The 57,369-nt window shown below is 59.3% G+C and carries 52 protein-coding genes (1 of these 52 only partly in view); 37 read left to right on the forward strand and 15 right to left on the reverse strand.

The genetic code is table 11. The annotated features are described in order from the left end of the window. Positions 1 to 3 precede the first annotated feature (3 nt). On the reverse strand, positions 4 to 561 hold the full coding sequence (locus tag TSA66_RS10535; RefSeq protein WP_232429450.1) for an acyloxyacyl hydrolase: 558 nt from the start codon (positions 559 to 561) through the stop codon (positions 4 to 6). Positions 562 to 694: 133 nt separating this feature from the next. Next, the gene (locus tag TSA66_RS10540; protein WP_040039971.1) at positions 695 to 1,585 is read right to left on the reverse strand and encodes an SMP-30/gluconolactonase/LRE family protein; all 891 of its coding nucleotides are present in this window, start codon (positions 1,583 to 1,585) and stop codon (positions 695 to 697) included. Between the two features lie 79 nt (positions 1,586 to 1,664). Between TSA66_RS10540 and TSA66_RS10545 the strand changes: the two genes are divergently transcribed. Both TSA66_RS10545 and TSA66_RS10550 read left to right on the forward strand, forming a co-directional pair. Beyond that, the gene (locus tag TSA66_RS10545; protein WP_084199961.1) at positions 1,665 to 2,564 is read left to right on the forward strand and encodes an NAD(P)-dependent oxidoreductase; all 900 of its coding nucleotides are present in this window, start codon (positions 1,665 to 1,667) and stop codon (positions 2,562 to 2,564) included. A gap of 130 nt (positions 2,565 to 2,694) precedes the next feature. Next, a complete protein-coding gene (locus tag TSA66_RS10550; RefSeq protein ID WP_084199478.1) occupies positions 2,695 to 4,476 on the forward strand; it encodes an ABC transporter ATP-binding protein/permease in 1,782 nt (593 codons plus the stop codon). A gap of 18 nt (positions 4,477 to 4,494) precedes the next feature. On the opposite strand, the gene TSA66_RS10555 is transcribed toward TSA66_RS10550, so the two are convergent. Next, positions 4,495 to 5,508, reverse strand: a complete 1,014-nt coding sequence (locus TSA66_RS10555; RefSeq protein WP_040039973.1) for a DUF2891 domain-containing protein — start codon at positions 5,506 to 5,508, stop codon at positions 4,495 to 4,497. 15 nt (positions 5,509 to 5,523) lie between these two features. Next, positions 5,524 to 6,717, reverse strand: a complete 1,194-nt coding sequence (locus TSA66_RS10560; protein ID WP_040039974.1) for a M20 aminoacylase family protein — start codon at positions 6,715 to 6,717, stop codon at positions 5,524 to 5,526. 218 nt (positions 6,718 to 6,935) lie between these two features. Here TSA66_RS10560 and TSA66_RS10565 point away from each other — a divergent pair, with 218 nt between their 5' ends. From TSA66_RS10565 to TSA66_RS10580, 4 genes are all read left to right on the forward strand, one after another. Beyond that, entirely contained in the window at positions 6,936 to 9,011 is a 2,076-nt protein-coding gene (locus TSA66_RS10565; protein WP_040039975.1) for a molybdopterin-containing oxidoreductase family protein, read from the forward strand. 3 nt (positions 9,012 to 9,014) lie between these two features. Further along, on the forward strand, positions 9,015 to 10,127 hold the full coding sequence (locus tag TSA66_RS10570) for an aminopeptidase (RefSeq protein ID WP_052452239.1): 1,113 nt from the start codon (positions 9,015 to 9,017) through the stop codon (positions 10,125 to 10,127). A gap of 276 nt (positions 10,128 to 10,403) precedes the next feature. Continuing rightward, complete coding sequence (locus TSA66_RS10575) at positions 10,404 to 12,086, forward strand: long-chain fatty acid--CoA ligase (protein WP_040039976.1); 1,683 nt, start codon at positions 10,404 to 10,406, stop codon at positions 12,084 to 12,086. A 319-nt stretch (positions 12,087 to 12,405) separates the two neighbouring features. Continuing rightward, the gene (locus TSA66_RS10580) at positions 12,406 to 14,088 is read left to right on the forward strand and encodes a long-chain fatty acid--CoA ligase (RefSeq protein ID WP_040039977.1); all 1,683 of its coding nucleotides are present in this window, start codon (positions 12,406 to 12,408) and stop codon (positions 14,086 to 14,088) included. Positions 14,089 to 14,137: 49 nt separating this feature from the next. On the opposite strand, the gene TSA66_RS10585 is transcribed toward TSA66_RS10580, so the two are convergent. Next, positions 14,138 to 15,724, reverse strand: a complete 1,587-nt coding sequence (locus tag TSA66_RS10585; RefSeq protein ID WP_040039978.1) for an alkaline phosphatase D family protein — start codon at positions 15,722 to 15,724, stop codon at positions 14,138 to 14,140. Between the two features lie 144 nt (positions 15,725 to 15,868). Then, a complete protein-coding gene (locus TSA66_RS10590; protein WP_040039979.1) occupies positions 15,869 to 16,294 on the reverse strand; it encodes an acyl-CoA thioesterase in 426 nt (141 codons plus the stop codon). A 115-nt stretch (positions 16,295 to 16,409) separates the two neighbouring features. Here TSA66_RS10590 and TSA66_RS10595 point away from each other — a divergent pair, with 115 nt between their 5' ends. From TSA66_RS10595 to TSA66_RS10650, 12 genes are all read left to right on the forward strand, one after another. Further along, entirely contained in the window at positions 16,410 to 18,266 is a 1,857-nt protein-coding gene (locus TSA66_RS10595; protein WP_040039980.1) for an ABCB family ABC transporter ATP-binding protein/permease, read from the forward strand. Positions 18,267 to 18,323: 57 nt separating this feature from the next. Further along, complete coding sequence (locus tag TSA66_RS10600; RefSeq protein WP_040039981.1) at positions 18,324 to 19,289, forward strand: LysR family transcriptional regulator; 966 nt, start codon at positions 18,324 to 18,326, stop codon at positions 19,287 to 19,289. 320 nt (positions 19,290 to 19,609) lie between these two features. Next, on the forward strand, positions 19,610 to 20,740 hold the full coding sequence (locus TSA66_RS10605; protein WP_040039982.1) for an efflux RND transporter periplasmic adaptor subunit: 1,131 nt from the start codon (positions 19,610 to 19,612) through the stop codon (positions 20,738 to 20,740). Continuing rightward, on the forward strand, positions 20,740 to 23,805 hold the full coding sequence (locus tag TSA66_RS10610; RefSeq protein WP_040042442.1) for an efflux RND transporter permease subunit: 3,066 nt from the start codon (positions 20,740 to 20,742) through the stop codon (positions 23,803 to 23,805). Before TSA66_RS10605 ends, TSA66_RS10610 begins: the two co-directional genes overlap by 1 nt. Beyond that, positions 23,805 to 24,119: a DUF3240 family protein gene (locus TSA66_RS10615; RefSeq protein ID WP_040039983.1), complete on the forward strand. Its 315-nt coding sequence runs from the start codon at positions 23,805 to 23,807 to the stop codon at positions 24,117 to 24,119. The genes TSA66_RS10610 and TSA66_RS10615 overlap by 1 nt, the downstream gene beginning before the upstream one ends. Continuing rightward, the gene (locus tag TSA66_RS10620; RefSeq protein WP_084199480.1) at positions 24,116 to 25,393 is read left to right on the forward strand and encodes a TolC family protein; all 1,278 of its coding nucleotides are present in this window, start codon (positions 24,116 to 24,118) and stop codon (positions 25,391 to 25,393) included. The genes TSA66_RS10615 and TSA66_RS10620 overlap by 4 nt, the downstream gene beginning before the upstream one ends. Before the next feature lie 243 nt (positions 25,394 to 25,636). Beyond that, a complete protein-coding gene (locus TSA66_RS10625; protein WP_040039984.1) occupies positions 25,637 to 26,533 on the forward strand; it encodes a glutamate/aspartate ABC transporter substrate-binding protein in 897 nt (298 codons plus the stop codon). A gap of 65 nt (positions 26,534 to 26,598) precedes the next feature. After that, on the forward strand, positions 26,599 to 27,327 hold the full coding sequence (locus tag TSA66_RS10630) for an amino acid ABC transporter permease (RefSeq protein ID WP_040039985.1): 729 nt from the start codon (positions 26,599 to 26,601) through the stop codon (positions 27,325 to 27,327). A gap of 10 nt (positions 27,328 to 27,337) precedes the next feature. Next, the gene (gene gltK, locus TSA66_RS10635) at positions 27,338 to 28,021 is read left to right on the forward strand and encodes a glutamate/aspartate ABC transporter permease GltK (protein WP_040039986.1); all 684 of its coding nucleotides are present in this window, start codon (positions 27,338 to 27,340) and stop codon (positions 28,019 to 28,021) included. Continuing rightward, entirely contained in the window at positions 28,018 to 28,743 is a 726-nt protein-coding gene (locus tag TSA66_RS10640; RefSeq protein ID WP_040039987.1) for an amino acid ABC transporter ATP-binding protein, read from the forward strand. Before gltK ends, TSA66_RS10640 begins: the two co-directional genes overlap by 4 nt. Before the next feature lie 93 nt (positions 28,744 to 28,836). Continuing rightward, positions 28,837 to 29,886, forward strand: a complete 1,050-nt coding sequence (pyrC, locus tag TSA66_RS10645; protein WP_040039988.1) for a dihydroorotase — start codon at positions 28,837 to 28,839, stop codon at positions 29,884 to 29,886. Between the two features lie 16 nt (positions 29,887 to 29,902). Further along, entirely contained in the window at positions 29,903 to 30,700 is a 798-nt protein-coding gene (locus tag TSA66_RS10650) for a DUF3025 domain-containing protein (RefSeq protein WP_040039989.1), read from the forward strand. A gap of 106 nt (positions 30,701 to 30,806) precedes the next feature. On the opposite strand, the gene TSA66_RS10655 is transcribed toward TSA66_RS10650, so the two are convergent. The 3 genes from TSA66_RS10655 to TSA66_RS10665 form a co-directional block, all read right to left on the reverse strand. Continuing rightward, the gene (locus TSA66_RS10655) at positions 30,807 to 31,871 is read right to left on the reverse strand and encodes a porin (RefSeq protein WP_040039990.1); all 1,065 of its coding nucleotides are present in this window, start codon (positions 31,869 to 31,871) and stop codon (positions 30,807 to 30,809) included. A 327-nt stretch (positions 31,872 to 32,198) separates the two neighbouring features. Beyond that, positions 32,199 to 33,254: a porin gene (locus tag TSA66_RS10660; RefSeq protein ID WP_040039991.1), complete on the reverse strand. Its 1,056-nt coding sequence runs from the start codon at positions 33,252 to 33,254 to the stop codon at positions 32,199 to 32,201. A gap of 436 nt (positions 33,255 to 33,690) precedes the next feature. Next, positions 33,691 to 34,674 carry a porin gene (locus tag TSA66_RS10665; protein ID WP_040039992.1) on the reverse strand — a complete coding sequence of 328 codons (984 nt, stop codon included), beginning with the start codon at positions 34,672 to 34,674 and terminating at the stop codon, positions 33,691 to 33,693. A 359-nt stretch (positions 34,675 to 35,033) separates the two neighbouring features. Between TSA66_RS10665 and coq7 the strand changes: the two genes are divergently transcribed. Beyond that, a complete protein-coding gene (gene coq7, locus TSA66_RS10670) occupies positions 35,034 to 35,660 on the forward strand; it encodes a 2-polyprenyl-3-methyl-6-methoxy-1,4-benzoquinone monooxygenase (protein WP_040039993.1) in 627 nt (208 codons plus the stop codon). Positions 35,661 to 36,300: 640 nt separating this feature from the next. Here coq7 and TSA66_RS10675 read toward each other — a convergent pair. Then, on the reverse strand, positions 36,301 to 36,744 hold the full coding sequence (locus TSA66_RS10675) for an OsmC family protein (protein ID WP_040039994.1): 444 nt from the start codon (positions 36,742 to 36,744) through the stop codon (positions 36,301 to 36,303). Positions 36,745 to 37,302: 558 nt separating this feature from the next. On the opposite strand from TSA66_RS10675, the gene rplM reads away from it, so the two are divergent. The 7 genes from rplM to TSA66_RS10710 all read left to right on the forward strand — a co-directional run bounded on the left by rplM (position 37,303) and on the right by TSA66_RS10710 (position 41,563). Then, complete coding sequence (rplM, locus tag TSA66_RS10680; RefSeq protein WP_040039995.1) at positions 37,303 to 37,731, forward strand: 50S ribosomal protein L13; 429 nt, start codon at positions 37,303 to 37,305, stop codon at positions 37,729 to 37,731. A 9-nt stretch (positions 37,732 to 37,740) separates the two neighbouring features. Continuing rightward, complete coding sequence (gene rpsI, locus TSA66_RS10685) at positions 37,741 to 38,133, forward strand: 30S ribosomal protein S9 (RefSeq protein WP_040039996.1); 393 nt, start codon at positions 37,741 to 37,743, stop codon at positions 38,131 to 38,133. 131 nt (positions 38,134 to 38,264) lie between these two features. Further along, on the forward strand, positions 38,265 to 39,308 hold the full coding sequence (argC, locus tag TSA66_RS10690; RefSeq protein WP_040039997.1) for an N-acetyl-gamma-glutamyl-phosphate reductase: 1,044 nt from the start codon (positions 38,265 to 38,267) through the stop codon (positions 39,306 to 39,308). A 78-nt stretch (positions 39,309 to 39,386) separates the two neighbouring features. Continuing rightward, entirely contained in the window at positions 39,387 to 40,088 is a 702-nt protein-coding gene (locus TSA66_RS10695; RefSeq protein ID WP_040042444.1) for a DUF6776 family protein, read from the forward strand. 12 nt (positions 40,089 to 40,100) lie between these two features. Further along, positions 40,101 to 40,490: a bactofilin family protein gene (locus TSA66_RS10700; protein WP_040039998.1), complete on the forward strand. Its 390-nt coding sequence runs from the start codon at positions 40,101 to 40,103 to the stop codon at positions 40,488 to 40,490. A gap of 51 nt (positions 40,491 to 40,541) precedes the next feature. Beyond that, entirely contained in the window at positions 40,542 to 40,892 is a 351-nt protein-coding gene (erpA, locus tag TSA66_RS10705; protein WP_040039999.1) for an iron-sulfur cluster insertion protein ErpA, read from the forward strand. A gap of 113 nt (positions 40,893 to 41,005) precedes the next feature. Continuing rightward, positions 41,006 to 41,563 (forward strand): DUF4399 domain-containing protein, encoded by a 558-nt coding sequence (locus tag TSA66_RS10710; protein ID WP_198358771.1) that lies wholly within the window; start codon positions 41,006 to 41,008, stop codon positions 41,561 to 41,563. A gap of 29 nt (positions 41,564 to 41,592) precedes the next feature. On the opposite strand, the gene TSA66_RS10715 is transcribed toward TSA66_RS10710, so the two are convergent. Together TSA66_RS10715 and TSA66_RS10720 are read right to left on the reverse strand one after the other, a co-directional pair. Then, a complete protein-coding gene (locus TSA66_RS10715; protein WP_040040001.1) occupies positions 41,593 to 42,714 on the reverse strand; it encodes an anhydro-N-acetylmuramic acid kinase in 1,122 nt (373 codons plus the stop codon). Positions 42,715 to 42,854: 140 nt separating this feature from the next. Beyond that, positions 42,855 to 44,228 carry a M23 family metallopeptidase gene (locus TSA66_RS10720; protein ID WP_040040002.1) on the reverse strand — a complete coding sequence of 458 codons (1,374 nt, stop codon included), beginning with the start codon at positions 44,226 to 44,228 and terminating at the stop codon, positions 42,855 to 42,857. Between the two features lie 358 nt (positions 44,229 to 44,586). Here TSA66_RS10720 and tyrS point away from each other — a divergent pair, with 358 nt between their 5' ends. The 8 genes from tyrS to ruvC all read left to right on the forward strand — a co-directional run bounded on the left by tyrS (position 44,587) and on the right by ruvC (position 51,336). After that, entirely contained in the window at positions 44,587 to 45,813 is a 1,227-nt protein-coding gene (tyrS, locus tag TSA66_RS10725; protein WP_408639477.1) for a tyrosine--tRNA ligase, read from the forward strand. Further along, entirely contained in the window at positions 45,813 to 46,262 is a 450-nt protein-coding gene (gene dtd / locus TSA66_RS10730) for a D-aminoacyl-tRNA deacylase (RefSeq protein WP_040040003.1), read from the forward strand. Before tyrS ends, dtd begins: the two co-directional genes overlap by 1 nt. 57 nt (positions 46,263 to 46,319) lie before the next feature. Beyond that, on the forward strand, positions 46,320 to 46,964 hold the full coding sequence (locus TSA66_RS10735; RefSeq protein WP_040040004.1) for a YbhB/YbcL family Raf kinase inhibitor-like protein: 645 nt from the start codon (positions 46,320 to 46,322) through the stop codon (positions 46,962 to 46,964). Between the two features lie 15 nt (positions 46,965 to 46,979). Further along, positions 46,980 to 47,633 (forward strand): histidine phosphatase family protein, encoded by a 654-nt coding sequence (locus TSA66_RS10740; RefSeq protein ID WP_040040005.1) that lies wholly within the window; start codon positions 46,980 to 46,982, stop codon positions 47,631 to 47,633. 142 nt (positions 47,634 to 47,775) lie between these two features. After that, positions 47,776 to 48,822, forward strand: a complete 1,047-nt coding sequence (dusB, locus tag TSA66_RS10745; RefSeq protein ID WP_040040006.1) for a tRNA dihydrouridine synthase DusB — start codon at positions 47,776 to 47,778, stop codon at positions 48,820 to 48,822. A gap of 27 nt (positions 48,823 to 48,849) precedes the next feature. Beyond that, positions 48,850 to 49,083: a Fis family transcriptional regulator gene (locus tag TSA66_RS10750; protein WP_040040007.1), complete on the forward strand. Its 234-nt coding sequence runs from the start codon at positions 48,850 to 48,852 to the stop codon at positions 49,081 to 49,083. A gap of 87 nt (positions 49,084 to 49,170) precedes the next feature. Further along, positions 49,171 to 50,748, forward strand: a complete 1,578-nt coding sequence (gene purH / locus TSA66_RS10755) for a bifunctional phosphoribosylaminoimidazolecarboxamide formyltransferase/IMP cyclohydrolase (protein ID WP_040040008.1) — start codon at positions 49,171 to 49,173, stop codon at positions 50,746 to 50,748. Between the two features lie 45 nt (positions 50,749 to 50,793). After that, positions 50,794 to 51,336, forward strand: a complete 543-nt coding sequence (gene ruvC / locus TSA66_RS10760) for a crossover junction endodeoxyribonuclease RuvC (RefSeq protein WP_040042446.1) — start codon at positions 50,794 to 50,796, stop codon at positions 51,334 to 51,336. 49 nt (positions 51,337 to 51,385) lie between these two features. On the opposite strand, the gene TSA66_RS10765 is transcribed toward ruvC, so the two are convergent. After that, entirely contained in the window at positions 51,386 to 51,844 is a 459-nt protein-coding gene (locus tag TSA66_RS10765; RefSeq protein ID WP_157691656.1) for a hypothetical protein, read from the reverse strand. 274 nt (positions 51,845 to 52,118) lie between these two features. On the opposite strand from TSA66_RS10765, the gene ruvA reads away from it, so the two are divergent. The 3 genes from ruvA (at position 52,119) to TSA66_RS10780 (ending at position 54,848) form a co-directional block, all read left to right on the forward strand. After that, positions 52,119 to 52,697 carry a Holliday junction branch migration protein RuvA gene (gene ruvA, locus TSA66_RS10770; RefSeq protein ID WP_040040009.1) on the forward strand — a complete coding sequence of 193 codons (579 nt, stop codon included), beginning with the start codon at positions 52,119 to 52,121 and terminating at the stop codon, positions 52,695 to 52,697. A gap of 9 nt (positions 52,698 to 52,706) precedes the next feature. Beyond that, positions 52,707 to 53,771 (forward strand): Holliday junction branch migration DNA helicase RuvB, encoded by a 1,065-nt coding sequence (gene ruvB, locus TSA66_RS10775; protein WP_040040010.1) that lies wholly within the window; start codon positions 52,707 to 52,709, stop codon positions 53,769 to 53,771. A gap of 246 nt (positions 53,772 to 54,017) precedes the next feature. Continuing rightward, on the forward strand, positions 54,018 to 54,848 hold the full coding sequence (locus TSA66_RS10780) for a 2-keto-4-pentenoate hydratase (protein WP_040040011.1): 831 nt from the start codon (positions 54,018 to 54,020) through the stop codon (positions 54,846 to 54,848). A 96-nt stretch (positions 54,849 to 54,944) separates the two neighbouring features. On the opposite strand, the gene TSA66_RS10785 is transcribed toward TSA66_RS10780, so the two are convergent. Together TSA66_RS10785 and TSA66_RS10790 are read right to left on the reverse strand one after the other, a co-directional pair. Beyond that, positions 54,945 to 55,400, reverse strand: a complete 456-nt coding sequence (locus TSA66_RS10785; RefSeq protein WP_040040012.1) for a DUF2147 domain-containing protein — start codon at positions 55,398 to 55,400, stop codon at positions 54,945 to 54,947. Between the two features lie 150 nt (positions 55,401 to 55,550). After that, a protein-coding gene (locus TSA66_RS10790) for a valine--tRNA ligase (protein ID WP_040040013.1) crosses the window boundary here: on the reverse strand, positions 55,551 to 57,369 show its 3' portion. It continues 995 nt past the right edge of the window; only the last 1,819 of its 2,814 coding nucleotides appear in the window; its start codon lies beyond the right edge, outside the window — the gene reads right to left on this strand; the stop codon is at positions 55,551 to 55,553.

Raw genomic sequence — 57,369 nt, forward strand, 5'->3', positions numbered from 1 at the left:
GCCTTAAAACGGGTACCTCACTCGAACAACGGCAAAATTTACCCCGTCGTTTGGCTCTTTGACTCCACCGTTCGAGAAATGCTCGATCATGAGTCCTAGATCCAGTTTGTTGCGGAATACGTATCCGGCTCCAATGCGATCGCCAAATTGGAATCTGGTCGATAGTTGTCGGCCGTTGTTGTCGTATAGCTCGGAAAGATAGTGAACGCCGATACCGAATTCGCCGTAGGGCCCGGTTAACGAGTCGCTCTGAAGGCGAAATACAGGGGTAATACCGATTGATGTAAGATTTTGCGTCTTATCCAGCACGTTCTGAAAGCGCCTCTCACGCCAGTGAGCGAGCCCCATATCCCAATACCCGCTGACGTGGCTTCCGTTCGATTGCCACCACTTGTTTTCCCATTTCCACTGCATGCCGAGGCGAACCATGCGGGTCTGATTGCCTGACCCATAATCGATGGAGGCAGAGTCAAGTGCATGGCTCGTCATCGGTAGCGTCTGCAGCGCAATGAACGTGCAGGAGACGGCTAGGGTATTCCAAGTCTGACGTGTAAATAACATATGTGATTCCAGATAATGGTTGATCTAATTATGCGTCAATCAATATGCGTCTATGTTTGGATGCATGGAAGGCTGGCGCATCCCTTATAGGCCCAAATGCGTCGTACGATAAAAATGCCGGGTATGTGGCACGTTAGCGGCGATAAGAGTATTCCTCGCGGCCTGGTACCTCCACTTCCAAGGTCAATATACAACCGGAAAGTGGATAGCGATGAAGCTCGTCTTGGGAACGGTTGTAACGCGCGGAGGTGACATAAAGTGTTTTGAGGTCGGGTCCGCCGAATGCCACCATCGTTGGGCACTTCACAGGCAATGGGATCTCGAGAAGTACCTCGCCTGATGGTGCCAACCGCAGAATGCGGGCACCCTCGTACATTGCGCACCAGTAGGCGTCTTCGCTGTCGACTGCCGCGCCGTCGGGGCGCCCACCATAGTTGTTCGATTTGTCAGTGGAAAATTGTTTGAATGGGCGCCCTTGGCCGATATGCCCGCTGGCGAGATCGAACTCATAGGCAGTGATCTGATGTGTGGTGGTATCGGTGTGATAAAGCGTGCGGTTATCGATGCTGAAGGCAACGCCGTTCGAAACCGTTACCGGTTTGCCCACGTCGCGGATGGTTCCCCGTTCAACGCAGAAAAGAGAGCCGCCGGGCCGGTCGCGCGGATCATACAATGTCCCCGCCCACATCCTGCCGGCGGCATCGCAACGCCCGTCGTTGAAGCGCGCACAGGATGGGTCATAGGGCGCGTCTGCCAGTTTGGTCAGCGTTGCGTCGTTCGTGTCGAGAAAGGCAAGGCCAGAGCGCATGGCAACCAATAGGCTGCTGTCCTCGCAGCGCACAATACAGCCTGGCTCGGATGGCAGGGACCAGACACGATGATAGGCGCTCGCCGGATGGTAACGGTGCACTTCTTTCGCCGCAATATCAATCCAGTAAAGCGCCGCTTCGTCAGGATGCCACAGCGGGCATTCCCCTAGCAGCATCGGCGTATCGAGCAGGGGACGAATTTCGTGCGTCGACATGGTCGCTACTTTTTTGAGATGATGATGCACATTATGCTATGAAAAACGAATGATCGAAGGAGCGAGCGTGACCGCATTAATGACATTACCCAAAGTTGCTTTCCTCGGTATCGGCTTGATGGGAAAACCAATGGCAACCCGCTTGTTGCAAGCCGGATATTCGCTCGTCGCCTGGAATCGCTCGCGCAGCAAAGCCGAGGCCCTAGGAACCATGCATGCACACGTTGCAGACAACCCGGCTGATGCGGTGCGCGACGCCGATATTGTCATTACCATGCTCGAAGCGGGGCCTGTAGTAGCCGACGTCATGCGGATCGCCATGCCGGGACTGCGGCGCGGCACGCTCGTGATTGACATGAGTTCAACCCGTCAATCGGAAGCGCAGGCGTTGCATGCCACGCTGGCGACAATGGGCGTCGCCTTCATCGATGCCCCGGTTTCCGGCGGCGTCGTCGGCGCGGAAGCCGGAACACTTGCCATCATGGCAGGCGCCGCTCAGGAGGATTTTGCGCGGGCCGAACCGGTGTTGCGCGTCATGGGCCGTCCGACCTTGGTAGGGCCGCCCGGATGCGGACAGGTTGCCAAGTTGTGCAATCAGCTCATCGTCGGCGGCACACTGGCGATTATTGCGGAAGCGCTGCTGCTGGCACAGGCGGGCGGCGCCGATCCGGCTGCGGTGCGCGCTGCCATTCGCGGCGGCTTTGCCGAGAGTCGCATCCTCGATGTGCATGGCCAGCGTATGCTCGAACGAAACTTTATGCCCGGTGGGCAGGTCAAGAGTCAGGCAAAAGACTTGGAAAATGTATTGATTGCCGCAGCCGCGGCAGGCGTGCATTTGCCGGTTGCCGAGCTGGTGACGCAAACCTATCGCAGCATTCTCGATGTTCTGCCTAACGCAGACCAATCGGCGGCGCTGCTCGCGCTGGAGCGCATGAATCCAGGTAAGCGGGTGGGCGATGCTCCGGACAAATTGCCCTGACCGGTAAAAAATGCAGCGCGCAGATCGATCGTGTTTTTCTTGCGCGCGTTATGGCCTGGGCTTGCGCCGGCGACGGTTTGTCGCTTCTCGTCTCCATATTGATTAACAACGTCGCTATCGCATCCCCTCTATGACAGAACAGCATCCCGAACGCACCAACTGGCGCGCCGTCTGGCAGTTGATCAAGCCTTACTGGGTGTCGGAAGAAAAATGGAAAGCGCTCGGCCTGCTGGCTGCCGTCATCGGCCTGGCACTGGGGATGGTGTATCTGAACGTGTTGTTCAATACCTGGAGCCGGGACTCCTTCAATGCACTGGAAAGCAAGAACTACGCTGCCTTCAAGGAGCAGTTGTGGCGCTTTTCCTATCTCGCCTTCATTTACATTACGGTCGCCATTTACCGCGTCTACCTCAGGCAGTCGCTGGAAATGCGCTGGCGTGCGTGGCTGACGCGCCATTACATGGGCGAGTGGCTCGCCAATCAGGCCTACTATCGCATCGAGCAAAGCCGCATCGCGGACAATCCCGATCAGCGGATTGCCGAAGACCTGAACATGCTGACCACCGAAACGCTGATGCTGTCGCTCGAACTGCTGTCGAGCATTGTGACGCTGGTGTCGTTCATCGGCATCCTGTGGTCGGTCAGCGGACCGTTGGCCTTTGCGCTGGCGGGCAAGGAGTTCACCATTCCAGCCTACATGGTGTGGTTTGCCATTGCCTACGCTGCGGTCGGCTCCGCCATGGTCTGGCTGGTTGGCAGACCCCTGGTGCGCCAGAACTTCCATCAGCAGCGCTACGAGGCCAATTTCCGGTTCGGCCTGATCCGCATCCGTGAGAATGCCGAGGCGGTCGCCCTGTACCGCGGCGAGGCGCAGGAGCAGGCGCACCTTGACGGCCGGTTCGAGCAGATCCGGGCCAATTGGTGGCGCATCATGCGCACCACCAAGCAGCTCAACGTGGTGTCGACCTTCTATGCGCAATTCGCGATCATCTTCCCGATGCTGGTCGCAGCACCCCGCTATTTTTCCGGCGCCATCACGCTCGGCGTATATTCGCAAATCGGCGATGCGTTCAGCCAGGTGCAGGACGCATTGTCGTGGTTTGTGACCGCGTTCAACCGGCTGGCGGAATGGAAGGCCAGCGTCAATCGTCTCGCCGGCTTTCATGCCGCCGTCACGCTGGCACGCAACCAGACGCGGGGCATTACGGTCGAGCGCAACAATGTCGGCGCCATCCTGGCCGACCAGGTGCAATTGCATCTGCCGGACGGCCAATCATTGACCCGCCCGTTGTCCTTCGAGATTCATCAGGGGCAGCGCATCCTCGTCGAAGGGCCTTCCGGCTGCGGCAAATCGACGTTGTTTCGTGCCATCGCCGGAATCTGGCCCTACGGCTGCGGCACCGTGGAGCTGCCGCAAGAGGCCCGGCTATTGTTCGTACCGCAAAAGCCGTATCTGCCGATTGGCAGTCTGCGCGCCGCGATCGCCTATCCCGCAGCCGACAATGCCTACCGCGACCTGGCGATCGTGCATTATCTCGACCTGTGCCGGCTGCCGCATCTCAAGGACCATCTCGATATGGCCGACAACTGGAGCCAGCGGCTGTCGCCCGGCGAGCAGCAGCGGCTTGCCTTTGTGCGCGTGCTGCTGACTCGGCCCGGCGTCGTCTTTCTGGATGAGGCTACCAGCGCGCTGGATCCGGAGTCGGAAGCGTGGCTGTACGATCTCGTGTCGCGCGAGTTGCCCGATGCCGCGATCATCAGCATCGCCCACCGTGAAGCCGTCGCCAGCTTTCACGACCTGCGCTGGCGCTTCGTGCACGAGGGCTTGGGCAGGAATGACAAGGCGAACGGCACGGGCATGCCCCGCTATGCCATTCGCGCCACGGCCATTGCCGCAGCGGTCACCGCGTAGCGACGGTCGGAAAATACGCTAGTGCTGGGCCAGGGCAAGGAAGGCGAAACTGGCCAGCCAATGCGTGCCGGCATAGTCGCCATCGGTTGCGTGCGGCAGGGATGCGGCAAGGTGTCCCGCGATGGCTTCATGAACCGGCGTCTGTAGCCCATCGGGCAATTGCGGAACAATCATTTTCCAGCACCAGGCGCGCGTCAGGTTCAGACCGTCCAGATGCGCAAGCTTGGGATCGCTCCTGTCGCCTGCCGTTACCGGCCTTAACCAGGCAGCCAGATCGTGCGGCGGCGGGCAAAACACGTCCCACCAGTCGGCATAGCTGCAGCCGTCGACCACCCTCAGCATCAGGGCCGCTTCCATCAATCCGCCGGAGAGAAAGTCGTCGCCGCTGGGTTCGTAGGCAGCCGGGTAGCGCCGGTCGCGGCCGAACCAGGCATTCGCCTTGTCGCAGATCAGTTTGCGCAGCGCGAAATGCTGGATGCACTCGGCGTAATCGAGCGCAAACAGCAGTCCGAACGCGCTGTTGCCGTGTGTGCCAGCCCGGATCGGGTAGTGCGCCAAGGGCAGGAAATGCAGATAGCGCTCGCCAATCAGGTCCGCCAGCGGCTGCATCGCGTCGCGCCAGCGCGCTATCCGGGGATCGGCCTTTGCGCCTTCGATCAGCGCAGTTTGCAATTTCAGCAGCCATGCCCAGCCATAGGGACGCTCGAAGGTCGCGCGCGACGGCTGCTGCAGGAAGGCGATTTCCGCGGCGACGTTGGCTTCGGTGAAATGCGCGTCGAGGGTTTGCCAGACTAGCTGCATTTGCGGCAGCGACGGAAAGTCGCACAGCAGGCGCACCAGCAACCAGTGCATGTGGACGCAGGAGTGCCAGTCGTAACTGCCGTAAAACAGCGGGTGAAGTACCCGCGGCGATTGCAGGTCGGCCGCGCTGTTGAGCACATGGCCGGGATGGTTCGGGTATTCCTGCCCGATATTGGCCAGCGCCGCCCGGCAGAACGTCTGTGCGTATGGCGCGACGGACGATGCGCTCATGGCGGCGCCCGGCCGTTATGCGTGGCGCAGGTAAGCTTCGGCCAGGCGCACCCAGTAGGTGGCGCCGATCGGCAGCAGCTCGTCGTTGAAGTCGTAGCTCGGATTGTGCAGGTTGCAGGGACCGATGCCATGGCCGTCATGACGATGACCGCCTTCGCCGTTGCCGATGAAGACATAGCAGCCTGGCTTTTCTTGCAGCATGAAGGCAAAGTCTTCCGCGCCCATGGTCGGTTCGACCTGCGTGTTGACGCAGTCTTCACCGACGATGGCGCGCATGACCTCGGCCGCAAACGCCGTTTCCCTGGCATGGTTGATCAGCGGCGGGTAGTTGCGGGTGAAACGGAAATCGACCTCGGCATCGAACGCGGCCGCCGTGTGCTGCGCCACGGCGCGCATGCGGTGCTCGATCAGGTCGAGCGTCTCGGTGGTGAAGGTGCGTACCGTGCCGATCAGCGTGGCGGTGTCGGGAACGATGTTGGTGGCGCTGCCGGCGTGGATTTGCGTGATCGAGATGACCCCGGCGTCGATCGGGCTCTTGTTGCGGGTAATGATAGTTTGCCAGCTCTGGGCGATCTGGATCGCCGTCATGATCGGGTCGATTCCCTTGTGGGGCTGCGCTGCATGCGAGCCCTTGCCCGTGACGATGACTTCGAATTCGTTGGAGGAAGCCATCATCGGACCTGGCGTGACGCCGAAGGTACCGACGGCGACACCCGGCCAGTTATGCATGCCGAACACTGCGTCCATCGGATATTTGGTGAACAGGCCGTCCTCCATCATGCGCCTGGCGCCGCCGCCGCCTTCTTCTGCCGGCTGGAAAATCAGGTAGACGGTGCCGTCGAAGTTGCGGTGGCTGGCCAGGTAGCGGGCGGCGCCAAGCAGCATTGCGACATGCCCGTCATGACCGCAGGCATGCATTTTCCCGGCATGGGTCGAGGCATGCGGGAAAGTGTTGACTTCCTGAAGCGGCAAGGCATCCATGTCCGCGCGCAGCCCGATGGCGCGCTTGCTGCTGCCGTTGCTGATGATGCCAACCACGCCGGTCAAGCCCATGCCGCGGTCGACCGGAATGCCCCATTCCGTCAGTTTTGCGGCAATGACATCGGCGGTGCGCTGTTCCTCGAAACAGAGTTCCGGATGCGCATGGATATCGCGCCGGATCTGTTGCAATTCGGACTTGAAACGGGTGATCGGGTCAAGCAACTTCATTGTCTTCTCCATGCGCCGGCAGCGCACACGAATGGCGTTGCACAGCGGAATGCTTATGCTGCATTGTCGCACTTAATGGCGCTACACTTAATGGCGCTACGCTTAATGTCGATATATTACGCTTACGCTCGAAGCGCATATTTTAACTACTGCAAAACCTGGTTTGCGCCAGGACTTGCCGTCGCATGCCAGGCATGCGCACAACGTGGAAAATACCCATGACCGTTTCAATTGTTCGCGCAACTTGCCCGCATGATTGCCCCGACACGTGCGCCATGCTGGTGACCGTGCAGGATGGCGTTGCAACCCAGGTGCGCGGCGACCCGGAGCACCCGACAACCGCAGGCGCGCTGTGCACCAAGGTGTCGCGCTACACCGAACGCACATATCACAAGGATCGCGTGCTGCATCCGATGAAACGGATCGGAAAGAAGGGCGAGGGGAAGTTCCAGCGCATTGGCTGGGACGAAGCGCTCGACACGATCTCGACGCGCTTGAAGGCGATTGCGGCGCGCGATCCCCAGGCGATCCTGCCCTACAGCTACGCCGGCACGATGGGGCTGGTGCAGGGCGAATCGATGGCAGCGCGCTTCTTTCACAAGCTGGGCGCATCGCTGCTGGAGCGCACCATTTGCGCGTCCGCCGGCGGCGCCGGGTACATCTACACCATCGGCGCCCGCATCGGCACCGATGTCGAGCAGTTCCAGAACGCGCGCCTGATCCTGATCTGGGGCGGCAATCCGGTCGCTTCCAACCTGCATTTCTGGATGCGCGCCCAGGAAGCCAAGCGGCGCGGCGCGAGGTTGATCGCCATCGACCCCTACCGCTCGCTGACGGCAGAAAAATGCCACCAGCATATCGCGCTGCTGCCGGGCTCCGACGCGGCGCTCGCGCTGGGCCTGATGCATGTGCTGATTGCGGAAAAGCTGATCGATGAAGAGTACGTGGCCCAGCACACTCTCGGCTTCGACCAGTTGAAGGAGCGCGTCAAGGAGTGGACACCGCAGCGCACCGCGCAGGCATGCGGCATCACGGCTGCGGAAGTCGAGCAACTGGCGCGGGAATACGGCACGACGGCACAACGCGGCGAAGCCGTGGCGATCCGCTTGAACTATGGCGTGCAGCGCGTGCACGGCGGCGGCATGGCAGTGCGCAATATCGCCTGCCTGCCGGCGCTGGTCGGGGCGTGGCGCCATGCGGCCGGCGGCGTGCAGTTGTCGGCCTCCGATTCCTTTCCGAAGAACAGCCGCGTGCTGCAGCGCCCCGATCTCATGCCGGCGCAACGCCCGCGCACCATCAACATGAGCACCATCGGCAGTGACTTGCTGCGCGCCGCCGCGCCGGACTTCGGTCCGCAGATCGAGGCGCTGATCGTTTATAACGCAAATCCGGTGGCGGTGGCGCCGGAGTCGGCGAAGGTGGCGCAAGGCTTTGCGCGCGAGGATTTGTTCACCGTCGTGCTAGAGCATTTTCAGACGGATACGGCCGACTATGCCGACATCGTGCTGCCGGCCACTACGCAACTGGAGCACGTCGACATCCATGCCACCTATGGCCACCTGTACATGATGGCCAACAATGCGGCCATCGCTCCCCTGGGCGAAGCGAAGCCGAACACTGAAATTTTCCGCCAGCTGGCACATCGCATGGGTTTTGACGATCCCTGCTTTCGCGAGAGCGACGACGACATTGCCGCGCAGGCATTCAATCGCGCCAACGAGCGCGCCATTCATTTCGACTGGGATGCACTGAAGCGCAAGGGCTGGCAAAAGCTCAACATGCCCGATGCGCCGTTTGCCAATGGCGGCTTTCCTACGCCATCGGGCAAATGTGAATTCTATTGCGAGCGCATGCTGCGCGACGGGCTGGACCCTTTGCCAACCTATATCCCGCCGCATGAATCGGTGGCGAGCAATCCGGAGTTGGCGAAGACATATCCGCTCGCGATGATTTCACCGCCCGCGCGGAACTTTCTCAACAGCACCTTCGTCAATGTGGAGAGTCTGCGCGATACGGAAGGCGAGCCGCACCTGGACATCCATCCTGTCGATGCCGTCGAACGCGGCATCGAAGATGGCAACCGGGTACGCATCCACAACGCGCGCGGCTCATTCTTGGCGACAGCGCGCGTGACCGACAGGGCGCGGCAGGGACTGGTGGTCGGCCTGTCCATCTGGTGGAAGAAGTTTGCCGCCGATGGCAAGAACGCCAATGAAGTCACCAGTCAGCGCTTGACCGACATGGGTAACGCACCGACGTTTTATGACGTGCTGGTGCAGGTGGAGAAAGCATAGGACATGAAGATGAAGTGGCGGGCGTTGGTTTTTTGTGGAGTGGCGGCCTTAGTCGGCGGCTGTTCCCAGATGGGTTACTTTGTGCAAGCTGCGCACGGGCAGTTTTCGCTGCTGGCCGAAGCGCAGCCGATCGACGACTGGCTTGCCAGGTCCGACATCAACGACAAGCTGCGCGACAAGCTCACCAAGGTCAAGGAAATCCGCGCCTTCGCCGCCAAGGAACTGGCGCTGCCCGACAATGACACCTTTACCACCTATGCCGACCTCAAGCGTCCGTTCGTGATGTGGAATGTGGTGGCGACGCCGGAACTGTCGCTCAAGCCCTTGCAATGGTGTTTCCCGGTTGCCGGCTGCGTGAACTACCGTGGCTACTACAGCAAGGATGATGCGCAGTCGTATGCGAAGGAGTTGCGTGCCGAGCACTACGATGTCGAAGTGTCGGGCGTGCCCGCCTATTCGACGCTGGGCTGGTTCCGCGATCCGGTCCTGTCCACCTTCATCCAGTATCCCGACGGCGAAGTCGCGCGCATGGTGTTCCATGAACTAGCGCACCAGATCGTGTACGTGCCGGGCGACTCGCGCTTTAACGAATCGTTCGCGGTGGCCGTCGAGGAAGCCGGCGTGGAGCGCTGGCTCGCCATGTACGGCAATGACAAGATGCGCAAGACCTATGCCGAATACGAGGCGCGCAAGCGGGATTTTCTCGCCTTGTTGATGAAGCATCGCAAGGCGCTCGAAGAAAATTACAAGAGCGACGCGAGTGACGCCGAAAAGCGCAGGGAAAAGACGGCGATTTTCCAGTCGCTCAAGGAGGACTACCAGTCGCTGAAGGTATCCTGGGGCGGGTACAGCGGGTACGATCGCTGGTTTGCAGAACCCTTGTCCAATGCGCATCTATCCGCGATCGCGACGTATCACGATTTCGTGCCCGGCTTCCGGGCGCTGCTGACGCAACAAAAACGGTTCGACAAGTTCTATCAGGCGGTGAAACGATTGGCAGCGCTTAGCGAGGATGAGCGGCACCGGCAACTGGCGGCGATGAGCGCGCCGCCCACGATGGCCGCCGGACCGGACCGCGCCGAAATGGTGCCGGTCAGGTTCGATGCGACGCCGTAACAGGTTCCGGAGCAGTAATTGACAGATGAACAAAGCGACCCCTGCGGTCGCTTTGTCGCATCTGGCCCCAACGGAATAGTAAGCACCCGGGCGGTCATGCATTGTTGCATCGCAATATTCTTTTCATGCTAGAGAACTTACTCTGGAAATGCCTAAAAACCTTGCACTTGGACGCGCCGACCGATAGCATCTATGCTACTAAAAAAGAACTGTCGTTCGTTTTTTTACGTCGACAGCAATATTTCACACCCAAGCACATCATTACTGAGGCAGACAATGGAGAAAATCTGGCTGAAATCGTACCCGAAGGGCGTACCGGCGGAGATCGATTACAAACAATACCGATCGCTGGTGCACCTGCTGGAAGAGTCGTTCCGCAAGTACGCTTCGCGCAACGCCTTCGTCTGCATGGACAAGTCCCTCACCTATGCCGAGGTGGATGACTACTCGAAGAAGCTGGGCGCCTGGCTGCAGAACAAGGGGTTGAAGAAGGGCGCGCGCGTGGCAGTCATGATGCCGAACGTGCTGCAATATCCGATCTCGGTCGCCGGCGTGCTGCGCGCCGGTTACACGGTCGTCAACGTCAATCCGCTGTACACGCCGCGCGAACTAGAACACCAGTTGAACGACTCCGGCGCCGAAGCGATCATCATCCTGGAAAATTTCGCGACCACGCTCGAGCACGTGATCAAGAAGACCAAGGTCAAGCACGTGGTGGTGGCCAGCATGGGAGAAATGCTGGGCGGAGTGAAGGGCATGCTCGTCAACTTCGTGGTGCGCAACGTGAAGAAGATGGTGCCGGCGTTTTCGCTGCCCAGCGCGGTGCGCTTCAAGCAGGTGCTGTCCGAGGGCGCGCGCATGACGCTCAAGCCAGTCGACCTCAAGCATGACGACGTCGCATTCCTGCAATACACCGGCGGCACCACCGGCGTGTCCAAGGGCGCGACCCTGTTGCACCGCAATGTGCTGGCCAACGTGCTGCAGAACGACGCTTGGGTACAGCCAGCCTTGCAGAAAAAGCCGAAGTCCGAGCAGATAACGATTGTCTGCGCGCTGCCGCTGTACCACATCTTCGCGCTGACGGCTTGCGGCTTGATGGGCATGCGCTGGGGGGCGCTGAACCTCCTGATCCCGAATCCGCGCGACATTCCGGGTTTCGTGAAGGAACTGACGAAGTACAAGGTCAACATGTTCCCGGCAGTGAATACGCTGTACAACGGCTTGCTGAACAACCCCGACTTTGCCAAGCTGGATTTCTCCGGCTTGATGATTTCCCTCGGCGGTGGCATGGCCGTGCAGCAGGCAGTGGCCGAGAAATGGCTGAAGGTGACCGGTTGCCCGATTCTCGAGGCATATGGCTTGTCCGAAACCTCCCCGGGCGCAACCATCAACCGGGCCGATGCGACGGAGTTTACCGGCACTATCGGCCTGCCGATTTCCTCGACCGAAATTGCGATCCTGGACGACGACGGCAAGCCGGTGCCGCTGGGCCAGCCGGGTGAAATCGCCATTCGCGGGCCGCAGGTGATGGCGGGTTACTGGAACCGCCCGGACGAAACCGCGAAAGTGATGACGCCGGATGGCTTCTTCAAGACCGGCGATGTCGGGGTGATGGACGATAAGGGCTTCGTGAAGATCGTCGACCGCAAGAAGGACATGATCCTGGTATCGGGCTTCAACGTGTACCCGAATGAGATCGAAGGCGTGGTGGCGGCGCACCCGGGCGTGCTGGAATGCGCCTGCATCGGCGTGCCGGATGCGAACTCGGGCGAAGCGGTGAAGCTGTTCGTGGTGCGCAAGGACCCGAGCCTGACGGTGGATCAGCTAATGAGTTACTGCAAGGAGCAGTTCACCGGCTACAAGAAGCCGAAGTACATCGAATTCCGCGACGAGCTGCCGAAGACGAACGTGGGCAAGATTCTGCGGCGCGAACTGCGCGACGAGAAAAAAGCGGCATAACACGACGCGCCCGCATTTCCCCAACCGCCTGCCTGTCAGGCGGTTTTTTTTCGCCTTTCAAAATGCCGTCGATGTCATTCAAGGGCGGCTCTGCCGGGCGGCGACCGATCGAAGGGAAATTGGAGCGCCGGCCGATGCAGGCATATTGTTGCATCGCAAGATGTCTTGTTTGAAAAAGGAGTTATTCTTAGTCGACTTAAAAAACTTGCACGGTAGTGTGCTGACCGATAGCATCTATGTAAATAAAAAAAGAACTACCGTTCGTTTTATAAAAATCCTGAGCTTTCCACCCCAACATAACGAGACAAAGAGGCAGACAATGGAGAAAACCTGGCTGAAATCGTACCCGAAGGGCGTACCGGCGGAGATCGATTACAAACAATACCGATCGCTGGTGCATCTGATGGAAGAGTCGTTCCGCAAGTACGCTTCGCGCAACGCCTTCGTCTGCATGGACAAGTTCATGACGTACGCGGAGTTGGATGACTACTCGAAGAAGCTGGGCGCCTGGCTGCAGAACAAGGGGTTGAAGAAGGGCGCGCGCGTAGCAGTCATGATGCCGAACGTGCTGCAGTATCCGGTGGCCATTGCCGGCGTGCTGCGGGCCGGTTACACGGTCGTCAACGTCAATCCGCTGTACACGCCGCGCGAACTGGAGCACCAGTTGAACGACTCCGGAGCCGAAGCGATCATCATCCTGGAAAATTTCGCGACCACGCTTGAGCACGTGATCAAGAAGACTAAGGTCAAGCATGTGGTGGTGGCCAGCATGGGCGAAATGCTGGGCGGGGTGAAGGGCATGCTCGTCAACTTCGTGGTGCGCAACGTGAAGAAGATGGTGCCGGCGTTTTCGCTGCCCGGCGCGGTGCGCTTCAAGCAGGTGCTGTCCGAGGGCGCGCGCATGACGCTCAAGCCAGTCGACCTCAAGCATGACGATGTCGCATTCCTGCAATACACCGGCGGCACCACCGGCGTGTCCAAGGGCGCGACCCTGTTGCACCGTAACGTGATCGCTAACGTGCTGCAGAACGATGCGTGGGCACAGCCAGCCTTGCAGAAAGAGCCGAAGATCGATCCGCTGACGATTGTCTGCGCGCTGCCGCTGTACCACATCTTCGCCTTGACCGCGTGCTTCCTGATGGGGACGCGCTGGGGCGCGCTGAATATCCTGATCCCGAATCCGCGCGACATTCCGGGTTTCGTGAAGGAACTGGGGAAGTACAAGTTCAACCTGCTGCCGGCAGTGAATACGCTGTACAACGGCTTGCTGAACAATCCCGACTTTGCCAAGCTGGACTTTTCCTATCTCAAGGTGTGCAACGGCGGCGGCATGGCCGTGCAGCAGACGGTGGCCGAGAAATGGCTGAAGGTGACCGGCTGCCCGATCGTCGAAGGCTACGGTTTGTCTGAAACTTCGCCATCGGCCACGATCAATCCGGCGGATGCGACGGAATTTTCCGGCGCCATCGGCTTGCCGATTCCCTCGACCGAAATTGCGATCCTGGACGACGACGGCAAGCCGGTGCCGCTGGGACATCCGGGCGAAATCGCCATTCGCGGGCCGCAGGTGATGGCGGGCTACTGGAACCGTCCGGACGAAACCGCGAAAGTGATGACGCCGGATGGCTTCTTCAAGTCGGGCGATGTCGGCATCATGGACGATAGGGGCTTCGTGAAGATCGTCGACCGCAAGAAGGACATGATCCTGGTATCGGGCTTCAACGTGTATCCGAACGAGATCGAAGGCGTGGTGGCGGCGCATCCGGGCGTGCTGGAGTGCGCCTGCATCGGCGTGCCGGATGCGAACTCGGGCGAAGCGGTGAAGCTGTTCGTGGTGCGCAAGGACCCGAGCCTGACGGTGGATCAGCTAATGAGTTACTGCAAGGAGCAGTTCACCGGCTACAAGAAGCCGAAGTACATCGAATTCCGCGACGAGCTGCCGAAGACGAACGTGGGCAAGATTCTGCGGCGCGAACTGCGCGACGAGAAAAAAGCGGCATAACACGACGCGCCCGCATTTCCCCAACCGCCTGCCTGTCAGGCGGTTTTTTTTATCCTGTCCGGACCACGCCGGGGCGGCCATCTTCCACAGTGAAATGCGCAAGGGCCGCCACGCCGGAATCAGGCAGGCGCACATCATCGACTCCCATCAAGTGCGCAACGGCGCGCTCTGGACTTACGTCCATCATCACGAAACCGCGCCGGTCGCTGCGGCCGAAATGGATATGCGGATTTTGCGCGACGTACCGGTCGACCCGCGACTGGGGGCGAGAATCCGAGGTGATGGAGGTGCCGCAGAATTCGCTGGCCATGACCGGATTGTTGGCCGAGACCGGGCGGTCGAAGTCCGGTTTCAAGTCGCAGGCATAAAAGGTATGCACGTCGCCGGATATGACGAGCGGATTGGCCGGGCGGTGCCTGGCGATGCTGTCGAACAGGCGCTGGCGCGCGGCCGGATAGCCATCCCAGCCATCGGTCCAGAAGCGGCCTTCACCCGGATGCGTGATCGGAACTTGTGTCGCCTGTGCCATCAGTGTCTGCTGCGCGAGGATATTCCACGTCGCGCCGGACGAGGCAAAGCCATCGCCGAGCCAGGCTTCCTGTTCCGTCCCCAGCAGCGTGCGCGCGGCGTCGGTGCGCTCGGTGCAGCTGGAAGTCACCGAGCGCGAGCCGCCGCGGCGCGGCGCGGGGCATGCCTGGTAAGACCGGTATTGCCGGTTGTCGAGGACATGAAAGCGTGCCAGCCGTCCCCAGTCGTAGCGTTCATACATGCGCAGATGGGCGAAGCGCTGCGGACCTGAAGGCAAGGCGGGCAGGCGGATCGGCATATGCTCGTAGAAAGCCTGATAAGCGGCTGCGCGCCGCGCGAGAAAGCCGGGATCGAGGCGTTCGTCGCGATCGCTGGCGTAATCGTTGGCGACTTCGTGGTCGTCCCAGGTGACGATCCAGGGCGCGGCGCGATGGGCGGCCTGTAGGTTCGGATCGGACTTGTACTGGGCATAGCGGGCACGATAGTTCTCGAGCGTCACGCATTCGTTGCTGCGCGCACGCGGCGCAGGCGGATGCGCGAGGTCATACGGTCCCCACTCGTAGATGTAATCGCCGAGGAACACGATCAGTTCCGGTGCCGCGTCGGCAATATGGCGATGGGCCGCGTAGTGGCCGAATTCCCAATGCTGGCATGAAGCGAACGCAAACCGCAGCGCTGCCGGCGCTGCATCGGGCGCCGGCGCGGTGTGGGTGCGTCCGGCCGGGCTGACGGCGTCGCCCAGCATGAAGCGGTACCAGTACCAGCGGTCCGGTCGCAAGCCGGCGACATCGACGTGCACGCTGTGGCCCAGCTCGGGCAGGGCGGCGGCCATGCCTTTCGTTATGATCTTCTTGAAGGCTTCGTCTTCGGCCATCTCCCACCGCACCTGCAGCGGCATCGGCACGATCGGTGCGGCAGCGAGCGGATCGGGCAGGATGCGTGTCCACAGCACGATGCCGGTGGAGCGCGGCGAGCCGGATGCCACCCCCAGGCTGAACGGATAGCTTGTCAGGCGCGGGGTTGCGCCGGCCGGAAATGTGATCGCAAAAGTCGCCAGCGATAACAGGCGGGCGGTGCGTACAAGAAAAATCCTGCGTTCAAGTTGCATGACGAAACCTCCATCAAGCCAGGATGACGTTGGATGATTCTTGCAGGTCGTGGCCCGATGATGGCGGCATGCGCGTGAAAGATCGCCCGCGCTTGAGAAAACTCAGATCTTGCGCTTACAGCTGGAATGCATTGTCTTAATAGATCATCCCGGCTGGCCGGTCAGGGTCGACAGCGGCGGAATCGGGCGCGGTTTGCGCTGCTCGTCGGTGGCGACATAGGTGAGGGTGGCTTCCGTGACTTTTACCGTTTCTGCCTGCAAACGGTTGCGCTCGGCATAGACTTCCACGTTGACCGTGATCGAGGTGTTGCCGACCTTGACCACTTCCGCATAGAAGGACAGCAGGTCGCCGACAAACACCGGCTGCTTGAACAGGAACGAGTTCACCGCAATCGTGGCAACGCGCCCGTTGGCGCGGCGCACCGCCGGCAGCGAGCCGGCAATATCGACTTGCGCCATGATCCAGCCGCCAAACACGTCGCCGTGCACGTTGGCGTCAGCCGGCATCGGCATCACGCGCAATTCCGGCATTTTCCCGACGGGCAAGCAGGATTGATGTGTATCTGTCATGTTTTGTTCTCCCTGGAGTATTCAGCTCTGCATGGCGCCTGTCCTGCGACTGTCGAATGACAGGGCCTACGCTACAATCGTCCAAGCATAAACCATTCTGATTCCCCCCGTTGCCATGCGCCGCTACTCTGCTTCCTATCCCGAACCCGCCGCCAATCAGGGTACCCGCAACGATTGGGCCACCCTCAAGACCCTGTTCCCTTATTTGTGGACGTACAAGTGGCGCGTGCTGCTGGCGCTGCTGTTCCTGGTCGGCGCCAAGCTCGCCAATGTCGGCGTGCCGCTGGTGATGAAGGCGCTGATCGATCGCATGACGATCTCCCCGAACAATCCGCGCGCCATGCTGGTGCTGCCGATCGGGATACTGGTGGCGTACGGCGCGCTGCGCGTATGCACGACCCTGTTTACCGAATTGCGCGAATTCGTATTTGCGAAAGTCACGCAGCGCGCGGTGCGCACCATCGCGCTGAAGGTATTCCGCCACCTGCATGCGCTGTCGCTGCGCTTTCACCTGAATCGCCAGACCGGTGGCATGACGCGCGACATCGAGCGCGGCACGCGCGGGATATCGTCGCTGGTGTCGTATACGCTCTACAGCATCCTGCCGACGCTGGTCGAAATTTCGCTGGTGATCGGCTATCTGGTATTGCATTACGACGTATGGTTTGCCGCGATCACGCTCGTGGCGCTGGTGACGTACATCGCTTTCACAGTTCTGATCACGGAGTGGCGCACTCACTTTCGCCGCACCATGAACGAGCTCGACTCCAAGGCCAATACCAAGGCGATCGATTCGCTGATCAACTACGAGACCGTCAAATACTTCGGCAACGAAGACTACGAAGCAAAGCGCTACGACCACAGCCTGGAGAACTGGGAAACGGCCGCAGTGAAGTCGCAGACCTCGCTGTCGCTCCTGAACACCGGACAATCGCTGATCATCGCGATTGCCGTCACGCTGATTCTGTGGCGCGCAACGCAGGGTGTCATTGACGGCAAGATGACGCTGGGCGACCTGGTGCTGGTCAATGCCTTCATGATCCAGCTCTATATTCCGCTCAACTTCCTGGGCGTGATTTACCGGGAGATCAAGCAAAGCCTGGCCGATATGGAGCGCCTGTTTACGCTGCTCGACCAGCATCGCGAAGTGGCCGATGCGCCGCATGCAAAACCGTTGGCGGTAAGCGGCGCGGAAGTGAAATTCTCGCATGTCGATTTCAGCTACGAGACCAAGCGGCAGATCCTGTTCGACGTCGATTTCACGATTCAGGCGGGGACCACGACCGCCGTGGTCGGCCACAGCGGCTCCGGCAAGTCGACGCTGTCGCGCCTGCTGTTTCGCTTCTATGACATCCAGTCCGGCGCCATCACGATCGACGGCCAGGACTTGCGCGACGTGACGCAGGCATCGTTGCGCCGGGCGATCGGCATCGTGCCGCAGGATACCGTGCTGTTCAACGACACGATCGAATACAACATCGCCTACGGCAAGCCGGACGCGAGCAAGGACGACATCGTCGCAGCGGCCAAAGCGGCCTACATCCACGATTTCATCGAGAGCCTGCCGGACGGTTACGCCACCATGGTCGGCGAGCGCGGGCTGAAGCTGTCCGGCGGCGAAAAGCAGCGGGTGGCGATTGCGCGCACGCTGCTGAAAAACCCGGCGATCCTGATTTTCGACGAAGCGACCTCGGCGCTCGATTCCCGCGCGGAGCAGGCAATCCAGGCGCAGCTGAAGGAAATCGCGCAGGACCGCACTACGCTCGTCATCGCGCACCGCCTGTCGACGATCGCCGACGCCGCGCAAATCCTGGTGCTCGACCATGGCCGCATCATCGAGCGCGGCACGCACTTCGAGCTGCTGGCCGCCGGCGGCGCCTACGCGCAGATGTGGGAGCGCCAGCAGGCCAGGAAGGAGGACGCCACGGCGTCGCCTTCCGGCGGCATCGACAGCGAGACGGCCGTCGCCTGACGCGCGTCGGGCGCGGCGTGCTTTGCTTCGGCAGCTGAATCGCACTACCATGACGGGATGGAAACCAAATGGCTGGAAGACTTCATTTCGCTGGCTGAGACGCACAGTTTCAGCCGCTCCGCCGAACTGCGCCATGTGACGCAGCCCGCTTTTTCGCGCCGCATTCAGTCGCTCGAAGCCTGGCTGGGCGCCGACCTGATCGACCGCACCTCCTACCCGACGCGGCTGACGCCGGCCGGCGAAGTGTTCTACGAGCAGGCGATGGAGATGCTCGGCCAGATCAACAATGCGCGCGCGCTGTTGCGCGGCAAGCGGCCGACGGCGCAGACCACGGTCGATTTCGCCGTGCCGCACACGCTGTCGCTGACCTACATGCCGAAGTGGATGACCGAGCTGGAATCCGGCTTCGGCACGCTGTACACGCGCTTGATCGCGCTGAACGTGCATGATGCGGTGATGGCGATGGTCGACGGCGGCTGCGACTTGCTGCTGTGCTACCACCACCCGCGCCAGCCGGTGCAGCTCGATGCCAGCCGCTACGACATGCTCGTCCTGGGCCGCGAAGCCCTGCGCGCCTATGCGCGCTGCGACAAATCGGGCACGCCGAAATTTGCGTTGCCGGGCTCCGCAAAAGCGCCGCTGCCTTTCCTGTCATACACCAGCAATGCCTACCTGGGCCGCATGGTCGACCTGATCCTGGCCGATGCCAGGCGCGCGCCCCACCTCGACAAGCGCTACGAAACCGACATGGCCGAAGGCTTGAAGATGATGGCGCTGGAAGGCCATGGCGTGGCGTTCCTGCCGGAGTCGGCGGTCACGCGCGAGCTTAAGCAAAAGCAGCTCGCGCGCGCCGATGGCGGCCAGCCGGAATGGGAGGTGGAAATGGACATCCGCCTGTACCGCGAGCACCCTACGGCGCAGCGCCCCGGCAAGCCGATCGTCGCCCGGCTGTGGGACTACCTGGCGGCAAAGAGCGCGGCACCAGGCAAGGCGCGCGCGTCCAAGCCCAGCGCATCGCGCTGAAGCGGCACAACGCCGCAAGTCGCACCCTCGGCCTCATTCCAAATTCCCGGACACATCATATTCATGTGCTTTTGACAGCGCTCAAGGTTTTCGGCGGCGCTTGGCGCGCTGCGGCATTATTGGTGGCGATCAGCGGTGCCGAGCGCGACAATGTATTTAAGCGTGCTGTTTTCCTTCCTGGGGCAATGGCGGCAACCGCACAGCGCTCGCTTTTCCCCTGAACAGGCAGCCGACAGCCCGGCTCGGAAAATCGGTCTTAAGAGTTTCTTAAGATTCATTTTTTAGAGTCGACATTCACAAAAACACGCTGCGGACGCGACATGACTGAACTTGGGAAATTTTCTGCTGTATTGATCTTATCCGGCGCATTGATGGCGTCGGCCACGGCCGCCACTTCGGACCTGCTCAAGCTGAGCGACGAGCAGATCCGCAAGTCGGGCATCGCGCTGGCGCGCGTGGGCAGCACGCCCGCGCAGGCCGGCGCGAGCGACGGTTTCAGGCTGTCCGGAACGGCAGTCTTTCCCGCCAAAGCAATCCAGATCGTGAGCGCGCCGGCCGCCGGCGTGGTGCAGGCCGTGCTGGCGGACCCGATGAGCAAGGTCGCCGCCGGCGCGCCCATCGCCCGCCTGCACAGCCCGCAGCTGCTCGAGTGGCAGCGCGGCTATGTGCAATCGAGCGTGCAAGCGCAGCTTGCCGGCAGCAAGCTCAAGCGTGACGAAGCCCTGTTCAAGGAAGGCATCATTCCCGAAAGCCGGCTGCAGGAGACGCGCAGCGCGATGATCCAGAGCAGCGTGACCGAACAGGAGCTGCGCCAGGCATTAAAGCTGGCCGGCATGGGCGACAAGGCCATCGGCGCGCTGGCGAAGTCGCAATCCATTTCCCCGATCCTCACCGTGACGGCACCCACGGCCGGCACCGTGATCGAGCAGATGGCCGCGCCCGGCCAGCGCGTCGAGGCTGGCGCGCCGCTGGCGCGCATCGGCCAGTCCGGCAAGCTGTGGGTCGACTTGCAGGCAGCGCGCGCGCAGGCGGCGGCAATCGGCATCGGCGATGCGGTCAACGTGGTCGGCTGCACCTCGGCCGGGCGCGTGACGGCCATCGGCATGCAGCTCGACAGCGCGACGCAGACCGTCGCCGTGCGCGCGGAGCTGCCGGCGGCGGAGAGCTGCCTGCGCCCGAACCAGTTTGTCGAAGCGATCGTCAAGCCGACGCGCCTGGCGCCAGGCGCACTGCAGATCCCGGCGGCGGCGCTGGTGCGGCTGGAAGGCAAGGACCACGTGTTCGTGCGCGAAGGCGGCGGCTTCCGCCCGGTCGCGGTCACGGTCGCCAGCCGCGGCAGCGACACCGCCGTGGTTCAGGGGCCGCTCCAGTCCGGCGCCGAGCTTGCCGTGCGCGGCGTGGCCACGCTCAAGGGCATGTGGCTGGGACTGGGTTCCGGCGAGGGGCAATGATGATTTCGCGCCTGATTGCTTTTTCTCTGGCACAGCGCCTGCTGATGCTGGTGATGACCGCGGCGCTGATTGGCGCCGGCGTGGTGGCCTTTCGCGGCTTGCCGATCGATGCGTTCCCGGACGTGTCTTCGACGCAGGTGAAGATCATCATGAAAGCGCCCGGCATGACGCCGGAAGAGGTCGAAATGCGCATCACCGCGCCGATCGAGCAGGAGCTGCTGGGCATACCGCAGCAAACGGTCCTGCGCTCGCAGTCGAAATACGCGATTGCCGACATCACGCTCGACTTCGAGGACGGCACCGACATCTTCTGGGCGCGGCAGCAGGTTGCCGAGCGCCTGAACAATGTGCTCACTGATTTGCCTCCCGGTACCGAAGGGGGGCTCGCGCCGATCACCACGCCGCTGGGCGAGATGTTCATGTTCACGATCGAGGGCGACCTGCCGCTGACTGACAAGCGCACCTTGCTCGACTGGGTGATCCGCCCGCAGCTGCGCGCCATTCCCGGCGTGGCCGACGTCAATGCCCTGGGCGGGTTGGTGAAGAGTTTCGAAGTGGTGCCCGACCCGGCCGCACTGGCCGCGCGCGGCATTTCGCTGGCGCAGGTGCAGGCGGCGCTGGAAGCCAACAACCGCAACGACGGCGCAGGACGGTTGTCCGAAAACGAAGAGTCGCTGCTGATCCGCAGCGACGGCAGCGTGCGCAGCATCGACGATGTGAAGGCCATCACGATCGCCAGCCGCAGCGGCATGCCGGTGCGTATCGCCGATGTGGCCGCGGTGCGCATCGGCAGCATGACGCGCTATGGCACGGTAACCAAGGATGGCCGCGGCGAGGCGGTCGAAGGCTTGATCCTGGGCCTGCGCGGCGCCAATGCGCAGCAGGTGGTTGACCAGGTGCGCGCTAAGCTGGCCGACATCCAGAAAAGCCTGCCCAAGGGCGTGACGATCAAATCGTTCTATGACCGCGGCAATCTGGTCGAGCGCGCCGTCGGCACCGTGTCCAAGGCGCTGATCGAGGCGATTGCGCTCGTGATGGTGCTGCTGTTCCTGTTCCTCGGCAATATCCGCGCGGCGCTGGTGGTGGCGGTGATCCTGCCGATGTCGGCGCTCACGACTTTCCTGATGATGCGCTACTTCGGCCTGTCGGCCAACCTGATGTCGCTCGGCGGGCTGTCGATTGCGATCGGCATGCTGGTCGATGCGGCGGTGGTGGTGGTCGAGAATATCGAAGCGCACGCGGCGCACGCCACGCCCGGCGTCACCCGCACCAGGCTGCATACGATTTACCGCGCGGTGCAGGAAGTTGCAGTGCCGGTCACCTCCGGCATGGCCATCATCGTGATCGTGTTCCTGCCGCTGATTACCCTGCAAGGCCTGGAAGGAAAACTGTTCAAGCCGGTGGCGCTGACCATCGTATTTGCCTTGTCCAGCTCGCTGCTGCTGTCGCTGACGGTGATTCCCGTGCTGGCGTCGTTTTTCCTCGGCAAGGCGGCGCATGAAAGCCCGTGGTTGGTGCGCAAGATCGAGCATGCCTATCTGCCGCTGCTGACATGGGCGCTGCAGCATCGCAAGACGGTATACATCGCATCGGTCGCGGCGCTGGCCGCGGCACTCGGCTTATTCATGTTGATCGGCAAATCGTTCATGCCGACGATGGACGAGGGCGACATCATCATGCAGGTCGAGAAGATGCCGTCGATTAATCTGGCACGGTCGGCGGAAATCGACCAGGCGCTGCAGACACGCATCCTGGCGGCGGTGCCGGAGGTGCGAAGCGTGGTGGCGCGCGTCGGCTCCGACGAGCTCGGGCTCGATCCGATGGGGCTGAACGAAACCGATTCCTTCCTGGTGCTCAAGCCGCGCGCCGAGTGGCGCGATCCGGACAAGGAAAAGCTGATCGACCACCTGCGCCTGGTGGCGGCGGAATTCCCGGGTATTAACGTCAGCTTCACGCAGCCGATCGAAATGCGGACTTCGGAAATGCTGTCCGGCGTGCGCGGCGACTTGGCGGTCAAGGTCTACGGCAGCGACATGACGAAGCTGAATGCGATGGCCGAACAGATCGTGCACGTGCTGGAAGCCATCCCCGGCAGCCAGGACGTACTGACGGTCAAGAACGCCGGCGTGCAGTACCTGCAGGTCGAGATCGACCGGGTCGCGGCTGGCCGCTACGGCTTGACCGTGGAGCAGGTGCAGAACGATTTGCGCACGCTGGTCGAGGGGCGTACCACGGGCATCGTGATCGAGGAGGGGCGGCGCCTGCCGCTGATCGTGCGCGGCAGCAGCGCCTTGCAGATGTCGCCGCAACTGTTTGGCGAGCTGCGCCTGCCGCTGGCCGACGGCCAGGCCATTCCGCTGGCGCATCTGGCCAAGCTGCACGCGGTCGACGGGCCGGTCAAGATCGAGCGCGAGAACTCGTCGCGCATGGTGGTGGTGCGCGCCAACGTGCGGGGGCGAGACCTGGTCGGTTTCGTCGCCGACGCGCAGGCCGCCGTCGCCAAACAGGTCGCGCTGCCGGCCGGTTACCGCATCGCCTGGGGTGGCCAGTTCGAAAACCAGCAGCGCGCCGCGGCCCGCCTGGCGATCGTTGTGCCCATTGCGCTGGCGCTCATCTTCCTGTTGTTGTTTACCACCTTCGGTTCGGTGCGCCAGGCCACGCTGGTGTTCTCCAATATCCCGTTCGCGCTGATCGGCGGCGTCGTCGCCCTGGCCATCACCGGCGAATACCTGTCGGTGCCGGCCTCGGTCGGATTCATCGCACTGATGGGCATCGCAGTACTCAATGGGCTGGTGATGATCAGCTATTTCAATCAGTTGAAGGCCAAGGGATTGAGCGCGGTCGACGTCGTGGTGGAAGGCGCGAAGCGGCGCCTGCGCCCGGTCATGATGACGGCCAGTATCGCCGCCTTCGGCCTGATTCCCTTGCTGCTGTCGACCGGGCCGGGTTCGGAAATCCAGCGGCCGCTGGCGGTCGTCGTCATCGGCGGCCTGGTCAGTTCCACGCTGCTGACGCTGGTGCTGCTGCCGATCCTGTTCCAACAATTCGGCATGGGGAAAAAATAATGGAACATCAATACAGTCATGTCCTGACGCTGGCGCTGCCCGCCGCGCTCGAAGAAGAAGTGCTCGACCATCTGCAGGCGTGCCCGGAATGGGTCACTGGCTTCTCCATCGCGCCAGCCGAGGGCTTCGGCAACGGCATGTCGCTGCCCAGCACGCTGGAACAGGTGCGCGGCAGGGCGCGTCGCCGCCTCATCACGATCCTGATGGCGCAGGCGAACATCGAGCCGCTGCTGGCGAGCCTGCACGCGGAATTCCGCAGTCCGGAAATGGCGTACTGGATCACCCCTTTGATCAAGTTTGGACGATTCGCATGAAAGCAATGAAGGTGTTTTCGGCCGCATGGCCGATGCTCGCCCTGGCCGTGGCCGCCGCAGCGGGCGCGCAAGAGTATCCGCCGCTCCTGCCGCCCGAGGGCGCGGTGCGCAATTACCTGAGCCAGCTGCCGCAGGTGAGGGCCGCCCACAACGGCATCGAGCTGGAACAGGCGAATGCCGGCCGCCTGGGGGCGGGCCCCTATGAATGGACCGTCAAGGGCACGCTGCAGCAGCGCCGCGAGAGCAGCGGTCCCCGCTACCGCGAAAACGAATTGGCCGTCGAGCGTCCGGTGCGCTGGTTCGGCAAGGCGGACAAGGACCGGGCGCTCGGCGAAAACGGCGTCAAGCTGGCCGAGCATGCGCTGGCCGACGCCTGGCATGAAGCCAGCCGCGCCTTTCTGAAAAACTGGTTTGATACGCTGCGCGACGTGCGGGCGGCAGCGCGCTTGCAGGAACAGGCGGACTTGCTCGGCCAGCAGGCTGACGTCGTGCGCAAACGCTACAAGGCCGGGGATGCGCCGCGCATCGAGCTGATGTTGGCGGAAACCGAGCATGACCGGACGCTGAGCGCGCAGCGGCAGGCAGCGCTGCGCGCTCAGCGCAGCTTGGCCGAACTGCGCGCGCGCTACCCGGGCATCGAGCTGCAGGCGCCGCAGCAACTGCCTGCGCCGGCACCGGTTGCCGGCTCCGCCAGCCAGTGGCAGCAGCGCATCCTGGCCGACAATCACGAACTCCTGCTGGCGCGTGCGCAATCGATGCAGGGCAAGCTGAGCGCCGAGCGCGCTGCGCTCGACCGCATGCCCGACCCCACCATCGGCATGCGTGTTGCGCAGGAACGTGACAGCCAGGAAAAGATCGTCGGCCTCACGCTGTCGATCCCGCTGTCGGGCACCCTGCGTCGCGCGCAGCAGGAGGCTGGTCTGGCGCAGGCGCGCATTGCGGAAGAACGCGCCCAGCAGGTGGCGCTCAAGGCGCAAAGCGATGCGATCAATGTCGCCATGAACGCCGAATCCGCCTATGAAGTCTGGCAGCGCCTGGAGCAGGTCGCCAGGCAAACCGAAGCCAATACGGAGGTAGTGTCCAAGGCCTACTCCCTCGGCGAAGCGCCGCTCAGCGACTTGCTCCTGGCACGGCGGCAGTCGCTCGACGCCGGCGCCAATGCGGAAGCCGCGCGTTTCGATGCGCTCGAGGCGCATGCCAGGTTATTGCTCGATGCGCATGTCATCTGGGACTTGCATGCATCCGAGGGCAGGCACGATGCGGCGATGCCCTAGCCGCGTTATTCCTGTCAGAAAGGGCATCCAAGCTTGTGCATGATGAGCGCGTCATGCGTACTACTACCGAAGAAATACTGCGCAGAAATACGTAGTCGATGATAGGGGTAAGCGCTTCTGAAGGGCCGCGCAAAGCGGGGCGAGCGAGCGTGGCGAATCAACCTGGCCAAAAAAGAATATCAGCTTTGAAACAAGAGGTTTGGTTGCTACACTAAGTTGGCAATAATTTTTCAGGAGATAAATATGAAGCTATCGAAACTGATCGCGGTTCTCGTCGGTGTAGGAGCATTCGCAAGTGTTGTGCAAGCTGCCGAACTGACCGGCACGCTGAAGAAAATCAAGGATACCGGCACGATCACGCTGGGCGTGCGCGAGTCCTCCATTCCGTTCAACTACAGCCTGGGCGGCGTGCGTTACGTCGGATATTCGTACGACACCATGATGAATGCGGTCGACGCGATCAAGCAAGAACTGAAGATGCCGAATCTTCAGGTCAAGGAAATCCCGGTTACGCCGCAAAACCGCATCACGCTGACCCAGAACGGCACCATCGACCTCGAGTGCAGTTCGACTACCAACAACCTCGATCGCCAGAAGCAGGTGGCGTTTTCCAACACCATCTTCATCATCGGCACCCGCCTGATGACCAAGAAGGATTCCGGCATTAACGATTTCGCCGACTTGAAGGGCAAGAACGTCGTCACGACCGCCGGCACTACATCCGAGCGCCTGCTGCGCAAGATGAATGAAGACCAGAACATGGGCATGAACATCATCAGCGCCAAGGAGCATGGCCAGTCCTTCCTGACGCTGGAGTCCGGGCGCGCCGCCGCCTTCATGATGGATGACGCCCTGCTGTATGGCGAGCGTGCCAAGGCGCGCAATCCGAACGAATGGGTCATCGTCGGCAAGCCGCAATCGCGCGAAGCGTATGGCTGCATGATGCGCAAGGATGATGCGCCGTTCAAGAAAGTGGTCGACGATTCGATCGCCAAGCTGATGAAGTCCGGCCAGATCGAGCGTGTCTATCACAAGTGGTTCCTGGAGCCGATCCCGCCGAAGGGGCTGAACCTGAACTTCCCGCTGTCCGAAGACATGAAGCAACTGTTCAAGAATCCGAACGACAAGGCTTACGATTAAGCACGCACTTGTGACGGTTCAAGGCGGAAGGAGTTCCTCCTTCCGCTTTTTCTTGAAGGCTGACAATGAACTACCATTGGAACTGGGACGTCTTTTTTCAAAGCGCGGCCAAGAACGAGACATATCTGGATTGGCTCTTGTCGGGCGCGCGCACCACGCTGATCATCGGCCTGGCCGGCTGGATCATCGCGCTGGCGCTGGGCTCGATACTCGGCATGCTGCGCACGGTGCCCAACCGATTTTTGTCGGGCATCGCCGCCACCTACGTTGAAATCTTCCGCAATATTCCGCTCTTGGTGCAGCTGTTCATCTGGTATTTCGTGATGCCCGACCTGCTGCCGGGCGGCGATGCGATCAAGCAGATGAATCCGGTCGTGCAGCAATATGTCGCAGCCATTCTCTGCCTGGGCACCTTCACTGCCGCGCGCGTGTGCGAACAGGTGCGTTCCGGCATCATCTCGCTGCCGCACGGGCAAAAGAACGCCGGGCTGGCCCTGGGGCTGACGCTGTCGCAAACCTATCGCCACGTGATCCTGCCAATGGCGTACCGCATCATCGTGCCGCCGCTGACATCGGAATTCCTCAACATATTCAAGAACTCGGCGGTCGCCTCCACCATCGGCTTGCTGGAGCTGGCCGCGCAGGGCCGGCAGCTGGTCGACTACACCGCCCAGCCCTATGAATCGTTTATTGCGGTGACCTTGCTCTACGTCGTGATCAACATCACCGTGATGCTGCTGATGCGGTGGATCGAAGGCCGTACCCGGGTGCCCGGCTACATCGGCAGCAAATAAGGGGCGGGCCATGGCATATTCATTCGATTTCAGTTCGATCAACGCAGACAACCTGGCGGTGCTGGGGGACGGCATGATCGTATCGCTGCAGATCACCGCCGTCGCCGTGGTGGTGGGGATCGTCTGGGGTACGCTCCTGGCGATGATGCGCCTGTCGAGCGCCAAGCCGCTGCAATGGCTGGCGGCCGCCTACGTCAACACCTTCCGCTCGATTCCGCTGGTGATGGTGCTGTTGTGGTTCTTCCTGATCGTGCCGCAACTCTTGCAGAAGCTGCTGAACCTGTCGCCCAGCACCGATTTCCGGCTGACTTCGGCGCTGGTCGCGTTCGCGCTGTTCGAAGCCGCGTATTACTCCGAAATCATCCGTGCCGGCATCCAGTCGGTGCCGAAAGGGCAGATCAACGCCTCGCTCGCGCTCGGCATGACTTATGGCCAGTCGATGCGGCTGGTGATTCTGCCGCAGGCATTCCGCAACATGATTCCCTTGCTCCTGACGCAAGGCATTGTGCTGTTCCAGGATACCTCGCTGGTCTATGTCAGCGCGCTGGCCGATTTCTTTGGCCAGGCCTACGGTATCGGCGAACGCGACGGGCGGATTGTCGAAATGCTACTGTTCGCCGGCGCGGTCTATTTTGTAATTTGCTTCAGCGCTTCATTGCTGGTCAGGCGGCTTCAGAAAAAGGTGATTTCATGATCGACATTAAGAACGTCAGCAAGTGGTACGGCAGCTTTCAGGTGCTGACCGATTGCACGACCCATGTATCCAAGGGCGATGTGATGGTGGTGTGCGGCCCGTCCGGTTCCGGCAAGTCGACCCTGATCAAGACGGTCAACGGCCTGGAGCCGTTTCAGAAGGGCGAGATCCTGGTCAACGGCCAATCGGTCGGCGACCCGAAAACCAATCTGTCGAAGCTGCGCTCGCACATCGGCATGGTGTTCCAGAACTTCGAACTGTTCCCGCACCTGTCGATCCGCCAGAACCTCACCCTGGGCCAGATCAAGGTGCTTGGCCGCAGCGAGGAGGAGGCGACCGAAAAGGGCCTCAAGTACCTCGACCGCGTAGGCCTGCTGGCGCAAAAGGACAAGTTTCCGGGACAGCTCTCCGGCGGCCAGCAGCAGCGCGTCGCGATCGCGCGTGCGCTGTCGATGGATCCGTTTGCGATGCTGTTCGACGAGCCGACTTCGGCGCTCGACCCCGAGATGATCAATGAAGTGCTGGACGTGATGGTCGGCCTGGCGCAGGAAGGCATGACGATGATGGTGGTCACCCATGAAATGGGGTTCGCCAAGCGCGTGGCCAACCGCATCGTGTTCATGGATAAGGGCTACATCGTCGAAGATTGCAGCAAGGATGAATTCTTCGGCTCGCCGCGCTCGGACCGCGCCCGCGACTTCCTGGCAAAGATCATCCACTGATTCGCACATGATGCCTCTCCCGCAAGCGGGAGAGGCACCCTTCAGCGCGGAATTAAGCGGGTAAAATAGCGGCACTCTGAAGGAACCGCCGCTATGTCCACATCATCCTCCGCAAATTCCCTGACAATCACCCGCCCCGACGACTGGCACCTGCATCTGCGCGATGGCGCGGCGCTTGCTAGCGTGTTGCCGCACAGCGCACGCCAATTTGCGCGTGCCATCGTCATGCCGAACCTGAAACCGCCGGTCACCACGACGGCGCAAGCCGCCGCCTACCGCGAGCGCATCCTGGCTGCGCTGCCACCCGGCATGGATTTCGAGCCGCTGATGACGCTGTATCTGACCGATAACACGCCACCCGACGAAATCCGGCGCGCCAAGGACAGCGGCTTCATTCATGCAGTGAAACTCTACCCAGCCGGCGCCACCACCAATTCCGACGCCGGCGTTACCGCCTTGTCGAAGTGCTATAAGACACTGGAAGCGATGCAGGAAATCGGCATGCCATTCCTGGTGCACGGCGAAGTCACCGATCCCGTCGTCGATATCTTCGACCGCGAAGCCGTGTTCATCGAGCGCGTGATGCAGCCGCTGCGGCGCGACATGCCGGCACTGAAAGTCGTGTTCGAGCACATCACGACCAAGGATGCAGCTCAGTACGTCAGCGCAGCGGACGGCCATGTGGCCGCCACCATCACCGCGCACCACCTGCTGTACAACCGCAACGAAATCTTCAAGGGCGGCATCCGCCCGCACTATTACTGCCTTCCAGTGTTAAAGCGCGAAGAGCACCGCCAGGCGCTGGTGCAGGCGGCCACGTCCGGCAGCCCGAAATTCTTCCTCGGCACCGACTCCGCGCCGCACCCGAAGGGCTTGAAAGAGCACGCCTGCGGCTGTGCCGGCTGCTACACGGCGCTGCACGCCATGGAACTGTACGCGCAAGCCTTCGACCAGGCCGGCGCGCTCGACAAGCTGGAAGCGTTTGCCAGCTTCCACGGACCGGACTTCTATGGTTTGCCGCGTAATGCCGGCACGATCACGCTGCAGCGCGAAACCTGGACCTTGCCGGCCGAAGTGCCGCTGGGCGAGGCCAGTGTCGTGCCCTTGAATGGCGGTGAGTCGATCGGTTGGAAGCTCGCCTGAAGCAGTAGCCGCCGGCATGCGCTTTTTCGACCCGATCGACTGGCAGCGCCCGTGGCTCGCTCCCTTTCGGGCAACAGCTGAATCGATCGTCCACAGTCCGGACTGGCGCGCGACGATCAACGCACAGGCCGAACAGATCGGCTTGAAAAATCACCGCGGCCTGCCCATTCATTTCGTGCCGCAGGCCAGCCTGCCACGCGGCATGGCCTACGAAGCCTTCATCAGCGCCACCGGTGGCGTACCGACCCGCGAGAATCTGCATGATTTCTTCAATGCGCTGGTGTGGCTGACTTTTCCTCAAATCAAAGTACAGCTGAATGCGTTGCAGGCAGCGGAAATCGCCAAGTCCAATGCCATACCTGCGGCACGCGGCAAGGTACGCGATGCCGCCACGATTTTCGATGAAAATGCCGCGCTGTTGGTGGTGCGGGATGCCTCGATGATCGAAGCCTTGCGGGCGCACGACTGGCGCGAAGTATTTATCGAGCGCCGGCACGAGTTCGGCCAGCGCTGTGACGTCTGGCTGTTCGGGCATGCATTGATGGAAAAGCTGGTGTCGCCGTACAAGGCGATTACGGCGCATGCGTGGCCTGTCCTGGCAGGTGATGAGTATTTCGGTATGCCGCAGCGCGACAAGCGTGTCTGGATCGACGGTATTGTCACGGATCAGCTTGCTGGCGGCTGCGTCACTGCCGGGTTCACACCGCTTCCAGTATTAGGGCTTCCAGGCTGGTGGGAAGGACAAGACCAGGCGTTCTATGCTGATGTCTCAGTATTCCGGCCGAAACGAGAAGGGAAAACCATCACCGTATAGTTTGGGCAACTGCTTACTTTGACTCCGAGGTGCAAAAGAAAAGGCACCCGAAGGTGCCTTTTCAATACAGCAGCTCAAATCATTGCAGGCTTACGCCTGCGAATGATTAGAACGTGTGGCGAACGCCGACAGCAAAGCCGCTGGACGATTGACCAAAATTCGGTGCGCTGTTTGCGCCGCCGCTGGAAGCGTCGCTAACCACGTTGTTTGCACCTGCGTCGTTAGTGATGTGGCCGTACGAGGTGTACACGTTGGTGCGCTTGGACAGCGGGTAGGTGTAACCCAGTGCATATTGCTTGGCGCCAGCGTTGCCACCCGCAGCCTTATCGGTCTGCTTGATGAATGAAGCCATCACGGTGCCGCCGGCGACCGGCGCGGAAACGCCAAGGAGCCAATCACGGAAATCCGCGCCAGAATCACTCTTTTCAGTTTCGTAGGCGAGGTGAGCCTTTGCAACGCCGAGGTCATAGGTGCCGCCAACCAGCAGAACCTTGAACTTATCAGCCGCGATGGTGGCCGGTGCGTTGGTGCTGCTATATGCCAGAACTGCAGCTACCGGGCCGTTCGCGTAGGTACCGGACAGAGCGTAGGTGCGGTTCGCGGAGTTGTTGCCAGCGGTTTCGCCAAGGCCGTACAGAGCGTTAGCAGTGAAGCCACTCACGTTCGGCGAGGAGTAGGTGATTGCATTGTTTACGCGCGGAACTTCGCCGTTACCCACCACACCGGCCGCATCCCAAATCTTGGAGCCAGCAGCCATCAGGTTGGTCGATGCGCCAGTCAGGCCGGTGCCGAACGGGTCGATCGAATCCAGAGCAATGAACAGCGGGTCGTATTGACGGCCGAGGTTGACCGCACCGAAGTTGCCGGACAGGCCAACAAATGCTTGGCGGCCGAACAGGGCGCCTTGACGTTGAGTACCGGTGTCGACGTTAAAGCCGTTTTCCAATTGGAAGTTTGCCTTCAAACCACCACCGAGGTCTTCGGTACCCTTAAAGCCCAAGCGATTACCGGACTGAACGCCGGACGCCAGATTCCACACGGAACCATTGGCACCACCGGTTTCACGAGAGATACCAGCATCGATCACGCCGTAAACGGTTACATTGGTTTGTGCATTTGCTGCGCCAGCGAAGGCGCCCAGCACTGCGAGTGCGAGAAGCGATTTTTTCATTGCAAAATCCCCAAAGGTGTCAGGTTAAAGTTGTTATGTCTTGCAGTCAGGGCAGAGGTCGTCCTTTCTGCTGCTTCAGTAGGTTGGCTACTGAAGCGCCTGATATTTCATCAAAGAAAGGGGAGGAGAGCAAAGGAAAATTGCTTTTTTGAACAATAAGAGTCTTATTTGTTGTCTTGTTACAACGCCTATGTACTGCTTGCCCGCATCCTAATTGATGAGACATGGAGAGACAACAGGGGCAAATTGGATAGTCATAAAAAAGAGGCACCCGAAGGCGCCTCTTTCAAACAGCTTTCATCACTGTAGGCAAAAGCCTACGCGCGATTAGAACGTGTGGCGAACGCCGACATTGAATAGACGGTCGCTCTCGCCGGCAGTTTGTGTACCAGTGCTGCCGTACTCAGACAGAGAAGCGGCAGTGTCGTTCTTGGTGTAACCGAACGACGTGTACAGGTTGGTGCGCTTGGAGAGTGCATGGCTGTAACCGATTGCATACAGGTTGGTCTTCGCCCCGGCGACGTCTTTCACGTCATCGCGAATCCAAGAAGCCATCACCGTGCCAGCGGCGCCAACCGGAGCGGAAACGCCGAGCAGCCAGTTACGGTCCTTGGTCGAAGTGCCGACTGTATCGGACTTATTATCCGCGAATGCAACGTGTGCCTTGGCAACGCCAAAGTCATAAGTGGCGCCAATAAAGTTTGCGGTCAGATCCGTAACGGTGCCAGCATTGGTACCGGTGGCGGTAGGATTGGCAGTCGACTTGTTGTATGCATATTGCACATTGATCGGGCCATTGACATAGGACAGTGCTACGCCAACATCGCGGCCAGTGGTATTGGAGCCAGCCACTTCACCAAAGCCATAGTTTACGCCGCCAGTGAAGCCACTGTAGTTATTGGACGTATAGCTGATCGTGTTGTTGACACGTTGCAGGCGATCCGTAGCATATTGGCCATTACCAAAAATCTTCTGTGCATTGCCAGCGAGATTAATGCCAAACGGATCGATTACATTCAAGGCATTGTAGATCGAAGTGTATTGACGACCCAGTTTTACGCTGCCGAATTGGCCTTGCAGACCAACCCAAGCTTGACGGCCAAACAATGCGCCTTGGCCTTGTACGCCATCATCGACGCTAAAGCCGTTTTCCAAGGTGAAAACTGCGGACAGGCCGCCACCGAGATCTTCGGTGCCTTTGAAGCCCAGGCGGCTGCCGGACTGCTGGCCGCTTTGCAGCGCCCAGATTTTGCCAGCGTCTTTAGAGCCGTTGTCAAACGCAATACCTGCATCAACCACGCCGTAAATGGTTACGTTGGTTTGTGCGGAAGCTGCGCCTGCAAAGGCACCCAGTACTGCGAGCGCGAGAAGCGATTTTTTCATATAAATCCCCAAAGGTATGTTTGAACTGCGTTTTATTGTTTTCCCGGCAGGCCGATTAACGCAGACCTCTTGCCGAAGAAAAGTTTCTTAAAAAAATCACTAAGAAACTAGTAATCATTTCATCAAAGAATCGTGATGAGAGCAAACTTGTTTTTGAGATTTCTGCTCACAATGTGATATTTGTGGCTCTGTTGCAACATATAGTCGCCAAGCCGATATCAAATTTTCAATGATTTATGCGGGAAAAGTTCATGGCTAGGAGCGAATCGTATGAACGCCGCAAAAGGTAGAATCAACGACATATACAAAGAAAAATGGCCCCACATTTCTGTGAGGCCATTCGAATTTTTATGAAAGGTAATCTTGATGTTATTCAAAATTGTCCTGTCATATGATTTTGCGATTGCCTGCAATAGAAGGCAATCGCATTTCCTGATTAGAACAGGTGGTTGATACCAGCGGAGAAGCCAGTCAGGCTGGTTTGTGCGCCTGCCGACGGGGTAACACGGGTGTAGTCGACGTCAGCGTAAAAGTTGGTGCGCTTGGACAGCGCATAGGTGCCACCCACGATGAACAGCTTCGCCTTGGTGTCAGCCGCACCGACGGTAATCTTCTTGTCGAAGTAACCAGCGGTCACAGCAGCTTCGGCAGTTGCGTTATAGCTAGCGCCCACCCACATGTCTTTGGTGTCAGCGCCACCATCAACCGTGTTCTTTGCGTAGCCAGCGGACACGCGCAGCGGGTCAATGCTGTAAGCGCCGCCGAAGGTAAAGTTCTTAATCGGGGTGCCAGCAGCGGTGTTGGCATTTTGGCGGGTATAGGCGCCACCAACGGTGAGCGGGCCTTGAGCATAGGTTGCGCCAATTGCACGAGTCGCGCCTTGGCTGAATGCGCCTGCGTTTTCGCCGAATGCATACTCTGCACGTGCAGTGATCGGACCCGTGGTATAGGTGTACTGGACATCGTTATCCAGACGGGTCAAACCGCCTTGCGTTGCCAGAGGAACGATAGCGGTGTATTTGTAAGCGAACGGATCATAGGAACCGATCGTCTTGAAGTTCACGGAATACTGACGGCCGAGGTCCAGGGAGCCCCAGGCGCCGCCGAGGCCGACAAAGGCGGAACGGTTGAACAACTTGTTGGTCGTCGCTGCGGTATCCAACTGGCCAGTGCCAGAATTGAAGCCGGTTTCCACGTTGAAGTGGGCATTCAAACCGCCGCCAAGGTCTTCAACACCTTTGAAACCGAGACGGTTATTGTTGAAATTACCGTTCGAGCCCATGGTCCAGTTGCCGCCAGCGGCCGGATTGGTATGACGAACGCCTGCATCAAACGAACCGTAAATGGTTACAGCCGATTGTGCTTGTGCTGCGCCTGCGAATGCGCCCAGAACTGCCAGTGCGAGAAGCGATTTTTTCATTAATTAATCTCCAAGGTTGGCGTGCTAAAATTTTTTTTACTTGCCCTCAGCAAGGCCGCTAGTGGTAGCTCTCCTTGCCTTCACTTCCAAACCAGTTAGTAAAGAAGCTAATAGTGATTTCATCAAAAGCGAGCGAGTTGAGCAAAGAGAATTTTGCTTTTATGCATGTTTGTCGGTGAATGTGTGGTTATTGAGCAACAGATGATCAACGGAAGCTGATTTAAGACAATTAATTAAATTCAAAAAAAGCAATGTTTCTGGATGGTTAATCTTGCCTCTTTTTTTGTGGCGCTAATCCTTGAATGCTTCACATTCTGGCCGAGCTACTTTTAGATGGTAGAAACAGGAAACTTATATAAATGATGCGTTTCGATACATTAATCGGCGAGTTTGATAAAACGTTACGGGTGATTGCAGGTGTCGCAGCAGCGTCGCGTGACAACCCAGCCGCCCAGGAGCCTGAGCACGTTCTGACAGATGCGGACAAGCGCCATAGTGCAGGCTTGATGCGCGTGAATCATGTTGGTGAGGTGTGTGCACAGGCGCTGTATGACTCCCAGGGGCACTTTACGAGGAATGAGGTGCTGAAACAGCAATTCAGGCAAGCGGGACGGGAGGAGGAAGATCATCTGGCATGGACCGCGGAGCGCCTGCGGGAACTGGGCTCGCATCCAAGCTTGCTCAATCCTCTATGGTACGCAGGCGCTTATGCACTGGGAGTCGTCGCTGCCAAGATGGGCGATGCGCGCAGTCTAGGTTTTGTCGTGGAAACGGAGCGCCAAGTCGAGGCGCATTTGGCGAGTCACCTAGAGCGTTTGCCGCTTCAGGATGGGAAGTCGCGCGCCATCGTCGAGCAGATGCGCATTGATGAAATCGATCATGGCGCAAAGGCGCAGGCGATGGGCGCAGCAGAAACGCCAGCGATCGTGCAAAAGGCGATGCAGGCGATGGCAAAGGTCATGACGACGACGGCGTACTATCTCTGATGCTAATTGCCATCGTACTTTAGGGTAATCGAGTTATCCGCCGTGATAGGGGTCGTCAGGATTGAATGGCCGTTGTGAATAGGGCTTGTCTGCGTCGGAGTTGCTCGCCCCGCTTGTGCCGCTTGCTCCGCTGGAACCCATATGGGAGCAGCTCGCTAGTAACATTGTGCCGATCAGGATGGAAAGGAGTTTCATTGCAGGCCTCTTTCGTTTTGTTGTGAAAAGGGGCTCTTTGTCAGAGCTCTTGTACCACTCAATATAGGTCTCTGATTTTGATATAAAACGCCTTGCCACTTATGACGCATTGGATATTGAGATGCCTCAAAAATAGGGAGGAATATTGATGGAATTAATCTTTTCTGGATCTCGCTGAGCGCGGTGTCGCAATAAAAAAACCGCCAAGTGTGGCGGGCTTTCTGTTCCTGCTCGCTCTATCTTGTTTTATTTAGGGGGCAGAAGCAATGCCGAAGCATCGGCATTGCTTCCTGCGGCTTCACTGAAGCCATACAGTAAGCCAACTTTAATGTTGCTGAGCTCCTGATATGTAATGCATGTTATCGAGCGCACTCGAGGTGCTGTACGTAACGTAGCCGATAATTACCGCGCTGCGCTGAAATTTTGGAAGGGAGCTGGTGGGTACTCAGGCAGAAGTTGCCTCTGTCAAATCGTCCACAATTTCAAACGAGTGTGTTAGCTCGGCTGTCTTTTCCATCATGATCGAGGCGGAGCAGTATTTTTCGTGCGACAGCTTGATGGCGCGTTCTACCAAGCTGGGCTTCAGATTCCTGCCGCGCACAGTAAAGTGGAAGTGCACCTTCGTAAATACTTTAGGGTCCTTCTCAGCGCGTTCGGACTTGAGGGTAACGTCGCAGCCCCGAATATCCTGCTGACTTTTACGCAGAATCAACACTACATCATATGCGGTGCAGCCACCGGTGCCGGCTAGGACGAGCTCCATCGGGCGCGGTGCAAGATCGCGCCCGCCGCCTTCGGGGGCGCCATCCATGGCGACGACGTGTCCCGAGCCCGTTTCAGCCAAAAATGTCATACCGGACAATCCGGTCCACCGTACAGTGCATTCCATTGATTTATTTCTCGATTCGTTCAGAAGATGAATATTTTAACTGGTTTGAAATTTATCGATTTGCCGGGTGAAATGCTGTCTCAAACGGGGGGCAAAGTACTGGAAGGCACCTGGCATATCACAATATGGATAAAAAACCACAATATGGAATGACTTTAAGCATTTGAATTTAATGATGTTTTTATGAAAATCGAGGGCTGGGATGGGTGTGGGAGAGGGTGTTTTCTTGCATTGCACAATAAATTCGCCTATAATTTAAATGTTGGTTGTTAATGCTTGCGTAGCGATAGCAGCCGCCCGATTGTCTCCTCCACCCTCCTCCTTTGGTGTGGATTTAAACCCGAAGCTTGCTCGCTTCGGGTTTTTTTTATTAATGCCGTATTCGCAGGCGTGGCACCCATGTCTTTGGGCGTGCCAAGGATTTGACGCCAAGTCTTTGAAAAGGCTATACTTTCAAGCTTTCCGTTCGCTCAGGAAAAGATAACAAGGTCGAGTCCGCTGATGTAAGGGGCGGAACCGCCAGCCAATTTGAGCGTTTCATTTATTTAGGACATCATCATGAAGACCTTTTCCGCGAAAACCCATGAGGTTCAGCGTGAGTGGTTCGTGATTGACGCGACGGACAAAGTCCTCGGACGTGTTGCCAGCGAAGTGGCACGCCGACTGCGCGGCAAGCACAAGCCCGAGTTCACCCCGCACGTCGACACCGGCGACTTTATTGTCGTCATCAACGCAGGCAAGCTGCGCGTGACCGGCAACAAGGAACTGAACAAGATTTACTACCGTCACTCGACCTATCCGGGCGGTATCTACGAAACCAATTTCCAGAAAATGCAACAGCGTTTTCCGGGGCGTGCGCTGGAGAAGGCGGTCAAGGGCATGCTGCCCAAGGGCCCGCTTGGCTATGCGATGATCAAGAAGCTGAAAGTGTATGCCGATGGCACCCATCCGCACACTGCCCAGCAACCCAAAGCACTCGAAATCTAAGGAGCGGACATGATCGGTAACTACAATTACGGAACCGGCCGCCGCAAGAGTGCAGTGGCTCGCGTATTCATCAAGGCAGGCAGCGGCAACATCGTTGTCAATGGCAAGCCGGCCGCAGAATACTTTTCGCGTGAAACCGGCCTGATGGTGATCCGTCAGCCGCTGGAACTGACCGGCAATGTCGAGCGTTTCGACATCATGGTGAACGTGCATGGCGGCGGCGAATCCGGCCAAGCCGGTGCAGTGCGCCACGGTATTACCCGTGCACTGATCGACTACGATGCTGCGCTGAAGTCGGAGCTGTCGAAAGCCGGCTTCGTCACCCGTGACGCACGTGAAGTCGAACGTAAGAAAGTCGGTCTGCGCAAAGCACGCCGCGCGAAACAGTTCTCCAAGCGCTAATCTCGCGTTTTCAGAACATCGAAAAGCCGCCGGGTTTGCGCCTGGCGGCTTTTTGCTTTTCGGCCCAGAGGTATCGGGGCAGCCTGTTAAAATTTGCAAGTGTGATGTAGGGTCTTTAGCAAGGGAAAAATATGATCAAAGTCGGTATCGTCGGCGGCACGGGATATACGGGCGTGGAGTTGCTGCGCCTGTTAGCCGCTCATCCCCAAGTGCAACTTACCGCGATCACGTCGCGCAAGGAAGATGGCATGCCGGTTGCCGACATGTTCCCTTCATTGCGCGGCCACGTGTCGCTGGCATTTTCGACGCCGGAAAAGGCGAAACTGAACGAATGCGATGTCGTATTTTTTGCGACCCCGCATGGTGTGGCGATGGCGCAGGCGCGCGAGTTGCTCGCCGCCGGAGTGAAGGTGATCGATCTGGCAGCCGATTTCCGCTTGAAAGACACTGCGGAATTCGAGAAATGGTATGGCATGCCGCATTCCTGTCCCGATATCCTCGGCGAGGCCGTATACGGTCTGCCTGAGATCAATCGCGAGGCGATCAGGCAGGCGCGCATCATTGGCTTGCCGGGATGCTACCCAACCTCGATGCAGCTCGGCTTTGCGCCGCTGCTCGCGCAAGGCAAGCCGCTAGTCAATGAGTCGACGCTGATTGCTGATTGCAAATCGGGCGTGTCGGGTGCGGGGCGCAAGGCGGAAGTGCATACGCTGCTGGCTGAAGCTGCCGACAACTTCAAGGCTTACGGCGTGAAGGGGCATCGCCATTTGCCGGAAACGGTCCAAGGGTTGCAGGCAATCGCCGGGCGCAAGGTCGGACTGACCTTCGTGCCGCACCTGGTGCCGATGATTCGCGGCATTCATTCCACGTTGTATGCGACCCTTCTGCCCGAAGCGCGAAACACCGATTTCCAGGCATTGTATGAAAATTACTTTGAAGGCGAAAAATTCGTCGACGTCATGCCTGCCGGAAGTCATCCTGAAACGCGTTCGGTGCGCGCCTCCAACAAGTTGCGCATTGCGCTTCATCGTCCGGGCGGCGGCGACTTGCTGGTGATTCTGGTGGTCGAGGACAATCTGGTCAAAGGTGCTGCAGGACAGGGCGTGCAATGCATGAATATCATATTCGGTCTTGATGAAACGACTGGATTGATGCACATTCCAGTATTGCCCTAAGGCATTAATTACGGCCTGCTTATGTCGCATTCCCCATCCCTGTTCAATTCCATGAAGTTCCGGCTGTGGCGCCGACGCATGTCGGTTTCCTCGCCGCGGATGGCGATCAAGTCACAATTGCCTTGGCCGATGCGATTGTTGCTTGTGGTGGTGATCGGCATGGCGGGGGCGCTGGCAATGTGGGGTTACGATGCGGGATTGAGCTTGCCGCGCGTGCACCCAGAAAATTCCAGGGAGCAGATTGCCCGCTACAAGGAGCAGGTCGAGCGGCTGACTGCCGAACGCGACCAGTTTTCGACCACTGTCAATTCGGCGGAAAGCCAGCTCAATATCGAGCGCTCAGCCCAAAAGCAGCTCGCCGCTCAAGTACGGACGCTAGAATCCGAAAACACCCGGCTCAAGGAAGATCTGGCGTTCTTTGAAAGCCTGTTGCCGAATGCGACCGGGCCGCTGGGGGTTTCAATCCGGCGCTTGAAGGTCGACCAGATTGCGCCGAACCAGTTGCGGTACCGCTTGCTAGTCATGCAAGGAGGCAGGGGAGATCATGATTTTATTGGCAATCTGCAACTTGTGGTGACAGTTCTGAAAGACGGTAAAAGTGCTATGATGACTTTCCCAGATGGGAATCCAAACGAGCAAGGCAAGTACAAGCTCAGCTTCAAGCATTACCAGCGTGTAGAAGGGGTGCTCACCCTGCCGGAAGGCGCTGTGACCAAACTGGTCCAGGCACGCGTGCTCGAAAAAGGTCAAATACGGGCGCAACAATCAGCGAATTTGTGAAGGAGGGCCATTATGCTGGGCCGCAAAACCAAAGGCACGATTGACAGTCTCATTGGCATTTCGACCAATATTGAAGGGAACGTAAACTTCAAGGGTGGATTGCGCATCGATGGCACGGTCAAGGGCAATGTCATTGCCGATGCCAATGAGGCGAGCATGCTGGTGATTTCGGAGCATGCGAAGGTGGAAGGAGAAGTGCGGGTCGCTCACCTTGTGGTGAACGGCGAGATCGTCGGGCCGGTCTATTCATCCGAACTGCTTGAATTACAGCCGAGAGCCCGCATAACTGGAGATGTGTATTACAAAGCGCTGGAAATGCACGGCGGCGCGCTGGTTGCTGGCAAGCTGACGCATGACCAAGTGGGCGAACCCGTGCTCAAACTGGCGCTGTCCAATACGTAATCGCCACCAAACGTATATAATGAATGTATGTTTGCTTCGCAGGAGTCCTCAATGAATGCCGTCACCGAAATGCCTGAACCGATCATCTTTACCGACAGCGCCGCAGATAAAGTGGCGCAGCTGATCGAAGAAGAAGGCAATCCCGATCTCAAATTGCGCGTGTTCGTGCAAGGCGGAGGCTGCTCGGGCTTCCAGTATGGTTTTACCTTTGATGAAATCGTCAACGAAGACGACACCACGATGACCAAGAATGGCGTTCAGCTGTTGATCGATTCGATGAGCTACCAGTATCTGGTCGGCGCCGAAATCGATTACAAGGACGATCTGGAAGGCGCACAATTCGTGATCAAGAATCCGAATGCCTCGACCACTTGCGGCTGCGGATCGTCGTTCTCCGCTTAAAAATCGCGTAATGGTCGAAAAAGCGCAGGCGTGCCCTGCGTTTTTTTGTTTCTCGCAACTTTTTGCCTCAGATCAATTTACCTTAAGGCAATATCCGTACAATCTTCTTCCGGTTGAAATTTTCCCGGAAGGATGATGTCATGCCCCGTCGTCTTGCACTGTTTGCCTTATTTGCTTCCATTTTTTTCGCTGGGCCGCCTGCCTTGACCGCCAGTTATGCAACTGGAAAAGATGTCAGTAAGGCAGCAGTGGAAATGGATGTCTGTTCCGCCAACGGTGCCGCCGAACGCACCCGGCCTCTTGTCAATGAGGCGAAAGCAGTCTATTTCGTGAACTTGCGCGATGGGGACAAGGTAACGTCGCCTTTTCGCATCGCCTTTGGCTTGGTTGGGATGGGGATCGCGCCGGCGGGTGTGAATGTCGAGAATACCGGTCACCATCATTTGCTGATCGATCAAAAACTGACCAACGACATGTTGGTCAAGCCGATTCCTTTTACTGAAAAATACCGGCATTTCGGTAAGGGCGAAACCGAGGCGACGCTTGATCTCCCGGTGGGAAAACACACCTTGCGTCTGGTGTTTGCCAATGCCTATCACCAGCCTTACTACGTGTCGAGCAAGGAAGTAACGATCGAAGTCCTGTCGAAAAACGGATTTGCGAAACCGTAGTTTCCTGCGGTTCGGGGTGTCGAGGTCGCCTATGCCGGGTAAAGCGCCCCGAGAATCCGCAACCCTTTTGCCCCGGTAACGCTGGGCAAGTTGCCCGCCTTGCGCTCGATATGACGATATGCGAGCCAGGCAAACGCCAGTGCCTCCACATGATTGGGCGACACGCCTAATGCATCCGTCGATGCGACCTGTGCTGCATGTCCGCAATTCGTCAGCGCCAGTTGCAGCCGATGCATGAGGTGCGCGTTATAAGCGCCACCGCCACACACGTATACTGCTTTGGCTGTCTTGGCGTGATCGGCAATGGCGTTTGCCAGTGTCACTGCCGTGAATTCCGTCAGCGTCGCTTGCACGTCCTGTGGGCCCGCATCGGCAAATCCGCTCAACTTGTGCTCCAGCCATGCCGAATGAAACAGATCGCGGCCGGTGCTCTTTGGCGGTACCAGTTTCAGGAAAGCTTCATCGAGCAACGCTTGTAGCAATGACGGGATGACCCGTCCGCCAGCCGCCCATGCACCATCAGCATCGAATGTCGTCCCCAGATGCCGGGCAACCCAGGCATCCATCAATACGTTGCCCGGACCGGTGTCGAAGCCGATCACCTGTTGTTCATGATCGAGCACGCTGATATTGCTGATCCCGCCGATGTTGGCGACGACTCGGGTTTCGGCCGTTGTTCCGAATATGGCTTGGTGAAAGGCCGGAACCAGGGGCGCACCTTGTCCGCCGGCAGCGATATCGCGGCTACGGAAATCGGCAATGACATCGATGCTGGATAGCTCGGCCAGCAGGGAGGGATTATTGATCTGGCGTGTATAGCCTGCTTCCGGCCGATGGCGGATGGTTTGGCCGTGTGCGCCAATGGCGCAAATAGCGGCCGGAGCGATGCCGCTTTGCGAGGTCAGTTGCGCGACGCATGCAGCATAGTGGCGCGCGATCAGATTGGCCGCTACGGCTTCGCGATGAATTTCATTGTCGGCCGGCGCCTGCAATGCCATCAAGTCTTCGCGCAGTGCCGCAGGAAAGGGAATGTAAGCAGTGGCGACGGTGCTCACCGGCGTGTCGTGCCCGTCTGCCGGAAACTCTGCCAGTACGCCGTCTACACCGTCCAGGCTGGTGCCTGACATTAAACCAATGAAAAGCTGGGACATAAGAACCGTTCAGGAGCGGAAAGTTTCCAGAAGAATCTCTTGCACAAAGAACTAGGGCGCATCGAAATGCGCCCTAGAGTCGTCCGGAGTCGATAGCCATTGATTGTACAAGCCCCTGAACGGTTTGGGGCTCGCAGTGGCTACTTGGAGGCCAGCTTGAGCTTGATGCCGTTTTCCTGTGGGTTGAGTAGCGCAAAGCGATGACGCATGTCATTTGCAACGGTACGGAAGCGTTGCAACTCTGTGCCTGCCAACGGCTGGGCGTTCGGCACCTCGACCGTCATCGGGTCGCGCGGCTGGTTATTCACGCGGAACTCGTAGTGCAGGTGCGGCCCGGTGGTCCATCCAGTCATGCCGACATAGCCGATCACCTCGCCCTGATTGACCTTCGAACCTTTCTTCAGGCCGCTCGCAAAGCGGCTCATATGCGCATAGGCAGTCGAATAATTGTTCCAGTGCTTGATCACGACCACGTTGCCGTAACCGTTCTGGGTGCCGACGAAGTCAATGGTGCCGTCGCCCGACGCCCGGATCGGCGTGCCGACTGCAGCGGCGAAATCGACGCCCTGGTGCGCCTTCCAGCGCCCGGAAATCGGATGCAACCGCATCGAAAAGCCGGAGGAAATGCGGGAAAACTCGAGCGGGGACTTAAGGAACGCTTTCTTCAGCGACTTGCCGTCGAACGAGTAATAGCCGCCGCCCTGCCGACTGTTGGGTTCGTCGAACCAGACGGCTTGATAGGTATTGCCGGCATTGACGAATTCACCGGCCAGCACGCGTCCGGCGCGCACGTATTCGCCGTTTTGCCAGAAGGTTTCATAGACCACATTGAAACGGTCGCCGCGCCGCAAATCGGATGCAAAATCGATATTCGTAGCGAACATGTCGACGATCTGGTTCGCGATGGCATCCGGAATCTGGGCGGCATCGGTGGCGGCGTACAGCGACGACTTGATCTCGCCGGAATTCATTTCGATGCGGCGCTCCAGGGCGGCCGGCATTTCGGTGGCCGTGAAATGATCGCCATTGCGCGCAATCACGAGATTCCTGACTGGATTGCCGCTGCCATCGATTAGCGCGGTTGACAGGCGCAGCAGCGTGCCGTCGGGGGCGGTCTGCGTCTGGACCCGGCGGCCGGCCTTCAGTTGCAGCACGCTGCGCGCGATACGGTCGGACTTGATGAAGGTGGCGGCGGCATCATCGTTGACGCCCAGGCGGGACAAGAGGGCGGCCAGGGTGTCGCCGGAACGGACTCTTTCTTCACGCACAAAGGACTGTTCATCGGCCTGTAGCTTGGCGATTTGCTCGGACAAGTCGGGGATGGCCAGCTCCTGCTTGATCGCCTTGACCGGCAGGTCGGCCGGGTCCGGCGCCATAGGCGCCACGCCTGCCGCGCCGAACGCGCACGCGGCCAAAAACAGGGCCGACGAAGAAATGATGCGCGTCTTGCGCGACGAACCGAAAAGTACTTTGATGCTCGAGCCCAGGCTCAGTAATTTGTCTGTAGGGAGCATGCAATAAGTTAGAATCTGCTGTTTTGACGGGCATCGCTGTCAAAAAACGCATCGCGGACCGCTTTCAGGCCGCGTACAGCGTTTTCCGGCAGCGCCGTAGAGCTTGTGCATGCACTGCATCTGGCGGTGCAATCCGGGCGATGGTGCTTGCCAAGGAATCTTTGGCGGCACTTCTTGTTCGAACCCGGATGCGTGAATACCACCCACAAGCTCCGATTTTCACCTGCTATTGCTGCTTTTGTTGTTGCATTGCAAGGTTGAAAATAAGCAGCGATTATACCAAAGACATGGTATGGATTTTTTACTGGCGCATCTTAATTTTTCTCAGCTCATGGACGTCTCCCAAAACAAGAATACAGTGCAGCCCGGAACCGCATTACCCGTATCGGATGCGGTGCAGGAAGCGTTGGCAATCACCAAACGCGGCATCGATGAACTCTTGATCGAAGCCGATTTCGTACAAAAACTGGCGCGCTCGGAAAAAACCGGCAAGCCGCTGCGCATCAAGCTTGGACTGGACCCGACTGCACCCGACCTGCACTTGGGGCATACGGTCGTGCTCAACAAAATGCGCCAGTTGCAAAATCTGGGCCATACCGTCATCTTTCTGATTGGCGACTTCACGTCGATGATCGGCGACCCGTCCGGGCGCAACATCACTCGTCCGCCATTGACGCGCGAACAGATCGAGCAAAACGCCAAGACGTATTTTGCGCAGGCCAGCCTAGTGCTTGATCCAAGCCGCACGGAAATCCGCTACAACTCCGAATGGTGCGATCCGCTTGGCGCGCGCGGCATGATTCAGCTGTCGGCGAAATACACGGTGGCGCGCATCCTCGAGCGCGAGGATTTCACCAAGCGCCTGAAGGCGGGCACGCCCATTTCGGTGCACGAACTGCTGTATCCGCTGATGCAGGGGTATGACTCGGTGGCGCTGCAATCCGACCTCGAGCTCGGTGGCACCGACCAGAAATTCAACTTGCTGGTAGGGCGCGAGCTGCAGAAGGATTACGGCCAGGAGCCGCAGTGCATCTTGACCATGCCGCTGCTGGAAGGCTTGGACGGCGTGGAAAAGATGTCGAAGTCCAAGGGCAATTACGTCGGCATCACCGAGCCGGCCAACACGATGTTTGCCAAGCTGATGAGCATTTCCGACAGCATGATGTGGCGCTACTACGACTTGCTGTCGTTCCGCTCGATCAGCGAAATCGGGCAGTTCAAGCGCGAAGTCGAGGATGGGCGCAATCCGCGAGACATCAAGGTCTTGCTGGCGCAGGAAATCGTCGAGCGCTTCCATTCGCACCAGGCGGCGCAAGACGCGCTGGCCGATTTCAATAATCGCGCCAAGGGCGGCATTCCGGACGATATTCCGGAAGTCAGCCTGTCGGGCGCGCCGCTGGGCATCGGCCAGTTGCTCAAGCAGGCGAACCTGTGCGCATCGACTTCGGAAGCGCTGCGCATGGTGGAGCAGGGCGGCGTGCGCATCGACGGAGCGACGGTCAGCGACAAGGCACTGAAGGTCGAGGCAGGCACGTTCGTGCTGCAGGTCGGCAAGCGCAAGTTCGCTCGCGTCACGCTGGCCTAATGATCGCGCTGCTCCAACGCGTGACGCGCGCCAGCGTGGTCGTCGATGGCGCCACTGTCGGCGCCATCGACGACGGATTGATGGTGCTGCTGTGCGCCGAGCGCAACGACACGGAAAAAGAAGCGGATGCGCTCCTGGCCAAGCTGCTTTCCTATCGCGTGTTTTCTGATGATGCGGGCAAGATGAACCGCAGCGTGGCCGACGTCGGCGGCGCGCTGCTCCTGGTGCCGCAGTTCACGCTGGCGGCCGATACCCGCTCCGGCACACGACCTTCCTTTACGCCGGCGGCGGCGCCGGAGGATGGCCGACGCCTGTTCGACCACTTTGTCGCACAGGCCCGCGAAAGGCATGGTGCGGTCGCCACCGGCCAGTTTGGGGCCAACATGCAGGTATCGTTGACCAACGATGGGCCGGTGACGTTCTGGCTGCAGATCAAGGCCGGAAACTGAGCGCCGCGGTATGCTCGGCGCGTCGCATCACATCCATAACCAGTCAAGGAGGCCACGATGAAAGTTTGGAGCGAGTCGTTCCAGGATGGCGCAGCCATTCCGGGAGAATACGCATTTTGCGTGATCGACCCGGCGTCGCATGTCGCGATGTCGTCCAACAAAAACCCGCATCTCGCCTGGAGCGATCTGCCTGCCGGCACCAAGTCGCTGGCACTCATCTGCCATGACCGCGACGTGCCCTCGCGCGGCGACGACGTGAACCAGGAAGGCAAGAGCGTGCCGGCCGAACTGCCGCGCGTGGATTTTTTCCACTGGACGCTGATCGATCTGCCGGCCGATATGAAGTCGATCGCGGCCGGCCAGTACAGCCACGCGGTGACGCCGCACGGCAAGAGCGGTCCCGACATTGGCGGCGGCTTGCCTGGACGGCACGGCATCAATGACTACACTGGCTGGTTTGCCGGCGACGCCAACATGGCTGGCAACTATTTCGGTTATGACGGCCCGTGCCCGCCGTGGAACGACTCGATCGTGCACCACTACGTATTCACGCTGTTTGCACTGGATATCGCGCGCGTGCCAGTCGACGGCAAGTTCACCGGGCAGCAGGTGCTCGATGCCATCCGCGGCCATGTGCTCGGCGAAGCGCATATCGTCGGCACCTATACCCTGAATCCCGCGCTGGCCAAGGCCGGTCGCTAACACCAAGGAGTCCGAGTGACAGAAGTCTTATTGATCCGCCACGGCGAAACTGCGTGGAATGCCGTGAAACGGCTGCAAGGCCACCTCGATGTTCCGCTCAACGCGAAAGGCGAGCAACAGGCAGCGGCACTCGGACACGCGCTGCGCGCTGAGCCGTTGGATGCTGTATTTTCCAGCGATTTGCAGCGTGCCTTACACACCGCGCAGGCGCTTGCCGCACCGCGCGGCATGCAGGTGCAGATCGATCCGGGGTTGCGCGAACGCTGCTACGGCGCATTCGAAGGGATGATGTATGCCGACATCGGCCAGCGTTATCCGGAAGCCTATGCAGCGTGGCAGGCGCGTGATATCGATGCGCGCTTTCCGCAAGGTGTGCATGTGGCGGAAACCCTGCGCGAATTTTCTCAGCGTGTTATTCATGTCATGACCCGCATCCTGGAGTCGGGTCGCTATCGCAAGGTCGCGCTCGTCACCCACGGCGGCGTGCTGGAATGCGCATACCGGGCCGCACAGGGCGTTGGGTTCTCCCATCCGCGCGACTTCGACATTCTCAATGCCAGCGTCAATCGATTGCAATGGACCGGAAATGGCCTGAAATTATTGCAGTGGGGTGATGTTTCTCATCTGAAAGAGCTTGAAGAATTGGCGCTCGATGAAATTGACCGATAGTAGTTTGTAGAATTTATAAGCTTGAAGTACCGAATTTCTAGTCCGGTGGCTTGAACGCACTGCAACTAATTATTCGGATGTAATTTGATGGACGCGCCGGAGGGGATAAAATAGTGGTTTCTGTCCGCGCCATCCCTTTTCCGTGAAAATCGGCCCGTATTCTCTCAGTAACAATGTTTTCGTCGCCCCGATGGCCGGGGTGACGGATCGGCCTTTCCGCCAGTTATGCAAGCAACTGGGTGCGGGCTATGCGGTGTCGGAGATGGCAGCATCCGATCCGCGCCTGTGGGCCAGCGAAAAGACGGCGCGCCGCATCAATCATGATGGGGAAATGGAACCGAAGGCGGTGCAGATTGCCGGTGCCGACCCGCAGATTCTGGCGAATTGCGCGCGATTCAATGTCGAGCGCGGCGCGCAGATCATCGACATCAACATGGGCTGCCCGGTCAAGAAGGTATGCAACAGCTGGTGCGGCTCGGCATTGCTGCAGGACGAGCACCTGGTCGGCCACATTCTCGATGCCGTCGTACGTGCGGTCGATGTGCCGGTCACCTTGAAATTTCGTACCGGCTGGAATCGGCAGAACAAAAATGCCTTGACCATCGCCCGCATGGCTGAAGCCAGCGGCATCGCTATGCTGACCTTGCACGGACGCACCCGCGCCGACGGGTATGGCGGTGAGGCGGAATACGAAACGATTGCGGCGGTCAAGTCAGCGGTATCGATCCCGGTGGTCGCCAATGGCGACATCACTTCGCCGGAAAAGGCGAAGCAGGTGCTGGCAGTGACCGGGGCCGATGCCGTCATGATCGGTCGTGCCGCGCAGGGACGGCCATGGATTTTTCGTGAAATCGACCATTTCCTGCGTACCGGCGAAATCCTGCTGGCGCCGACAGTGGCCGAAGTGCGCGCATTGATGAGCGAGCATCTGCAGTCGCACTATGCGTTCTACGGCGAGTTCATGGGCTTGCGCACGGCACGCAAGCACATCGGCTGGTACGTGCGCGATCTGTCTGGCGGCGAGGAATTCCGCCAGCGCATGAACCGGCTGGAAAGCTGCGAAGAGCAGCTCGCCGCTGTCGACGCTTTCTTCGGATCGCAATTGGCCTTCGGCGAACGGTTACAATACGGCCGGGCTGCGATCAGCCGGGCTGCGGTCGGCCTTACCGAACAAAAGCTGGCCGCTTGATTCATATAAAAAATACAATGCACTGCAATGAGTAAAGACAATATCCAGGACGTCGTCAGGAAAAGCCTTGAGAAATACTTCAGGGATTTGGGTGAGCAACAACCGTCGAACGTCTATGAAATGGTGGTCTTTACCGTTGAAAAGCCGATACTGGAAGCGGTGATGGCGCGCGCTGCCGGAAACCAGTCGCTGGCGGCAGAAATGCTGGGAATTAACCGGAATACCTTGCGCAAGAAATTGCAGCAGCACGGCTTGCTGTGATCTATAACGCAAAAACAGTGCAGTAGCAGCCGGGCTGCGGCCAGCGGTACCGTTTTTTCGTTATTCATTACTTTTTGCCAGTCCATCATGATCAAACAAGCTCTCATCTCCGTTTCCGATAAAACGGGTGTGCTCGATTTTGCCAAGGCCCTGTCCGCGCTGGGCGTGAATATCCTGTCGACCGGCGGCACGGCCAAACTGCTGGCTGACAACGGCGTCAAGGTGACCGAAGTTGCCGACTACACCGGCTTTCCGGAAATGCTGGACGGCCGCGTCAAGACGCTGCATCCGAAGGTGCATGGAGGCATTCTCGCGCGCCGTGATCTGCCGGAGCACGTCGCTGCGCTGGAACAGCACGGCATTCCGACCATCGACATGGTGGTGGTGAACCTGTACCCGTTCCAGCAAACGGTCGCCAAGGATCAGTGCACGCTGGAAGACGCGATCGAGAACATCGACATCGGCGGCCCGACCATGCTGCGTTCGTCGGCCAAGAACCACAAGGACGTGGTCGTGGTGTGCGACCCGGCCGACTATGGCCGCGTGCTCGATGAAATGAAGGCAGGCAATGGCGAGGTGAGCTACGACACCAAGTTTGCGCTGGCCAAGAAAGTGTTCGCCCATACCGCGCAATACGACGGCGCGATCACCAACTACTTGACTGCGCTCGGCGAAGACAAGCAGCACGCCACGCGCAGCGCCTATCCGCAGACGCTGAACCTGCATTTCGAAAAAGTGCAGGAAATGCGCTACGGGGAAAACCCGCACCAGTCGGCCGCGTTCTACCGTGATCTGGTACCGGTTGCCGGATCTCTGTCCAACTACAAGCAATTGCAGGGCAAGGAACTGTCGTACAACAACATCGCAGATGCCGATGCAGCCTGGGAATGCGTGAAGACCTTTGACGCATCTGGCAGCAGCGCGGCCTGCGTGATCATCAAGCACGCCAATCCGTGTGGCGTGGCCATCGGCGCCAACCCACTGGAAGCGTACAACAAGGCATTCCAGACCGACCCGACCTCGGCCTTTGGCGGCATCATCGCGTTCAACTGCGAACTCGACGGCAAGGCCGCCGAAGCGGTCGTCAAGCAGTTCGTCGAAGTGCTGATCGCGCCGTCATTCTCTGCCGAGGCGAAGCAGATTTTCGCCGCCAAGCAGAACGTGCGCCTGCTCGAAATCCCGCTGGCAAACGCAGTGAACGCCTATGACTTCAAGCGCGTCGGCGGCGGCCTGTTGCTGCAATCGCCCGACTCGAAGAATGTCGCCGTGGCCGAGCTGAAAGTGGTGACCAAGAAGCAACCCACGCCACAGCAACTGCAAGATATGATGTTCGCCTGGCGCGTTGCCAAGTTCGTCAAGTCGAATGCGATCGTGTTCTGCGCCAACGGCATGACGCTCGGCGTCGGCGCCGGCCAGATGAGCCGCGTCGATTCGGCCCGCATCGCGTCGATCAAGGCGCAGAATGCCGGCCTGACACTGGCGGGTTCGGCAGTGGCGTCGGATGCGTTCTTCCCGTTCCGCGACGGTCTCGACGTGGTAGTCGATGCGGGTGCCACCTGCGTCATTCATCCGGGTGGATCGATGCGCGATCAGGAAGTGATCGATGCAGCCGACGAGCGTGGCGTGGTGATGCTGTTTACCGGCACGCGCCATTTCCGTCATTAATTGAGCAACATCGTCATCCCCGACAATGCGGGGATGACTTCTTCAATGAAAATTCTCGGCATCGACCCCGGACTGCGTACCACCGGATTTGGCGTGATCACCAAGCAGGGCAACAAGCTCGGCTATATTGCGTCAGGCACCATCAAGACACCCGATGCCGATCTGCCGCAGCGGCTGAAAACCATCCTGGCCGGCGTTTCCGAAATCATCCGCACCTATTCGCCCGACTGCGCGGCGATCGAGAAGGTGTTCGTCAATGTCAATCCGCAATCGACGCTGTTGCTGGGGCAGGCGCGTGGCGCAGCGATTTGTGCGCTAGTCAGTGCCGACCTCGCGGTGGCGGAATATACCGCGTTGCAGATCAAGCAAGCCGTCACCGGCCACGGCCGTGCAGCCAAGCAGCAGATTCAGGACATGGTGCAGCGCCTGCTGATGTTGTCCGGCACGCCGAGCACCGATGCGGCCGATGCGTTGGGCGTGGCTATTTGCCATGCGCATAGCGGCGAAGCGTTGTCGGCTCTGGGTGGTTTGGCGCCTGCCTTGACCAAGAAGGGTGTGCGCGTACGGCGCGGTCGCCTGATCGGCTAGAACGCATTTCATCAATAGACCGCAGGCCATCCTATTGATGAAATGCGTTCTAATGCTTTTCCGCCTTGCGTGCGGCGATTTCGAAGCGGTTATGCCAGTACGCATCGCGCCCGCGGATGCCGGCCCATGCGCTGGATGCGAGATATGCGAATGGAAAGGCGATGCCCCAGCGTTCCGCCTGCCGCACATGGGCCAGTTCATGCATCAGCACGCGCGAGGACAAGCCTTGCTGCTCGGCGATGATGACATGGCCAAGCGCCATGGCTGTCATGGCGCCGAACGGGTGCCGGCTTAGCACCGCATCCGCAAACGGCCCGCGCACCAGCAACGCGGCCGTATGCCCGCGTATGAACTGTGCATGGCCACGCCAGGCTAAGACGGGCAACGCGAACAGCAGCCCCACGATTGTCAGCGGGAGTGCCCAGACAATGCCAAGCAGCGTGCCGATCCAGGATAGGGACCGGCGAAGGAGGCGGTGACGGGAAAACTGGCGGAGTCGGAAGCGCATGCGCTGGCTCGATAACGGTTGGGACCCGCGCGGCGGACCTTGATTCTCATGGCGCGGCATGCCGGACGGGCGTAACGATTCACCGCGATCCGATCTGAAACCGTTTCTTAGATTGTCGCTCATCGGAAAAAATCCTTGCCGGGAAATCGACCATGAATCCAGACATGACGCAGGCAAGGTGTTGCGCCGACTTGGCTGGCGCAACACCTTGCCCAATGGGACAGGGCGGCAATGTCCTGTATGATTCACTTAACGTTCTAAGGTCTTTTTATCCATGATAGGTCGTCTTTCCGGAATCCTTCTTGAGAAAAATCCGCCGCAATTGCTGGTCGATTGCAATGGTGTCGGTTATGAGGTTGATGTGCCGATGAGCACGTTTTACAACCTGCCCGGCATGGGCGAAAAAGTGGTGTTGCTCACGCATTTGGCAGTACGGGAAGACGCGCACCTGCTGTACGGCTTCGGCACGGTCGAAGAACGGAATGTGTTCAAGCAGCTGATCAAGATTTCCGGGGTCGGCGCACGCACGGCTCTGTCGATTTTGTCCGGCATGTCGGTGGCGGATTTATCGCAGGCGATTACCCTGCAGGAAGCCGGCCGCCTCACCAAGATTCCCGGTATCGGCAAGAAGACGGCGGAGCGCCTGCTGCTGGAACTCAAGGGCAAGATCGGCGCCGATCTGGGAGCTGTTGGCGGCCTTGCCCATCACGACGCGACGTCTGACATCCTGAATGCATTGCTGGCGCTCGGCTATTCTGACAAGGAAGCAATGCTCGCCCTGAAACAAGTGCCAGCCGGCTCCACCGTATCGGATGGCATCAAGCTGGCGTTGAAGGCGCTGTCCAAGGCATAAGAGGACTTCATGAGTATCCAGACCGACAATTTCACTGATCAGCGGATCATTTCCGCGACCCCGGCTTCGAGCAATGAGGAAGCGGTCGAGCGTGCGTTGCGCCCGAAGCAGCTCGACGAATATGTCGGGCAGGAAAAAATTCACAGCCAGCTGGAAATCTTCATCACGGCCGCTCGGCAGCGGCGCGAGGCGCTGGACCATACGTTGCTGTTCGGGCCGCCCGGCTTGGGCAAGACTACGCTGGCGCATATCATCGCGCGTGAGATGGGTGTCAATTTGCGGCAGACGTCCGGTCCGGTGCTGGAGCGCGCGGGCGATTTGGCGGCGCTGTTGACGAACCTGGAGCCGAACGATGTCTTGTTCATCGATGAAATCCATCGCCTGTCGCCGGTCGTCGAGGAAATCCTGTATCCGGCGCTGGAAGACTACCAGATCGATATCATGATCGGCGAAGGTCCGGCCGCACGCTCGGTGCGGCTCGACTTGCAGCCGTTTACGCTGGTTGGTGCCACCACTCGCGCCGGCATGCTCACCAATCCGTTGCGCGACCGTTTCGGCATCGTCGCGCGACTCGAGTTTTACACGCCGCAGGAACTGGCCCGAATCGTCACGCGCAGCGCCTCCCTGCTCAATGCGGTGATCGTCGACGATGGCGCGCTCGAAATCGCCAAGCGCAGCCGCGGCACGCCGCGTATTGCCAACCGCCTGTTGCGGCGCGTGCGCGACTACGCGGAAGTCAAGGGCAACGGGAAGATCACCAAGGACATGGCTGATGCCGCGCTGAAGATGCTCGATGTCGATCCGGTCGGCTTCGACGTCATGGACCGCAAGCTGCTGGAAGCGGTCTTGTTCAAGTTTAACGGCGGCCCGGTCGGGCTCGACAATCTGGCGGCAGCCATCGGTGAAGAGCGCGATACCATCGAGGATGTGCTGGAGCCGTATCTGATTCAGCAGGGTTTCCTGCAGCGTACGCCGCGTGGCCGCATCGCGACGCCAACGGCTTATGCACATTTCGGCGTGACGGCGCCGCGTGGCGGCGTGTCCGGAGATTTGTGGGAGCAACCGCAGGGCTAGAGGCTGGAAATGCATGCTGCGGGGAAAGATGCCGGGTAATTACATTTTTAACATCAGTAGAAATACGGTGGTTGGTGCAAGCCGTGAGAAATCGGAGAACATCGATTTATAATCAATTTTTTAAGCACGAGCGCACTTTTCTTTTTTAAGCGAGCACAAATTATGGTTTGCCTGTCTGCGTAAAGTACAGGCTAGCCACGCAACATGTCGCTCTCAACCTACCTATCTTTCCCATCGAGTCCCGCCATGCTCATGTCCACGCAAGCTAATCGCTATGCACTTCAGCTGCTCGATGCTCGCGCGCAGGCAGAGATGATGCCGCAATTGTCCAGCCAGGTGCCGATGACGATCGGGGATAGCTACGACGTTGCCAAGTGCATCATGGATATTCGCATTGCCCAAGGCGAATCCATGGTAGGGCGCAAGATCGGTTTTTCCAACCGCAAGATCTGGTCCAAATACGGCGTGGCCGAACCGATCCGGGCACCGATCTGGACTCCGCTGTTCGATTCGACCATACGATTTGCCGAAGGAAATCGCGGTATTCAAAGCCTGCTCGGCGCATTGCAGCCACGGCTCGGGCCGGAAGTCGTATTTAAACTGAATCGGACGCCGGCGCCGGATGCCACCATCGAGCAGTTGGCAGAGTGCATAGAATGGATGGCGCATGCCTTCGAGATCGTGGTGTGCCCGTTCCCGGAATGGAAGTTCGAGGTCAGCGACGCCATTGCCGCGTTCGGCTTGCATGGTTCATTGATTATCGGCGAGCCCAAGGTACTGTCGGCCGCCAGCCGCCGTAATCTTGGTGAAGTGCTGTCGCACGCTAGCCTGTCTTTGTCTTGCGGAGATGAATTGCGTTCCGCCGGCTTCGGCAGCGACGTCTTGGGCAGCCCTTTGCACGCCTTGTGGCATTTGCACCAGTTGCTCAAGATGCAGCCGGAATTCCCTGCATTAAGCGAAGGCGAAATCATTACCACCGGCACCTGGACCGACGTGTGTCCGATCAAGCCGGGGGAAACGTGGACATCAGCCTTCTCGGGGGTGAGCTTGCCGGGGTTAACCATTTCATTCGTCTAACGAGCCAATCCGTGTTCGCTTCGCCATTGGAGCAGACGCGGTATCGTGGAAATAAAAAAGGCGCCAGCGGCGCCTTTTTTATTGAATAGGCAGGAATTAATCCACGCGTTCCCACGTCTGGGTACGGCCCAGCATCGGCACGCCGATGTAGCCGCGCACGTCGAGCTTCTTGCCGCCGCCAACGACGGACATTTTGCTCTTGTACGATTTGCCATTCTTCGGGTCGACGATCTGGCCGCCGTTGTACTCGTTGCCGTCCTTCTTCATGCCGGTCAGGATGGTCATGCCGACGATCGGCTGGTCTTTCAACGGGCCTTCGCACTTGTCGCATTTCGGGTTCGGATCTTCACCGGGCTCACGGAACAATTTTTCAATCGTGCCGCGCAATTCGCCGTTGACTTCGCTGATGCGAATCAGCGATTTCGGCTTGCCCGACTCATCGTCGATGGTCTTCCATACGCCAACCGGCGAACCTACTTGCGCCCATGCCGCGAGCGAGCTGAGCGAGAGCGTGACCGCTCCCAAAGTCAGGGCTAATCGTTTTGAATTCATGGTTGTTTTCCTTGTCTCCAGGGGTCATGTAACCTGCCGATCAGAACGATCGGCAGATAAAGAAAGATTAAATCGTGGTCCGTCAGTGCCTGTCGCTTTGCTCCTCACAAATGACATTGTGACGAACCACGAGTGTTGCGCGGCTAGTTATTATTTTTTTTGCAATATATCAAATTGCTCGCGCAGTTTGTTGAGTGTGGCCCCAAAGGTCAACAAACGATCTTTCTCTTGTGAAACAACCTGTGCAGGAGCGCGGGCAACGAAGCTTTCGTTGCTGAGCTTGGCATTGGCTTTCGCGATTTCGCCTTCCAGACGGGCGATTTCTTTCGACAGGCGCTCGCGCTCGGCCGCGATGTCGATCTCGACTTTCAGCATCAGCTTGGCGGTGCCGACGATCGATACCGGTGCGGGCGACTCCGGCAGGGTGCCGACGACCTGCACCTCCGACAGCTTCGCCAGCGCCTGCAGATACGGTGCGAACGATTGCATCAGCGTCTGGTCGCTGGCGGATGCTTCAATTACCAACGGCACACGCTGCGCCGGCGACAATTGCATCTCGCCGCGCAGGTTGCGACAGGCATCGGTCATCGCCTTCAACTGCGCCACCCAGCTTTCCGCGTTGTCGTCCAGCTTTTCCAGGTTCGGTGCCGGATACGGCTGCAGCATGATCGACTCACCCGCTGGATTCATTTCACGCCCGGTCAGCGGCGCGACGGTTTGCCACAGCTGCTCGGTGATGAACGGGATAATCGGATGCGCCAGGCGCAGCACCGTTTCCAGCACGCGCAACAGCGTGCGGCGGGTGGCGCGCTGCTGCGCTTCGGTGCCGTTCTGGATCTGCACTTTTGCGATTTCCAGATACCAGTCGCAATACTCGTCCCAGATGAACTTGTAGATCGCGGACGCGATATTGTCGAAGCGGTAGTCGGCGAAACCCTTCTCGACTTCAGCTTCGGTGCGCTGCAGCAGCGACACGATCCAGCGGTCAGCTTGCGAGAAGTCGCGGCCTTCCGGGCCGCAGGTAGATGCGTCGAAGCCGCAGTCCTTGCCTTCGGTATTCATCAACACGAAGCGCGTCGCATTCCACAGCTTGTTGCAGAAGTTGCGATAGCCTTCGCAGCGGTTCAGGTCGAAGTTGATGTTGCGCCCGAGCGAGGCGTAGCTTGCCATTGTGAAGCGCAATGCATCGGTGCCGAACGCCGAAATCCCGGTCGGGAATTCCTTGCGGGTGGCCTTGGCGATGCTTTCCGCCTGCTTCGGATTCATCAGGCCGGTGGTGCGTTTGGCAACCAGCGACTCGACATCGATGCCGTCGATCAGGTCGATCGGGTCGAGCGTATTGCCTTTCGATTTCGACATCTTCTGGCCTGAGGCGTCGCGCACCAGGCCGTGCACATAGACTTTCTCGAACGGCACCTTGCCGGTGAAGTGCGTGGTCATCATGACCATGCGCGCCACCCAGAAGAAGATGATGTCGAAGCCAGTGACCAGCACCGACGACGGCAGGAACATCTGGTAGTCCGGCGTTTCTTCCGGCCAGCCGAGCGTGGAGAAGGGAACGAGCGCGGACGAGAACCAGGTATCGAGCACATCGTTGTCGCGTTGAATCGCCTTGCCGCCGGCTTGCTTCTTAGCGTCTTCCTCGTTGCGGGCGACGTAGATGTTACCTTCGTCGTCATACCACGCCGGGATCTGGTGGCCCCACCACAATTGGCGCGAGATGCACCAGTCCTGGATATTGTTCAACCACTGGTTGTAGGTGGTGGTCCAGTTTTCCGGGATGAACTTGATCGAACCGTCGGCGACTTTTTCGAGCGCGACTTCGGCAATCGACTTGCCGGGGAAGTGCGTGCCTTCCGGTGCTGGCTTGCTCATTGCGACGAACCATTGATCGGTCAGCATCGGCTCGATCACGACACCGGTGCGGTCGCCGCGCGGCACCATCAGCTTGTGCGGCTTGACCGATTCC

The organism is Noviherbaspirillum autotrophicum (assembly GCF_000818395.1).
In the GTDB taxonomy this organism is placed as follows: domain Bacteria; phylum Pseudomonadota; class Gammaproteobacteria; order Burkholderiales; family Burkholderiaceae_D; genus Noviherbaspirillum; species Noviherbaspirillum autotrophicum.

Excerpts from the sequence above, each read along its gene's own strand:
- TSA66_RS10565 (WP_040039975.1), top strand. The coding sequence starts at position 6,936 with ATGACCGTTTCAATTGTTCGCGCAACTTGCCCGCATGATTGCCCCGAC.
- dtd (WP_040040003.1), top strand. The coding sequence starts at position 45,813 with ATGATCGCGCTGCTCCAACGCGTGACGCGCGCCAGCGTGGTCGTCGAT.
- TSA66_RS10585 (WP_040039978.1), bottom strand. The coding sequence starts at position 15,724 with ATGCAACTTGAACGCAGGATTTTTCTTGTACGCACCGCCCGCCTGTTA.
- TSA66_RS10590 (WP_040039979.1), bottom strand. The coding sequence starts at position 16,294 with ATGACAGATACACATCAATCCTGCTTGCCCGTCGGGAAAATGCCGGAA.
- TSA66_RS10595 (WP_040039980.1), top strand. The coding sequence starts at position 16,410 with ATGCGCCGCTACTCTGCTTCCTATCCCGAACCCGCCGCCAATCAGGGT.
- TSA66_RS10545 (WP_084199961.1), top strand. The coding sequence starts at position 1,665 with ATGACATTACCCAAAGTTGCTTTCCTCGGTATCGGCTTGATGGGAAAA.
- TSA66_RS10785 (WP_040040012.1), bottom strand. The coding sequence starts at position 55,400 with ATGAATTCAAAACGATTAGCCCTGACTTTGGGAGCGGTCACGCTCTCG.
- rplM (WP_040039995.1), top strand. The coding sequence starts at position 37,303 with ATGAAGACCTTTTCCGCGAAAACCCATGAGGTTCAGCGTGAGTGGTTC.
- TSA66_RS10540 (WP_040039971.1), bottom strand. The coding sequence starts at position 1,585 with ATGTCGACGCACGAAATTCGTCCCCTGCTCGATACGCCGATGCTGCTA.
- TSA66_RS10735 (WP_040040004.1), top strand. The coding sequence starts at position 46,320 with ATGAAAGTTTGGAGCGAGTCGTTCCAGGATGGCGCAGCCATTCCGGGA.
- TSA66_RS10665 (WP_040039992.1), bottom strand. The coding sequence starts at position 34,674 with ATGAAAAAATCGCTTCTCGCACTGGCAGTTCTGGGCGCATTCGCAGGC.
- coq7 (WP_040039993.1), top strand. The coding sequence starts at position 35,034 with ATGATGCGTTTCGATACATTAATCGGCGAGTTTGATAAAACGTTACGG.
- gltK (WP_040039986.1), top strand. The coding sequence starts at position 27,338 with ATGGCATATTCATTCGATTTCAGTTCGATCAACGCAGACAACCTGGCG.
- TSA66_RS10610 (WP_040042442.1), top strand. The coding sequence starts at position 20,740 with ATGATTTCGCGCCTGATTGCTTTTTCTCTGGCACAGCGCCTGCTGATG.
- TSA66_RS10675 (WP_040039994.1), bottom strand. The coding sequence starts at position 36,744 with ATGGAATGCACTGTACGGTGGACCGGATTGTCCGGTATGACATTTTTG.
- TSA66_RS10550 (WP_084199478.1), top strand. The coding sequence starts at position 2,695 with ATGACAGAACAGCATCCCGAACGCACCAACTGGCGCGCCGTCTGGCAG.
- TSA66_RS10580 (WP_040039977.1), top strand. The coding sequence starts at position 12,406 with ATGGAGAAAACCTGGCTGAAATCGTACCCGAAGGGCGTACCGGCGGAG.
- TSA66_RS10625 (WP_040039984.1), top strand. The coding sequence starts at position 25,637 with ATGAAGCTATCGAAACTGATCGCGGTTCTCGTCGGTGTAGGAGCATTC.
- erpA (WP_040039999.1), top strand. The coding sequence starts at position 40,542 with ATGAATGCCGTCACCGAAATGCCTGAACCGATCATCTTTACCGACAGC.
- TSA66_RS10575 (WP_040039976.1), top strand. The coding sequence starts at position 10,404 with ATGGAGAAAATCTGGCTGAAATCGTACCCGAAGGGCGTACCGGCGGAG.
- TSA66_RS10715 (WP_040040001.1), bottom strand. The coding sequence starts at position 42,714 with ATGTCCCAGCTTTTCATTGGTTTAATGTCAGGCACCAGCCTGGACGGT.
- TSA66_RS10615 (WP_040039983.1), top strand. The coding sequence starts at position 23,805 with ATGGAACATCAATACAGTCATGTCCTGACGCTGGCGCTGCCCGCCGCG.
- purH (WP_040040008.1), top strand. The coding sequence starts at position 49,171 with ATGATCAAACAAGCTCTCATCTCCGTTTCCGATAAAACGGGTGTGCTC.
- TSA66_RS10570 (WP_052452239.1), top strand. The coding sequence starts at position 9,015 with ATGAAGATGAAGTGGCGGGCGTTGGTTTTTTGTGGAGTGGCGGCCTTA.
- TSA66_RS10640 (WP_040039987.1), top strand. The coding sequence starts at position 28,018 with ATGATCGACATTAAGAACGTCAGCAAGTGGTACGGCAGCTTTCAGGTG.
- pyrC (WP_040039988.1), top strand. The coding sequence starts at position 28,837 with ATGTCCACATCATCCTCCGCAAATTCCCTGACAATCACCCGCCCCGAC.
- TSA66_RS10630 (WP_040039985.1), top strand. The coding sequence starts at position 26,599 with ATGAACTACCATTGGAACTGGGACGTCTTTTTTCAAAGCGCGGCCAAG.
- TSA66_RS10765 (WP_157691656.1), bottom strand. The coding sequence starts at position 51,844 with ATGCGCTTCCGACTCCGCCAGTTTTCCCGTCACCGCCTCCTTCGCCGG.
- argC (WP_040039997.1), top strand. The coding sequence starts at position 38,265 with ATGATCAAAGTCGGTATCGTCGGCGGCACGGGATATACGGGCGTGGAG.
- rpsI (WP_040039996.1), top strand. The coding sequence starts at position 37,741 with ATGATCGGTAACTACAATTACGGAACCGGCCGCCGCAAGAGTGCAGTG.
- TSA66_RS10605 (WP_040039982.1), top strand. The coding sequence starts at position 19,610 with ATGACTGAACTTGGGAAATTTTCTGCTGTATTGATCTTATCCGGCGCA.
- TSA66_RS10660 (WP_040039991.1), bottom strand. The coding sequence starts at position 33,254 with ATGAAAAAATCGCTTCTCGCGCTCGCAGTACTGGGTGCCTTTGCAGGC.
- ruvB (WP_040040010.1), top strand. The coding sequence starts at position 52,707 with ATGAGTATCCAGACCGACAATTTCACTGATCAGCGGATCATTTCCGCG.
- TSA66_RS10560 (WP_040039974.1), bottom strand. The coding sequence starts at position 6,717 with ATGAAGTTGCTTGACCCGATCACCCGTTTCAAGTCCGAATTGCAACAG.
- TSA66_RS10720 (WP_040040002.1), bottom strand. The coding sequence starts at position 44,228 with ATGCTCCCTACAGACAAATTACTGAGCCTGGGCTCGAGCATCAAAGTA.
- TSA66_RS10535 (WP_232429450.1), bottom strand. The coding sequence starts at position 561 with ATGTTATTTACACGTCAGACTTGGAATACCCTAGCCGTCTCCTGCACG.
- TSA66_RS10620 (WP_084199480.1), top strand. The coding sequence starts at position 24,116 with ATGAAAGCAATGAAGGTGTTTTCGGCCGCATGGCCGATGCTCGCCCTG.
- TSA66_RS10780 (WP_040040011.1), top strand. The coding sequence starts at position 54,018 with ATGCTCATGTCCACGCAAGCTAATCGCTATGCACTTCAGCTGCTCGAT.
- TSA66_RS10650 (WP_040039989.1), top strand. The coding sequence starts at position 29,903 with ATGCGCTTTTTCGACCCGATCGACTGGCAGCGCCCGTGGCTCGCTCCC.
- TSA66_RS10700 (WP_040039998.1), top strand. The coding sequence starts at position 40,101 with ATGCTGGGCCGCAAAACCAAAGGCACGATTGACAGTCTCATTGGCATT.
- TSA66_RS10655 (WP_040039990.1), bottom strand. The coding sequence starts at position 31,871 with ATGAAAAAATCGCTTCTCGCACTCGCAGTGCTGGGCGCCTTCGCTGGC.
- TSA66_RS10555 (WP_040039973.1), bottom strand. The coding sequence starts at position 5,508 with ATGAGCGCATCGTCCGTCGCGCCATACGCACAGACGTTCTGCCGGGCG.
- TSA66_RS10695 (WP_040042444.1), top strand. The coding sequence starts at position 39,387 with ATGTCGGTTTCCTCGCCGCGGATGGCGATCAAGTCACAATTGCCTTGG.
- ruvC (WP_040042446.1), top strand. The coding sequence starts at position 50,794 with ATGAAAATTCTCGGCATCGACCCCGGACTGCGTACCACCGGATTTGGC.
- ruvA (WP_040040009.1), top strand. The coding sequence starts at position 52,119 with ATGATAGGTCGTCTTTCCGGAATCCTTCTTGAGAAAAATCCGCCGCAA.
- TSA66_RS10750 (WP_040040007.1), top strand. The coding sequence starts at position 48,850 with ATGAGTAAAGACAATATCCAGGACGTCGTCAGGAAAAGCCTTGAGAAA.
- TSA66_RS10600 (WP_040039981.1), top strand. The coding sequence starts at position 18,324 with ATGGAAACCAAATGGCTGGAAGACTTCATTTCGCTGGCTGAGACGCAC.